The 57,671-nt window shown below is 41.8% G+C and carries 42 protein-coding genes and 1 pseudogene (2 of these 43 only partly in view); 26 read left to right on the top strand and 17 right to left on the bottom strand.

The annotated features are described in order from the left end of the window. From AC13CS_RS17175 to AC13CS_RS17130, 10 genes are all read left to right on the top strand, one after another. Positions 1-929: the 3' portion of a RagB/SusD family nutrient uptake outer membrane protein gene (locus AC13CS_RS17175; RefSeq protein WP_293165606.1), read on the top strand. It extends 592 nt beyond the left edge of the window; the window shows 929 of its 1,521 coding nt (coding positions 593-1,521); its start codon lies off the left edge, out of view; it ends in the stop codon at positions 927-929. Positions 930-1,095: 166 nt separating this feature from the next. Next, complete coding sequence (locus tag AC13CS_RS17170; RefSeq protein WP_482888986.1) at positions 1,096-4,401, top strand: VCBS repeat-containing protein; 3,306 nt, start codon at positions 1,096-1,098, stop codon at positions 4,399-4,401. Further along, complete coding sequence (locus AC13CS_RS17165; RefSeq protein ID WP_482888985.1) at positions 4,398-7,745, top strand: VCBS repeat-containing protein; 3,348 nt, start codon at positions 4,398-4,400, stop codon at positions 7,743-7,745. The genes AC13CS_RS17170 and AC13CS_RS17165 overlap by 4 nt, the downstream gene beginning before the upstream one ends. Next, the gene (locus tag AC13CS_RS17160) at positions 7,738-10,977 is read left to right on the top strand and encodes a VCBS repeat-containing protein (protein ID WP_482888984.1); all 3,240 of its coding nucleotides are present in this window, start codon (positions 7,738-7,740) and stop codon (positions 10,975-10,977) included. The genes AC13CS_RS17165 and AC13CS_RS17160 overlap by 8 nt, the downstream gene beginning before the upstream one ends. 10 nt (positions 10,978-10,987) lie before the next feature. Continuing rightward, positions 10,988-12,319, top strand: coding sequence for a vanadium-dependent haloperoxidase (locus tag AC13CS_RS17155; protein ID WP_482888983.1), 1,332 nt, complete (start codon positions 10,988-10,990; stop codon positions 12,317-12,319). A 22-nt stretch (positions 12,320-12,341) separates the two neighbouring features. Next, positions 12,342-13,241, top strand: coding sequence for a GyrI-like domain-containing protein (locus tag AC13CS_RS17150; protein ID WP_482888982.1), 900 nt, complete (start codon positions 12,342-12,344; stop codon positions 13,239-13,241). Next, positions 13,234-14,091, top strand: a complete 858-nt coding sequence (locus AC13CS_RS17145; protein ID WP_482888980.1) for a hypothetical protein — start codon at positions 13,234-13,236, stop codon at positions 14,089-14,091. Before AC13CS_RS17150 ends, AC13CS_RS17145 begins: the two co-directional genes overlap by 8 nt. Positions 14,092-14,241: 150 nt before the next feature. After that, positions 14,242-16,326, top strand: coding sequence for a DNA helicase RecQ (recQ, locus tag AC13CS_RS17140; protein ID WP_482888978.1), 2,085 nt, complete (start codon positions 14,242-14,244; stop codon positions 16,324-16,326). Between the two features lie 105 nt (positions 16,327-16,431). Then, positions 16,432-16,644 carry a hypothetical protein gene (locus tag AC13CS_RS17135; protein WP_482888977.1) on the top strand — a complete coding sequence of 71 codons (213 nt, stop codon included), beginning with the start codon at positions 16,432-16,434 and terminating at the stop codon, positions 16,642-16,644. Further along, positions 16,623-16,916, top strand: coding sequence for a hypothetical protein (locus AC13CS_RS17130; RefSeq protein WP_482888976.1), 294 nt, complete (start codon positions 16,623-16,625; stop codon positions 16,914-16,916). Before AC13CS_RS17135 ends, AC13CS_RS17130 begins: the two co-directional genes overlap by 22 nt. Positions 16,917-16,945: 29 nt before the next feature. On the opposite strand, the gene AC13CS_RS17125 is transcribed toward AC13CS_RS17130, so the two are convergent. After that, positions 16,946-20,656, bottom strand: a complete 3,711-nt coding sequence (locus AC13CS_RS17125; RefSeq protein WP_482888975.1) for a metallophosphoesterase — start codon at positions 20,654-20,656, stop codon at positions 16,946-16,948. Between the two features lie 54 nt (positions 20,657-20,710). Here AC13CS_RS17125 and AC13CS_RS17120 point away from each other — a divergent pair, with 54 nt between their 5' ends. Then, positions 20,711-21,904: a Pycsar system effector family protein gene (locus AC13CS_RS17120; protein ID WP_293165628.1), complete on the top strand. Its 1,194-nt coding sequence runs from the start codon at positions 20,711-20,713 to the stop codon at positions 21,902-21,904. A 3-nt stretch (positions 21,905-21,907) separates the two neighbouring features. On the opposite strand, the gene AC13CS_RS17115 is transcribed toward AC13CS_RS17120, so the two are convergent. Next, the gene (locus AC13CS_RS17115; protein ID WP_293165630.1) at positions 21,908-24,283 is read right to left on the bottom strand and encodes a GAF domain-containing protein; all 2,376 of its coding nucleotides are present in this window, start codon (positions 24,281-24,283) and stop codon (positions 21,908-21,910) included. A gap of 117 nt (positions 24,284-24,400) precedes the next feature. Here AC13CS_RS17115 and AC13CS_RS17110 point away from each other — a divergent pair, with 117 nt between their 5' ends. From AC13CS_RS17110 to AC13CS_RS17095, 4 genes are all read left to right on the top strand, one after another. Next, positions 24,401-25,297 (top strand): metallophosphoesterase, encoded by an 897-nt coding sequence (locus AC13CS_RS17110; protein WP_293165632.1) that lies wholly within the window; start codon positions 24,401-24,403, stop codon positions 25,295-25,297. A 2-nt stretch (positions 25,298-25,299) separates the two neighbouring features. Beyond that, a complete protein-coding gene (locus tag AC13CS_RS17105; RefSeq protein WP_482888974.1) occupies positions 25,300-26,463 on the top strand; it encodes a helix-turn-helix domain-containing protein in 1,164 nt (387 codons plus the stop codon). Positions 26,464-26,552: 89 nt separating this feature from the next. Next, entirely contained in the window at positions 26,553-27,695 is a 1,143-nt protein-coding gene (locus AC13CS_RS17100; protein ID WP_482888973.1) for an acyltransferase family protein, read from the top strand. 75 nt (positions 27,696-27,770) lie between these two features. After that, positions 27,771-28,433 carry a hypothetical protein gene (locus AC13CS_RS17095; RefSeq protein ID WP_482888972.1) on the top strand — a complete coding sequence of 221 codons (663 nt, stop codon included), beginning with the start codon at positions 27,771-27,773 and terminating at the stop codon, positions 28,431-28,433. A 7-nt stretch (positions 28,434-28,440) separates the two neighbouring features. Here AC13CS_RS17095 and AC13CS_RS17090 read toward each other — a convergent pair whose 3' ends face one another. Continuing rightward, complete coding sequence (locus AC13CS_RS17090; protein WP_482888971.1) at positions 28,441-30,609, bottom strand: acylase; 2,169 nt, start codon at positions 30,607-30,609, stop codon at positions 28,441-28,443. Between the two features lie 51 nt (positions 30,610-30,660). Next, the gene (locus tag AC13CS_RS17085) at positions 30,661-31,698 is read right to left on the bottom strand and encodes a TPM domain-containing protein (protein ID WP_293165642.1); all 1,038 of its coding nucleotides are present in this window, start codon (positions 31,696-31,698) and stop codon (positions 30,661-30,663) included. 119 nt (positions 31,699-31,817) lie between these two features. Here AC13CS_RS17085 and AC13CS_RS17080 point away from each other — a divergent pair, with 119 nt between their 5' ends. Then, the gene (locus AC13CS_RS17080) at positions 31,818-33,554 is read left to right on the top strand and encodes an ABC transporter ATP-binding protein (protein ID WP_482888970.1); all 1,737 of its coding nucleotides are present in this window, start codon (positions 31,818-31,820) and stop codon (positions 33,552-33,554) included. Positions 33,555-33,859: 305 nt separating this feature from the next. Further along, on the top strand, positions 33,860-34,771 hold the full coding sequence (locus AC13CS_RS17075) for an SDH family Clp fold serine proteinase (RefSeq protein ID WP_482888969.1): 912 nt from the start codon (positions 33,860-33,862) through the stop codon (positions 34,769-34,771). 15 nt (positions 34,772-34,786) lie between these two features. On the opposite strand, the gene AC13CS_RS17070 is transcribed toward AC13CS_RS17075, so the two are convergent. From AC13CS_RS17070 to AC13CS_RS17055, 4 genes are all read right to left on the bottom strand, one after another. After that, positions 34,787-35,116 carry a 2Fe-2S iron-sulfur cluster-binding family protein gene (locus AC13CS_RS17070; protein ID WP_482888968.1) on the bottom strand — a complete coding sequence of 110 codons (330 nt, stop codon included), beginning with the start codon at positions 35,114-35,116 and terminating at the stop codon, positions 34,787-34,789. Positions 35,117-35,170: 54 nt separating this feature from the next. After that, positions 35,171-36,229 carry an NAD(P)/FAD-dependent oxidoreductase gene (locus AC13CS_RS17065; RefSeq protein WP_482888967.1) on the bottom strand — a complete coding sequence of 353 codons (1,059 nt, stop codon included), beginning with the start codon at positions 36,227-36,229 and terminating at the stop codon, positions 35,171-35,173. A gap of 62 nt (positions 36,230-36,291) precedes the next feature. Beyond that, complete coding sequence (locus AC13CS_RS17060) at positions 36,292-36,528, bottom strand: NifU family protein (RefSeq protein WP_041801799.1); 237 nt, start codon at positions 36,526-36,528, stop codon at positions 36,292-36,294. Positions 36,529-36,539: 11 nt separating this feature from the next. Beyond that, positions 36,540-37,679 carry an Mrp/NBP35 family ATP-binding protein gene (locus tag AC13CS_RS17055; RefSeq protein ID WP_482888966.1) on the bottom strand — a complete coding sequence of 380 codons (1,140 nt, stop codon included), beginning with the start codon at positions 37,677-37,679 and terminating at the stop codon, positions 36,540-36,542. Positions 37,680-37,903: 224 nt separating this feature from the next. Between AC13CS_RS17055 and AC13CS_RS17050 the strand changes: the two genes are divergently transcribed. Then, positions 37,904-39,571 (top strand): amidase, encoded by a 1,668-nt coding sequence (locus AC13CS_RS17050; RefSeq protein ID WP_482888965.1) that lies wholly within the window; start codon positions 37,904-37,906, stop codon positions 39,569-39,571. Here the strand turns inward: AC13CS_RS17050 and AC13CS_RS17045 are convergent. From AC13CS_RS17045 to trmB, 3 genes are read right to left on the bottom strand one after another with little or no spacing between them, the layout of a single operon-like run. Further along, positions 39,568-39,894, bottom strand: a complete 327-nt coding sequence (locus tag AC13CS_RS17045; RefSeq protein ID WP_482888964.1) for an MGMT family protein — start codon at positions 39,892-39,894, stop codon at positions 39,568-39,570. The genes AC13CS_RS17050 and AC13CS_RS17045 overlap by 4 nt on opposite strands. Position 39,895: 1 nt before the next feature. Beyond that, on the bottom strand, positions 39,896-40,531 hold the full coding sequence (locus AC13CS_RS17040; protein WP_293165656.1) for a LysE family transporter: 636 nt from the start codon (positions 40,529-40,531) through the stop codon (positions 39,896-39,898). Positions 40,532-40,534: 3 nt separating this feature from the next. Then, complete coding sequence (gene trmB / locus AC13CS_RS17035) at positions 40,535-41,203, bottom strand: tRNA (guanosine(46)-N7)-methyltransferase TrmB (protein WP_293165658.1); 669 nt, start codon at positions 41,201-41,203, stop codon at positions 40,535-40,537. An 86-nt stretch (positions 41,204-41,289) separates the two neighbouring features. On the opposite strand from trmB, the pseudogene AC13CS_RS17030 reads away from it, so the two are divergent. Then, positions 41,290-42,267, top strand: a pseudogene (locus AC13CS_RS17030) (glycosyltransferase); the annotation flags it as partial. 38 nt (positions 42,268-42,305) lie between these two features. On the opposite strand, the gene AC13CS_RS17025 reads toward AC13CS_RS17030, so the two are convergent. Further along, positions 42,306-43,409, bottom strand: coding sequence for a sensor histidine kinase (locus AC13CS_RS17025; protein WP_482888963.1), 1,104 nt, complete (start codon positions 43,407-43,409; stop codon positions 42,306-42,308). Beyond that, positions 43,409-44,095, bottom strand: coding sequence for a response regulator transcription factor (locus tag AC13CS_RS17020; protein WP_482888962.1), 687 nt, complete (start codon positions 44,093-44,095; stop codon positions 43,409-43,411). The genes AC13CS_RS17025 and AC13CS_RS17020 overlap by 1 nt, the downstream gene beginning before the upstream one ends. Positions 44,096-44,308: 213 nt before the next feature. On the opposite strand from AC13CS_RS17020, the gene AC13CS_RS17015 reads away from it, so the two are divergent. From AC13CS_RS17015 to AC13CS_RS16995, 5 genes are all read left to right on the top strand, one after another. Then, complete coding sequence (locus tag AC13CS_RS17015) at positions 44,309-46,681, top strand: autotransporter outer membrane beta-barrel domain-containing protein (RefSeq protein ID WP_482888961.1); 2,373 nt, start codon at positions 44,309-44,311, stop codon at positions 46,679-46,681. 97 nt (positions 46,682-46,778) lie between these two features. Beyond that, complete coding sequence (locus AC13CS_RS17010; RefSeq protein ID WP_482888960.1) at positions 46,779-49,598, top strand: TonB-dependent receptor; 2,820 nt, start codon at positions 46,779-46,781, stop codon at positions 49,596-49,598. Positions 49,599-49,751: 153 nt separating this feature from the next. Then, positions 49,752-50,063, top strand: a complete 312-nt coding sequence (locus AC13CS_RS17005; protein ID WP_482888959.1) for a T9SS type A sorting domain-containing protein — start codon at positions 49,752-49,754, stop codon at positions 50,061-50,063. A gap of 147 nt (positions 50,064-50,210) precedes the next feature. Next, complete coding sequence (locus tag AC13CS_RS17000; protein ID WP_482888958.1) at positions 50,211-50,534, top strand: T9SS type A sorting domain-containing protein; 324 nt, start codon at positions 50,211-50,213, stop codon at positions 50,532-50,534. A 70-nt stretch (positions 50,535-50,604) separates the two neighbouring features. Next, positions 50,605-51,591: a LuxE/PaaK family acyltransferase gene (locus AC13CS_RS16995; protein ID WP_293165672.1), complete on the top strand. Its 987-nt coding sequence runs from the start codon at positions 50,605-50,607 to the stop codon at positions 51,589-51,591. Position 51,592: 1 nt separating this feature from the next. Here AC13CS_RS16995 and tyrS read toward each other — a convergent pair whose 3' ends face one another. Next, a complete protein-coding gene (gene tyrS, locus AC13CS_RS16990; RefSeq protein ID WP_482888957.1) occupies positions 51,593-52,888 on the bottom strand; it encodes a tyrosine--tRNA ligase in 1,296 nt (431 codons plus the stop codon). A gap of 85 nt (positions 52,889-52,973) precedes the next feature. Here tyrS and AC13CS_RS16985 point away from each other — a divergent pair, with 85 nt between their 5' ends. Then, positions 52,974-53,978 (top strand): NAD-dependent epimerase/dehydratase family protein, encoded by a 1,005-nt coding sequence (locus AC13CS_RS16985; RefSeq protein WP_482888956.1) that lies wholly within the window; start codon positions 52,974-52,976, stop codon positions 53,976-53,978. Here AC13CS_RS16985 and AC13CS_RS16980 read toward each other — a convergent pair. Genes AC13CS_RS16980 through AC13CS_RS16970 form a run of 3 tightly spaced genes read right to left on the bottom strand, consistent with a single transcriptional unit; the run spans position 53,962 to position 56,474 of the window. Then, positions 53,962-54,405: a DUF4296 domain-containing protein gene (locus tag AC13CS_RS16980; RefSeq protein WP_293165678.1), complete on the bottom strand. Its 444-nt coding sequence runs from the start codon at positions 54,403-54,405 to the stop codon at positions 53,962-53,964. The genes AC13CS_RS16985 and AC13CS_RS16980 overlap by 17 nt on opposite strands. A gap of 3 nt (positions 54,406-54,408) precedes the next feature. Beyond that, the gene (locus AC13CS_RS16975) at positions 54,409-55,743 is read right to left on the bottom strand and encodes a dihydroorotase (protein WP_482888955.1); all 1,335 of its coding nucleotides are present in this window, start codon (positions 55,741-55,743) and stop codon (positions 54,409-54,411) included. Positions 55,744-55,745: 2 nt separating this feature from the next. After that, positions 55,746-56,474: a polyprenol monophosphomannose synthase gene (locus AC13CS_RS16970; RefSeq protein ID WP_293165682.1), complete on the bottom strand. Its 729-nt coding sequence runs from the start codon at positions 56,472-56,474 to the stop codon at positions 55,746-55,748. A 121-nt stretch (positions 56,475-56,595) separates the two neighbouring features. Here AC13CS_RS16970 and AC13CS_RS16965 point away from each other — a divergent pair, with 121 nt between their 5' ends. Further along, positions 56,596-57,671 carry the 5' portion of a glycosyltransferase family 39 protein gene (locus tag AC13CS_RS16965; protein WP_482888954.1) on the top strand. Its footprint extends 580 nt past the window's final position, so only the first 1,076 of its 1,656 coding nucleotides appear in the window; the start codon lies at positions 56,596-56,598; its stop codon lies beyond the right edge, outside the window.

Below are 57,671 nucleotides of genomic sequence, written 5' to 3'. Positions count from 1 at the left end.
CAAGTGAAGATTTGGTCGGAGCTTCCAAAGCTTCTGCCATGTTCCTTTTGGCCAAATACTACTTAAACAAGCATATTTTTACAGGTACCGGAACCCCAGAAACCTCCGATATGCAACAAGTAATTAGCTTGGTAGATGATATTGCAGCTGAAGGTTTTGCCTTGCAAGAAGGTTATTTTGAACTGTTTACCGATGATGTGGACACTGAAACCATTTGGTTTACCACATCAGGAGTTGGTGAGAACATCTGGAACACTTTGCACTACAATCAAGTCGTACCTGACCAGGCAGGTGGATGGAACGGGTTTACCACCATTGCAGAATTTTACGATTTGTTCGAAGGTGATCCAAACATCAATACTCCAGGGTCGGGACAAGAAGAGCGTAGAGGATTTGTGCCAACGGACGGTACCAACTTTGGTATCGGTAACGGTTTCTTGATCGGTCAACAATATGATGCCAACGGAAACCCTTATACCGATAGGACAGGAGCCCCCTTGGTGTACACAAAAGAATTGCCAGGGCTATTGGGCAACAACGAAAGAACTGGTATTCGAGTAATTAAATACAACCCGGCCAATGGTGCCTTCGCCAACCACAAAGTAGTGTTCCGTTATGCAGATGCCCTTCTTATGAAAGCAGAGGCCCAAATGAGGTCTGGGGGCGACCCAACCACATTGGTAAATGAGCTTAGGGAACTTAGGGATGCAACACCTCTTGGAAGTGTTACCGAACAAGACCTTATTGATGAGAGAGGTAGAGAGCTTTACGGTGAACTTTGGAGAAGAAACGATTTAATCCGTTTTGGACAGTTTACCACTCCATGGTCTTACAAAGAGGTTTCTGGGGATGACACTAAAAACTTGTTCCCTATTCCTGCTACAGCAATTATTTCTAACCCTAACTTGGTTCAGAACCCAGGCTACTAATAATTCAAAGTTTAAGCTGTTTTTATATATGAAAAGACCACCGATCGGTGGTCTTTTCTTTTTAACTCAACATATATTAATCAAATATTAGTCTTTTCTTAGGTTAATATTAATCGTTTACACCTTATAACATACTGAGTAAATAGTTATATTATCCCGGCTATCGATGAAAGAAATGAGAGGACAGCTCTGTATTATTTTTTTATTACTGTTAACCTTGATAAGTTGTAATACAAACAAGCAGAACAAACTGTTTGTTTTAAAAAGCTCCAAGGATACAGGGATAAAATTCAAAAATCAACTCAAACAAACCCCGGAGCTCAATATCCTAAACTACCTTTATTTTTATAACGGAGCAGGTGTTGCAGCAGGGGACTTCAATGGAGATGGCCTTGTGGATCTATACTTTACCTCTAACCAAGAATCGGACAGATTATACTTAAACCAAGGTGATTTCAAATTCCTAGATGTTACCGCTCCGTCGCAAACAATCAACAAAACAGGTTGGACCACCGGAGTCACCCACGCCGATGTCAACAACGATGGTCTTCTCGACATATACGTATGCAAAGTCGGAGATCATGAATCCATTCGAGGTCAAAATCTCCTCTTCATCAATCAAGGAAATAACGAACAAGGTATCCCAACATTTAAGGAGGAAGCGGCTAAATATGGATTGGACTTTATAGGATATTCCACCCAAGCAGCCTTTTTTGATTATGATCTGGACGGCGATCTGGATATGTACTTAATGAACCATTCCGTAAATCCAAACCGCTCTTATGGAAAAGGCTCCAAACGAAAAATAGTGGATTCCATGTCCGGCGATATTCTGTTTAAAAATGAAAATGGCCAATACATAGATGCCTCCAAAGAAGCTGGAATATTCCAAGGTACCATTGGCTATGGATTGGGACTTGCCATAAGCGATGTCAACAACGATGGATTCCCCGACATATATATCGGCAACGACTTTTTTGAAAACGATTACCTCTACATCAACCAAAAAGATGGCACATTTAAAGAAACCATTTCTGAAGATGATACAAAGCTCGGTCACACCACCCACTTTTCCATGGGTAATGATATAGCGGACATTAACAACGATGGCCTTTCCGATATTTTATCATTGGACATGCTTCCAGAAGATTTGGAAGCCTATAAAACATCTGGGCTGGAACATCCCTACCCCGTGTATCAACAATATCTAAAGAATGGTTTTGCACCTCAATACATGTCAAACGCACTACATTTAAATTTGGATGGTAAAAACTTTGGGGAAATTGCCAACTTAAGTGGCATTGATGCTACGGAATGGTCTTGGGGAGCACTTTTTGCCGATTATGACAACGACGGTTTCAAAGACCTTTTTATTTCCAATGGAATACAAGGCGTCACCAACGATATGGATTACATCAACTATATATCCAATGAGGAAATTCAAAAAAACATAGAACAAGGCTTGTCCGACAAGGATATGGAACTTATTGACCGTTTGCCCAAGAAAAAAGTACAGAACTATTTCTACAAAAATAAAGGAGGAACGCAGTTCAAAAATGTTACAACTACTTGGGGACCACAAATAGATTCCTATAGCAACGGCTGTGTATATGCCGATTTAGACAATGATGGCGATTTGGATTTGGTGGTAAACAATGTAAACCAAGACGCCTTTATCATGGAAAATACCCTAAAGGGCAACAATTATCTTAAAATCCAATTTGATGGGAGCCCTAAAAATAAATTCGGCCTTGGTGCAAAAGCAATTGTATTCGGTAAAACCGGAAAATCGGTTCAAGAAAACATCCCTACCCGTGGATTTATGTCGGCCAAGGACAATAGTCTAAACTTTGGTGTTGGCAAAGATTCCATAATTGATTCCGTTCAAGTTATTTGGCCTCAAGGAAAGTTTCAAACTATTAAAAATGTAAAGGCCAACCAAGTGTTACAACTGTCTTATTCAGATGCATCTGGAAACTATTTTGCAGAAAAAGATAGAGGGTCAACAGCCAACTTTTATACCTCATCAGGTAATTTGAACTTTGTCCATAAAGAATATACAACACTCGATTTTGACCGTAATCCTCTCATTCCCTTTGCCTATTCCAATGAAGGCCCATCAATTTCCGTTGGGGATATCAACAACGATGGATTGGATGATATCTTTATCAGTGGGGGCAAAAAACAGGCTTCAAAACTTTATTTACAAGATGCTGAAGGCAATTTCAAAGAACATCAAAATGACATTTTTGAAGAAGATGCCATCAATGAAGATACTAGCCATGTATTTGCGGATATTGATACGGACGGCGACCTTGATTTGGTAGTGGTCAGTGGCGGCAACGAATTTACCACTGGCAAACCGCTACAACCCAGGCAGTATCGTAACAATGGTGGTCGGCTTTTAAAAGAGAATACCTTAACACAGATTGAAGTCAACGCATCCAAAATAGATGCCGTTGATTTTGACAATGATGGGGATTTGGATTTATGTATTGCTTCCAACGCAGTACCAACACAATTTGGGGCAAAAGCCAAGCAATACCTTTTAGAGAATAATGGTACAGGAAGCTTTAAAGAAGTGACCAACTCCTTTGCACCGGAACTTCAAAATGTTGGAAACATAAAAGACTTTGTTTGGAAAGATATTGATGGCAATGGATTCCTAGACCTTATTGTAGCCGGGCATTGGACACCGGTGACAATCTTCCTGAACAACGGAAAACAACTTTCTTCACAAAAAAACAACGGACTTAGCAACACCAACGGCTGGTGGAACACTGTTGAATTGGCCGATTTGGACAATGATGGAGATTTGGATATCCTCGCGGGCAATTGGGGGCTCAATACAAAGTTCAGTGCATCCCTACAAAAACCCCTAACGCTCTACATTAACGATTTTGACAATAACGGCTCCATTGAAACTGTAGTAACCCATTTTCACGGGGATCGCGAAACCGCCTTTGCCTCCAAAGATGAGCTTGCCAAACAAATGCCATTTTTAAACAAAAAATTCCTCTTCTACAAAGATTTTGCAAAAGCCTCTTTGGAAGATCTTTTTGGAAAAGATAAATTGGAAGAAGCCACCAAAAGAAAAGTGTACACGCTCAGCACTTCCTATTTTGAAAATGATGGCAATAATAATTTTACAGAAAAACAATTGCCACATTTAGTGCAATCTTCTACCGTAAACGATATTTACTTGGCAAAAAACAATAAAGAAAAGATTAATGAAATATTAATGGTCGGCAATAATTTTGAGATAAGCACCCAACTTGGTAGATTGGATGCTTCACACGGATTTTTACTTGAAAATGACAATCAGGGAAATGTGAGTTGGAAGCAAAACTTGGGAATTTCCGGTGCAGCCAGAAAAATTGAAAAAATAGTTATCAATGGGAAAGAAGCGTTCATTATTACAATGAACAATGATGCCCCCACTTTTTTGGTCAAAAAACAGAACGATAAATGAAACTGAAATATATCAGCACAAGCCTTCTACTAATAAGCTTGATGGCATGTAACAACCAAGAAACTGCCCAATCAAAGGAAGAAAAGAAAGCAGAACCACTTTTCACCCTGTTGGAACCAGAGGAAACTGGCGTTACATTTATCAACAAGGTCAAAAACCAGAAAAATTTCAATATTTTTAAATACCGTAACTTTTACAATGGCGGGGGTGTGGCCATTGGCGACATTAACAATGATGGTCTTCAGGATATTTACCTAACAGGAAACATGGAGCCCAATAGGCTTTATCTGAACAAAGGAAATATGAAGTTCGAGGACATCTCCGAAAGTGCAGGTGTTTTGGGTAATAAACCTTGGTCAACAGGCGTGGTCATGGTAGATATCAATCACGATGGCCTGCTGGACATCTATGTCTCCAATGCCGGGAACATGGAGGGAAACAACCACGACAACGACCTCTATATTAATAACGGCGACCTAAGCTTTACCGAAAAAGCCGAAGAATATAATCTAGCAAAAACGGGATTTTCAACACACGCTTCCTTTTTTGATTACGACAAAGACGGTGACCTCGATGTCTACATTCTAAACAACAGCAACATTCCCGTAAGCAGCCTTGGCTATGCGGAGCAGCGCGAAGTGAGGGCACAGGATTGGGAAGGCGTCCCCGACATTTTCAAGGGTGTGGGCGATATGCTTTTGCGCAACGACAACGGTAAATTCGTGGATGTAAGCGAAGAGGCAGGAATCTACGGCAGTTTGATAGGTTTTGGACTTGGTGTGCTGGTCACGGATTTTAACGGCGACCTTTATCCTGATATTTATGTTTCCAACGATTTTTACGAAAGGGATTACCTCTATATCAATCAAAAAGACGGTACATTTTCCGAAGAAATCAAAGATTGGACCTCTCATCTGAGCCTTTCCGCCATGGGAATCGATATTGCCGACATCAACAACGATGGGCATAACGATATTTTCATAACCGATATGTTGCCCGAAGAAGAATCCAGGGTAAAATCCGTGATGGAATTTGAAGGATACAATGTTTTTGATTTAAAACAAAGTAAAGATTTTGGTCAACAATACATCCAAAACACCTTACAACTCAACAACGGAAACGGCACATTCTCCGAAGTGGCCTATTACAGCGGTATTGATGCCACGGACTGGAGCTGGGCAGGACTCATGTTCGACATGGATAATGATGGCCTCAAGGACATATTCATTACCAACGGTATCAACCACGACCTTACCGATTTGGACTTTGTGGACTTTTTTGCCAACGAAATAGTCCAAAAAATGGCCTTGACGGGCAAAAAGGAATCCATAGATTCCATCATCAATAAAATGCCCATAAAACCACAACCCAATTACGCCTACAAAAACAACGGCGATATCACCTTTAAAAATGCCAATAAGGAATGGGGCTTTGAGCTACCCTCCCGCTCCAATGGTGCTGCCTATGCCGATTTGGACAACGATGGCGATCTGGATTTGGTGATCAACAATGTAAACACACCAGCCTTTATCTATAAAAACAATACCGAATCGCAATTGAACAACAATTACATCCAATTGAAGTTCAAGGGGCCAAAAAACAACCCATTTGCAGTGGGCACTTTGGCCAAACTCTATTTTGATGGCAACATTGTAAACCAAGAACTGATTCCTTCAAGAGGTTTTCAATCATCCGTTCAGTACGATATGACCTTTGGTTTGGGCAAATCTGAAAAACTGGACTCCATTCGCATTGTTTGGCCCGATAAAAAAACCCAAAAATTGGAAAATGTAGAGGTCAATCAAGTATTGACATTAGACCATGCCAATGCCACAGAAACTTATACAATTCCCAAAAAACAAATAATAAAATCCTTTTTTAACGAGTTGGATACCGATTTGGTAGCAGCGCATAAAGAGGATGGATACAACGATTTTGATTACGAAGGACTGATTTCCCATAAACTATCACAAGAAGGTCCATCGTTGGCCGTTGCCGATATAAATGGTGATGGAAACGAAGATTTCTTCATCGGAGGGGCCAAAGGACAACCTGGAACCCTCTACCTACATACAGGACATGGCAAAGTAACCCCAAAGAAAACAACAGCTTTTGAACAGGACAAAGCGTTTGAGGATGTAGCAGCAGCATTTTTTGATGCAGATGGTGATGGTGACCTCGATTTGGTTGTAGGTTCTGGTGGAAACAATGTAGGAATGGAAAGAAATTATAGGGCACGCTTGTACTTGAATGATGGAAACGGAAACTTTTTAAAATCGGAAAACGAACTTCCATCAACATTCAAAAACATATCCACAATATCTCCCCAAGATTACGACAATGATGGAGATATGGATCTTTTTATAGGTTCTCGAAGTGTTGTGGGCGTTTATGGGATATCTCCCGACCATCTATTGTTGGAAAACGCAGGAGACGGTACCTTTAACAATGTAACCGAAAGGTTGGGCTACGACCTCAAAGACGCTGGAATGGTAACCGACTCCAAATGGGAAGATATGGACGGGGACGGCAAAAAGGACTTGATCGTAACCGCAGAATGGGATACACCAAAAATCTATAAGAACACAGGCAGAAGGTTATCCAAAATGACCAGTTCGTTGGATAGTCTCTATGGATGGTGGAACACCGTGGAAACTGCTGACCTCGATGGCGATGGCGACCAAGACCTTATTTTGGGCAACCAAGGTCTAAACCTTCACTATAAGCCAACGGAATATGCTCCAATGAAGATGTATATCAACGATTACGATAACAACGGCACCATTGAGCAAATTGTTACCATGCAAGAAAACGGCGGCGATTATCCCATTCATCAAAAAAGAGAGCTTACCGAGCAATTGCCCTCGCTTAAGAAGCAAAACCTAAAGGCATCAGATTACGCCCACAGGACCATCCATCAACTTTTCCCAGAGGAAGTGATGAATAAATCCATTGTAAAAAAAGTGGAAACATCAGCATCGGTAATTGCAATCAACGAAGGCGGGGGAGAGTTTACCATCAAAAACCTGCCTCCACGCGTTCAGCTTTCCTGCGTGTGCGATATTACCTGTACCGATGTGAACAATGATGGCAATCTAGATTTGATCATGGCAGGGAACAATTACGAATTTAAGCCCCAGTTTTCCCGATTGGATGCAAACCAGGGCAACCTTCTTTTAGGGGATGGCAATTTGGGTTTTACATGGCAAGATTATGAGACCAGCGGATTCAAGGTCAGGGACGAAGTGAAATATTTGAAACAGTTCAAGGATAAAAATGGCAAAACTTACGTAATTGCAGCCATCAACAACAAAAAACCAAAGATTTTTGCCTTAAATGAATAGGTTTCTCATCATATTGTTTATTTCAGCATTGGTTATTTCCTGTAAAAAGGAAGGTAGTCTCTTTGAAAATCCCTCCCCCAAGGAAACAGGGGTGGATTTTACCAATACGCTTACTTCTTCCAAAGATTTGAGCATCTTGGATTACCTGTATTTTTACAATGGGGGTGGTGTATCCATAGGCGATATCAACAACGATGGCCTGCCCGATATCTTCTTTACCGGAAACCAAGTCAAAAACAAACTCTACCTCAACAAAGGCAATCTTAAATTCGAGGATATTTCCAGTTCGGCCGGGATCCAAGGAAACAGTGATTGGAATACAGGAACCACAATGGCCGATGTAAACGGCGATGGGCTTTTGGACATCTATGTCTGTGCCGTAGTGGGCATCAACGGGTTTAACGGGTTCAACGAGCTCTATATCAATAATGGCGACAATACCTTTACCGAAAGTTCCGCCAAATATGGGCTGGATTTTGATTCATACAGTTCCAATGCAGCTTTTTTTGATTATGACCTAGATGGAGACCTTGACCTGTACTTGCTCAACCATGCCGTGCACACCCAAAACTCCTTTGGCCGTTTTGATCTAAGGTACGAACGCCGTTATGAAACGGGGGACAAACTATTGCGCAACGATAATGGAAAATTTAAAGATGTTAGTGAAGAAGCCGGCATTTACGGAGGTATCAATGGTTATGGGCTAGGTTTGGCCATTGCCGATTTTAATCAAGATGGGTACCCCGACATTTATGTGGGCAACGATTTTCATGAAGACGATTATTATTACCTCAATAATGGCGATGGCACTTTTACCGAAAGCCTAAAAAAATATTTTGGTCATACCTCTCGCTTTTCCATGGGCAACGATGTGGCCGACATCAACAATGATGGCCGACCGGATTTTCTTTCCTTGGATATGCTTCCCGAAGACGAAGTGGCCTTAAAATCTTCCGAAGGAGATGATAATATCCAGACCCAAAAAATGCGAATAGACCGTTTTGGGTACCATTATCAGTTTACACGTAACATGTTGTTCGTAAACCAGCCCGATGGAAACTTTATGGAAACCGCATTAATGAGCGGCATTGCGGCCACTGATTGGAGCTGGAGTGCCCTTTTCGGTGACTATGACCAAGATGGGCAACAGGATGTGTTTATTTCCAATGGGATTCCGAAAAGGCCAAACGACCTGGATTTCATCAAATTTGTTTCCAATGATCAGATCCAGCAAAAGATGGACAATACCAAGCTTGTAGATCAACAAGCTCTGGAACTAATGCCCTCGGGCAATGTCCATAATTATGTCTTTAAAGGAGGTAAAGACCTTCATTTTGAGAATATGTCCGAACAATGGATTGCCAAGGACACCTTGGTCTCTGGTGCAACTGCCATGGGCGATTTGGATAATGATGGGGATTTGGATTTGGTAACGAACAACATCAACCAGCCCGCATCCTTGTATATCAACAAAACGAACGACAAGGGCAATTACTTAAAACTGAAGTTCAATTACACCGAAAAAAATATTTTCGGCATTGGAACCAAGGTTTATTCCTATCAAAATGGTAACCTACAATTCAAAGAATTGTTCCCTACCCGAGGTTTCCAGGCATCCTCCGAACCGATGGTACATTTTGGCTTTAAAAATGCCAAGGCGATTGATTCCCTAAAAATCATATGGCCCGATAAGACCTATCAGGTATTAAAAAATGTAGCCGTAAACCAAACGCTTACGGTAGCACCAAAAAACACTAGACCTTTTGATTACCATTCCCTTCGAGAAACTAAAATACCGTTGTTCAGTCCAGTCGACGGCAACCTAGGTTTGGATTTTACGCATACGGAGGACAATTACACCGATTTTAACCGCGAAAAGCTGATTCCCTATCAAATATCCGATAGAGGTCCAGCATTGGCCATAGGTGACTTAAATGGGGATGGAATGGGCGACATTTTCTTTGGAGGCTCCAAATACGAGCCTTCGCAAATTTTTGTGCAACAAGATTCAATCTTTATAAAGCAAAAGTTCGACAGTCTCCAAAAGGATTCCATTCAAGAAAATGTTTCGGCAACCATCGCTGACTTTAACGGTGATGGAAAAAATGATTTGATCACAACTTCGGGGGGCGGTGACTTTTATGGAAAATCCGAACCATTATTGGATGCCTATTATGTTCAAAAGGATACTGTTTTTGAACATATAAAACTGCCAGAATTCTATCAAAATTCATCCGTTGTAAAACCTTTTGATTTTGACAATGATGGTGATTTGGATGTTTTTATTGGCGGACACACGATTACCGCCAAGTTTGGAGCGCCAGCCAATTCTTATCTGCTCGAAAATGAGAATGGAAAATTTAAAGTCAACACAAATTTTGATGAGTTTTCCAAAGGAATGGTAACCGATGCCATTTGGAGCGATTTTGATGGGGATGGAAATACCGACCTTATTTTGGTGGGAGAATGGATGCCTCCCAAGTTTTTAAAGCAACAAAACGGTTCTTTTACCCAAGTAGAGCAGGTTAACATTTCTGGACTATGGCAAACCATCGAGGCTTTTGATATGGATGGGGACGGGGACACCGACTACCTTCTTGGCAACTGGGGCACTAACTCCAAGTTCAAGGCTTCAGAAGAACATACGATGAAATTATATTTCAACGATTTCGATGATAACGGTCAAACCGAAACGGTAACGGCCATGGAGAAAAATGGCAACTATTATCCTTTGGAGACATTGGATGGCTTGGCATCACAAATGGTGTATTTGAAAAAGAAATACACTACATACAAATCTTTTGCCGGTGACACCATGGAAGAAATATTCGGAGGGGATGTATTGAATTCATCAACCTTATTGGAGGTCAATACATTAAAATCGGGATATTTGCGAAATGATGACGGCAACTTTGTTTTTGTCCCCTTTAAAAATGAGCTTCAAGTAGCTCCAATCATGTCATTTTTAATAGATGATTTTGATGGTGACGGCAATACCGAGGTGCTCGTTGGCGGCAATTACTTTGGAGTAAAACCCTATCACGGTAGATTGGATTCGTTTCCAGGGGCACTCATCCAAAGTGAAAGCAATATTATTTTGGGCAACCTATTGGGATTGGATTTTACCAAAAAATCAATTCGACATTTAAAAACAATAACACTTAACAATCAAAAATATTTGTTAGCTGTATTCAATAACGATAAAGCACAAGTCTATAAAATCAATGATTAATCGCAAGGCCATGAAAAAAAGAATAAGTTTAATCGCAGCACTATTGTTGGTTTTGGCATCATGTCAAAAAAAACAGGAACCCGTTGAAGTCTCCCCGGAAGAACTCCATGCATCCGTGGACAAAGTGATCGAAATAATGATCCATGATATATTCTCACCTCCTGTGGCCAGTAGAATATTTGCGTACTCCAATATTGCGGCATACGAAATTATAGCCAAGAAAAACGATAAATACAAGTCCTTGGCGGGGCAGGTTACCGATTTGAAAAGTATTCCAGAGCCAAAAAACAGTGAGAACATCAATTACGAAATGGCAGCCTTGATCGCTCACATGGATATTAGCAAAAGACTAATTTTTTCCGAAGAAAGAATGGAAAGCTTTAGGGACAGTCTCTATACCATTTGGATGGATAAAAACGAAACGGTTTTTAATGCCAGCAAGGAATACGGCTTGGAAGTTGCCGACTTTGTCGGGGACTGGATGAACAAGGACAACTACAAGGAAACACGCACCATGCCCAAGTTCTCCGTGGACTCTGATGATCCATCGCGCTGGCAGCCCACTCCCCCGGCCTACATGAACGGTATTGAGCCACATTGGGATAAAATACGTCCTTTTGCCATTGATTCCGCTCAGCAATTTAAACCCATCCCGCCACCAGAATTTTCCATGGAAGAAGACTCCAAATTTTATGAAGAGGTGATGGAAGTCTACGAAGTGAGAAAAAGTATGATCGGCAAAGGTGACAAATCAGATGAAATAGCCATTGCCCAGTTTTGGGATTGTAATCCTTATGTTTCCGTAACCCGCGGACATTTAATGTTCGCCACAAAGAAAATTACCCCGGGAGCTCACTGGATAGGCATTGCCAAAATAGCATCCAGAAAATCGGGTGCGGATTTTGCCAAAACGGTTTACGCTTACACCAAAACCTCCATTGCCATTGCCGATGGCTTTATTAGCTGTTGGGCCGAAAAATACAGGAGTAATCTTATACGTCCAGAAACAGTTATCAACGAATATATTGATGACAGTTGGGAGCCTGTGCTTCAAACACCTCCGTTCCCAGAATATACAAGTGGGCACAGTGTAGTATCGGGCGCAGCGGCAGTAGCCCTAACGGATATCTTCGGCGATAACTTTGCCTTTGACGACGACACCGAAGTAGCCTACGGTTTGCCCGTGCGTTCCTTCACCTCTTTTAACCAAGCATCCGATGAGGCAGCATTGAGCCGAATGTATGGCGGTATCCATTACCGAGCGGCCATTGAGGTAGGGATTAAGCAAGGAAGGGACCTTGGGAAATTTATAGTGGACAAATTGGATATGACAAAAGGCTAATCCGTATTTTTGCTCCTTAGTTATGAAGAAGATTATTTCAATAATCCTAGCCCTTGTGGTGGGAGCAGTTTTGTGGTATCTATTTTTAAAGCCCCAGGATTATCAGGTCAATTTTGAGACAAAAGCTATTCCAGGGACCATATTCGAAACCGTAAAGGCTTGGAACCACGGTTTTGATTCCGTAGTCCCTTTGGAGTACATAAACCCAAGCCACTTTAAGCAAACCATTGTAGTGAACGATTCTCTTCATGAGTACGAATGGAAGATAGACCGGGTACACGATTCGCTGAGTGAAGTTCAGGTAAATATCAAGGATACCTATAATTCCATTGGCAACAGGCTTGCTGTACCATTTTCCGATACCGATTTTGAAAAAGGGTCAAGAAAATTGCTTTTGGACTTCAACAGTTTTCTGAACGAACATCTTGAAGGATTCAACTATTCCATAGAAGGGGAAGCTGAGATATTTTCCTCATTTTGTGCTTGCGTCAAACTAAAAACCACGCCCGAAAACAAGGCCAAAGGGATGATGGCCAACTATAGCTTCTTGGATGGTATCCTTGCCCAAAATAAAGTTCAACTGAATGGACCTCCATTTGTTGAAGTATTGGATTGGGACATGGAAAACAATAGCCTTTCCTATAACTTCTGCAATCCCATCATCCGTTCCGAAAAACTTCCAAACCACCCTGATATTGAATACAAGCGCATCTTTAGTAAAAATGCCATTAAAGCGGTTTACCATGGAAACTATATCACTTCCGACCGCGCATGGTACGCACTATTGGATCATGCCAATGAAAATAATATCCCTGTAGAGAAGAAACCTATTGAGGTTTTCCATAACAACCCGAACATGGGTGGTGATGCGTTACAATGGACTACCGAGGTATATATGCCCATAAAAGAATCCAATGAATAAATTTGCTCTCGTTTTTTTGCTGATAGTGGCCCAAACCTGTGCCCAAAAGACCTATTTGAGTGAATTGGACCCCTTATCCAAATTTCCATCCAATCTCAAAGAAGTTTCTGGGATGGAAATTGCTTCCGATGGGAACATTTGGGTCATTGAGGATAGCGGGAACAAAGACAAACTATTTAAGATTGGCAGAAATGGCGAAGAGAAGGAATCCTTAAAAATAGACCATGCCAAAAACAGGGATTGGGAAGATTTGGCAAAAGATGTTAATGGCAACCTTTACATTGGTGACTTTGGCAACAATGACAATGAACGTAAGGATTTGGTCATTTACAAGATTCCCAAAGATGAAATGGGCAAAAAGGAACCCAATGCCGACAAGATTGAGTTCAAATATCCACTGCAGAAAGATTTTCCACCTAAAAAAGACAGTTTATATTTTGATACCGAGGGCTTTTTTCATCTTAATGATTACCTCTACATTTTTACTAAAAACCGTACGAGGCCGTATAGTGGAGAAACCTTGGTTTATAGGGTCCCGGATAAAAAAGGTGAATACGAAGCTGAATTTTTGGGAGCTCTCTTTTTATGTGCAGACCAAGACCATTGCTCGGTGACCAGCGCCGATATTTCCCCTAACGGAAACACCATTGCACTGCTGAGCTATGGTTTCGTGTTTTTGCTCACCGATTTTAGTGCTCCCGATTTCAGCAAATCATCTATCAAAATCATTGATTTAAACACCCCCACTCAGGTTGAATCGGTTTGCTTTGTGGATAACAAAACACTTCTTATCGCTGACGAAGAGAACAACCACGGAGGTAGAAGTCTTTATGAATTAAAGCTCGATTAAAAAGGCCTGAACATTTGTATTGATATATACAAGTCATTATATTTTTTGTGGCTTCAATACTTCACTTTGGGCAGGACAGAACTAAAACAACACCACTTAATAAATTGCCTAATTTGCTTTTACTCATTTTATTCTTGACATTTGGGAGTTATGATTCCCAAACAACAACATAGCCTACAGCTCTTAAAAAAACACTTTGGTTTTGATACTTTTTTACCCAATCAGCAAGCCATTGTCAACAGTATTCTAGAAGGAAAGGACCTTTTGGGCATTATGCCCACAGGAGGTGGAAAATCGGTTTGTTTTCAGTTGCCCGCACTTCTGCTTCATGGAACGGCCATCGTGGTCTCGCCCTTGATTGCTTTGATGAAGGATCAGGTGGACGCCCTACAGGCCAACGGCATCCCTGCGACATTCTACAACAGTAGCCAAGCCGCCGAAGCGCAGAGCGAAATCCTAAAAAAACTTCGGGCACAAGAAATCAAACTCTTGTACGTAGCGCCCGAAAGCCTGCCGCATTTAATGCCTTTTTTAACCGAGGACAACGTGAGTTTGTTCGCCGTGGACGAAGCCCATTGTATTTCGGCTTGGGGACACGATTTCCGTCCGGCATATACGCAATTGGGGAAACTAAAGGAAGTTTTTCCCAATGTTCCCATTGCGGCCTTTACCGCCACGGCCGACAGTGCCACGCAAGACGACATTCTAAGGCAGCTCAACATAACAAATGCCGAAAGGCACATTGCCTCCTTCGACAGGAAAAACCTGTTCCTCGAAGTGCGTCCGGGCACCAACCGCTTTCCGCAAATAGTCCGCTTTTTGGAGCAGCGCACAGACCAAAGTGGAATCATCTACTGCCTAAGCCGAAAAGGTACTGAAAAACTCGCTGAAAAATTAAACAACAACGGATTCAAAGCACAAGCATACCATGCCGGAATGGATACCGAAGCCCGTAATCAGGTACAGGAAGACTTTGTCAATGACCGCACACCTATAATCGTGGCCACCATTGCCTTTGGGATGGGCATTGATAAAAGCAATGTGCGTTGGGTAATCCATTACAATATGCCCAAAAACATAGAAAGTTACTATCAGGAAATTGGTCGTAGCGGGCGCGACCGTTTGCCTGCACACACCTTGTTGTTTTACAGTTTTTCCGATGTGATACAGCTGCGCAAGTTTATGGAAGAATCCCCAACAAAAGAAGTGCAATTGGCCAAATTGGAACGCATGCAACAGTTTGCCGAGGCCTTGAGTTGTCGCCGTATTGCTTTGTTGAACTATTTTGGCGAGCATGTTTCAGAAAATTGCGGTAATTGTGATAACTGTAAAACACCTCCCCAATTTTTTGACGGCACCATTTTGACACAGAAAGTCTGTTCGGCGGTGTATCGATTAAAGGAACAGGTAGCCTTGACCATGCTCGTGGATGTGCTTCGAGGTGCGCAAAATGCGCAAGTGTTCGATAAAGGCTATCAAAACATAAAAACCTACGGCACAATAAAAGATGTCTCTTGGCAAGATTTACAACAGTATATCATCCAAATGGTGAATCAGGGTATTTTGGAAATCCGATTTCACGAGAACGGACGTTTGTTGCTCACACCTTTGGCCAAGCAAATTTTATTTGAAGGTCGAAAAGTCCAGCTCGCCACACTTCAAAAAGCAGAAAAAACAACCCAGGGCAAACGAACCGAAAAAACACAAGCAGTTGGTTTGTTCGATAAGTTGAAAGCCCTTCGTACTGAAATAGCCCTTGAAGAAAACGTACCCGCCTATATCGTATTCAGCGATGCCGCTTTGCGCGATATGGAAGCCAAACTCCCCGAAACCGAAACCGAGTTTATGCAGGTAAGCGGTGTGGGCGAAGCAAAAAAAGACAAATATGCCACACGTTTCCTTAAAGTTATCAACGCTTGGGCAGCATCCAAGAAAAGTACGCATGAACTCTCGTTTTCACTGTTTGAAAAAGGCATGACGGTGGCTGATATTGCCACACAACGGGAATTGAAAGAAGATACCGTTTATGGCCATTTTCAAAAAATGCACGAAGAAGGAAAGCCAATCGATCTATACCAATTTATTTCCGAAGAAGAGGTTACGAAAATACAAGTCGCCAAAACCGAGCTCGGTGATCAGGTTGAAGGGTTAAAACCTTATTTTATGCATTTTGAGGAGCAGATTCCTTACTGGAAAATCAAAATGGCACTGTATCTTTTGGAAAACAATAATTGATAACAATCGAAAGGTTCACAACGCTCAACTGAGTAACGGGACTTGGGGTTTGAAATTTTCACATGAAATCTTAGTATCTTTATAAGCAACAATCCAATATAAAAAATGGAACCTAAAGCCATTACAGTAAAAGAGGAACTCATCGCATGGATACGCGAAATAGAGGATATATCCGTACTGCAACATTTGGAAGCCATAAAAAACCGCAGCGAAAAACCTTTTGATTTTGATAAAGAATGGGAAAAAGGCTATACCGTGGAGGAGGCAAGGGCAGAATCTATCCGAAGGATTAAATCGTGGTGGAAGGACAGAAAATAATTGTAACCGATGATGTGGTTGCGTATTTAGACGAATTGGTAAAAGTATTGTATGAAAAGGAATACTTTGGATTTATTGAAACTATTCCGAGGGAAATACACAAAAAATCTCCAGGTGCACTAGCAAAATATGGAACGTATTATTCTTTTTTCAATACTGGTTCCCGAACCACATGGCACCTCTTTTTTGAAAAAAAGGACAACAACTACATTATTACGGGCATATTGAATAATCATTGTGAAGAAGCAAAGCACATTGTGCCCAACCCATAGCGCGATTTTGAGTTAATTCCTAAATAATATTAAAACCCAAATCCAAGACCAAAGGCAAAACGCAGACCATCTGTACTGTTGAAAAGTCCAAGATTTGCAGACACTACATCGGCACCGTTCAAGAAAAGTCCTCCTCCGTAAGAATTATGCCATTTGTCCGAATCCTCCCCTGGAAACCATACACGGCCGTAGTCAAAACCTCCATAAACCCCGGGGGTAACAGGTAACAACCCTGTTTTTACACTTCTAAAACTGTATCGAATGTCCGTGTTTTGAAAATATGCCGTTTTACCCGAAAATCGTTGAAAGCGAAATCCACGCAGACCATTATTGCCCCCAATACTGGCGGCTTGATAAAACTCGTAGCCATCCCCAATGGTAAAATGCCCTTTGAACTTGGTTGCCAAAACCAAACGGCCATCGGCCGTTAGCTTATGGTCCAAGGAAAATGATGGAATTACGTATCCAAACGACCTTGAATCATCCAGATTGGTCTTGAATCCACCTTCCAAAGAGAATCCCATGCCCAAAGTTGGAAATGCCTCGTTATCAGTATTGGAGTAAGTGTATTGTCCATCGACCCCGAAAAAACTCAAGTGGTTTTCTTCTCCATTTTCTAGGTAAAACTCATTGATGTACCTATTCTCCGTTTCCTCGATCTCTATGTTTTCGTAGGCAATGCCCAAGCGTACTTTAGACCCCAGAAAACCTCTCCACACCAATGAAGGGGAAAATCTTAGTGTCCTAATCCGCACCCTGTTGTAATCTAGCTCCAAAGGTTCATTGTCATCATTGTTCACCGTCTCGTTACCAAAACCAAAAAAGTTCCGGGTAAAATTGGGGCTTGTAAACCTCGCATGCAGCTCCAAATTTACCTTATTGAAAACGTGTGCGAACTCACCTTTGTACCCTAAGTCAAATCCATCGGTGGCAAAATAATAGGCTGCGTTGAATGTGTGCTGTTGTGTAAATGGATTCTTCCTGAACCCGTTAAAGGTATAGGTGTCGGTCACCCCGATTCTAACCCCATCATCAGGATTGTACCCAATTGTGGGCAGTACTTGGTTATTACTGCCCTTTACATTTAAAAATTCGTAGGTGTTGGTATCGTAATCATTAATGAGTTTTATACTACCTCCGTAAGCATCATCAAAGGTATTTTTCTTGCTCTTAAAGTCGTAAACCAACAATTTTTTGGAGTTTTCCGATATTTTGTACTCGTCATTGTTTTGCCCTCCGGCAATGCGTATCTTTATTTTTGATGTTTCCGTATCGGCATCGAACACATCATCATCATCCAAACCATAAATCCAAATTTCCTTGGTATAATCCGGGTCATACACCTTGTTGAAAAATAAATCCGTGTACTCCCCTCCCTTGATTCGATACGCCCTTACCTCAACATTACCATTGGGAAGTGAAACTATATTGAAATAATCATCCTTGTCCGTTCCCGTAACCACGCTATATTTGTTTAATACGGCATAATAGTCCTTTGCCGTTTGGACAAGTGTTTTTTTTCTGGCCAGAAGAATATTCTTGATTTCAGTCAAAGTTTCGTCTCTAACCTCTTCTGGAAAGGCCAAAAATGCCTCGTCAATGATGTCCCCATTCAAGTTTTGCTGGATAAACTTGGCCTGGTCTATCCACATGTTCAATTCCGTTTCAGACAATAGCGCCATATCCAAAGCGAATGTTCTGGGTGATGATGTAAGTCCTTTTACACTTCTTATTTTTTCGTGAAATCCTTCAAAAATACGTAGTGCAGGCACTGCTCTGGAACCAAAATTCATGATAAGGCCATCGCCCCATCTAGAAAAAACTTGATCTCTATCCCGTGCAATGGGTTTATATACTTTATTGCCCGCCTCTGTTTCAAACTCGGCCCAACGCCATTGGTCCACATGCCTGTCCCAATCCCCAATGAGGATATCGAAAAGTCGGGCCTTTACATATTCTTTTTGGTCGATACTATACTCCTCATCTTCCCGGAGCTTGTCCATAAGATCGTACGTACTTTCAATTTTTTTGGTATAACCAAAACTTTCCAGATTATCGTGATCATCCGAAACATGCTCTTCGATCATGTAAAGCTCATCCCCAAACTCCTTGTTAAAGTCCCCCAAAACGGATTGCTTGGGCACATAATACAGCTTAGGATTAGTATGGTACATGCCCAGCGCATCAGAAAGTTTACCTATGGTAAAAGGAGCGTACGGGTGCGCTCCCGTATATAGGTCCAGCAATAATTTTTCCGTGTACGTATCCGAGAACTTCCCAATAATGTACTGGTCTTGGAAGGCAATGGCCTGGAGGTACCTTTCGGCACTTTTTCGCAATCCCCTCATCACATACTCCCTGCCGTCCTTATCAGCTAATCTCAAAGAGTTGGATTGATTGCCTCCTCCCTTCCTTACAACGGTCAAACCTCCAAAAAGGGTGTCCAAACGTACGGTTGGAGCTTTTACCTTGGTCCCATAATATTTTCTATATCGTCCCCCCCACAACAATTTATGAAAGCCGCTTTTATCCACTTGTTCTGGGGTATAAACGGATGCCATTTTGTACGATGGAAAATCACTGGGCAATTCCACTGGTTTTGTAGACCTATCTGCTGGAAGTACTTCAGTTTGATACAATAAGGTAGTTGAATTGGCATCGGCGCCATAAAATTCCACCTGAGATGAACCGTCTTTATACACCTTCAATATGGCGTATCCATTTTTTCCTGTTGAAAATTTACTGCCGTTCAATAATCGGGTTGCACCTGTTTTTGCACCGGAACCACTCACAATCTGTGGTTTTCCTTCTTCCTCTATATATTGAAGCGTGTGCTCATGGCCTGAGGCAAAAATAATTTTGTCCGAATGTTGCGAAAGCGTTAAGATTCTATTCTTAAGGTCATTATACTTTGTATTGGAAAGGTCTTCAATCGTAGCTCCTGACGTTTTTCTCAAAAGATTGATAGCTGCTCCCAAAATAGGCAAGGGTACTTTACCTCCGCTGGGATACAATCCTTGTTCAAAGGAAAATTGCCCTCCATGCGGACCGTAGGAAAACATGGGATGGTGAAGGGCAATTACCACTGTTTTATCCCTATTTTTTTTGATTAAGCTCTCCAGTTCTTCAAAAAATCGCCCCCTGTCCTTTATTTCACATTCATCGTTGATGGTCGGGTGCTTGTCCCAATCGACAAGGTACCATTCCGTATCAATGGCAATGACCATAACTTTATCATTGATTTCTATTTTTTCAATGGGGCAACCATTTTCCGGTTGAAAAGCGTCGTTGTTGTCCAACACATCTTCAACATATTTTTCCTCCCGTTTGAGCCCATCCAACCCATTGCTGTACCAGTCGTGGTTCCCAGGAATAAAAATGGTATTCCCTTTAAAGGATTCCAAAGTGGCCAACTGTGCGTCCAAATAGTGTTTGGAACGTTCATGGCCTACAGGGTCATCGTCCTTGTCCACAAATCCGGCAGGATATATGTTATCTCCCAAGAAAATGGCCGTACTGTTCCCATCGGCAGCATCAAGAACTTTTTTAAACTTTATTAAGGTAGGGTTCAATTCACCCATTGGGGATTTACCCGCATCACCTATTAAATAGAACGTGTGTTCAACTTCTTTTTCAACCAAGGTGGTATTCGTAGAAAAAGGCGCTGCATATTTTGTTTCGTAGGTCGCACAACCGGACGCCAAAACAATCAAAAAAACCAACAAGTAATGTTTCTTCATATCCACGAGGTTGATTCCAAAATTTTGTAATTTGGATAATTCAAACATACAGCTATGTCGGAAATTGTTGAAAAAACCAAACACTTCGTTTCTAAACTGTTAACGGAAGAGCTTGACCCCAGGTTCTTGTACCACAACTTGCGACATACCCAACGAGTGGTTAAAAGTACTAAAGAATTGCTCAATTACTACAAACTGGAGAGGGTTGAAAACGAAAGGTTATTGTTGGCTGCGTGGTTCCACGATGTTGGCCATGTAAAAGGCTGGAAAGACCATGAGGAAAATAGCTGTGAAATTGCCAGGGATTTTCTTGGTAAAAACGGCTACGATCCCGAAGGCATTGAGCAAGTCTGTTCCTTGATCATGGTCACAAAAATGTGCAACGAACCCACCAACCTTATGGAAGGTATTATCCGTGATGCCGATATATCCCATTTTGCAAAAAAAAGCTACTGGGAAACCACGGATTTTTTAAAGGAGGAACTTAGAGAACTGGGCATTGCTGACTATTCAGCTAAAGAATGGCGGGACAAGAACATTAAAATGTTCCGAACGAAACATAATTTTTTTACCGATTATGCCAAGGAGAATTGGGAGGAAGGAAAGCAACAAAATTTAAAGAAGCTCCTAAAAGAAAAGAAGGAAGAAAAAAAGATTGCCAAAAAAGAAGCTCTAAAGGCAAAATACAAAAGTGAGAGTCCGGACAGAAGTGTGCAGACTTTGTACAGGGTCACTTTGAGGAACCACCTTAAACTGAGTGATATTGCCGATACAAAAGCGAATATTTTATTGTCCGTCAATGCCATTATAATTTCGTTGGTGCTGGCCAACTTGCTCACCAAACTGGACAATCCATCCAACACGTATATGATCTATCCCACATTTATATTGATCATGTTCAGCGTTGTTTCCATGGTCCTATCCGTTTTGGCCACACGACCAAACATTACAAGTGGTAAGTTTACAAAAGAAGATGTGGAAAAAAAGAGGGTAAACCTGCTGTTTTTTGGCAACTTCCATAAAATGGAGCTTGAAGAATATGAATGGGCCTTGCAAGAACTTGTAAAGGATAAAGATTACGTGTATTCCTCACTTACCAAGGACCTTTATTATTTGGGTATTGTCCTGAACAGAAAATACAAGATACTTCGGATTACCTACAATATTTTTATGATAGGCATGATTATTTCCGTAATTTCCTTTGGGATTGCCTTTCGGTTTTTTGGCCCCGATAGGCTTATGTTCTAAATTTTAGGAGCTCAGTTCCTCCATGAGGTCATCGTAGGTATAGGTGCGCTCGGATTTTTTATCTTTTTGATATAAAATTTCTGCCCTGATCGCCTTTAAACCAGATACACCCTGTACACCCTCCAACTCTACAATTTCGATATTGTTGGTAAAATACCCTTTTGCCTTTAAAAAGCTGATGTAGCGCATATACTCCTTTTCATCCTTGCGCTGTGAGTATACAATGGCAAGTTTGCCTTTTTGCGTAAGACGTTCATTGGTGCCTTTTATAAAGGACTTGTCTATACGTTTTTTAATGACTTCGTATCTGGCATTGTAGGTGCCATCAACATCAAAACGCTTTTCATCCATTCTAAAGCGGATAGCCAACGAGGTACTATATACCAAAACCAATGATGCCACATCCAATTTGACCGGCAGGTGCGGTTTTAGGCTGTAGTATTTGTTCTCCATTTCGCACATTACCTGGAGCTGCCACAACCTTAGGTTGCTCAAGAAAAGTTCGTTGAACTCCTTATCCTTGGTTATGGATTTTCCAATGTACATATTGTGTTCCACGCCATCGGTTTTGTAACGCTCAAAATAGTGTGGGAACATCTCTTGGGCTTCTTCCTGTCTTTTATCCAGAAGAGCTGCGAGTTTCATGTTGGCCTCCATTACACTGTTGTCGTAGTTTCTACGATGATCATAATAGCTTTCGGTGGCCTTGTCAATCTTCTCGTTGTATTTTTCCAGTAAACCGGCAATTTCGGCATCTTCTTTTTGAAGATGGTCAAAAACGGGATCCACTTCTTCTTTCACAAAATCAAAAACAGCCTGTTCGGTGTGTGTAAACAAGGCTTCTTTTACCTCATTCAAATAATTGTTTACCCGAAACATCAATTCCTCATAGATGGGCAGCTTGTATTTTTTAAAAGCAATCTCCAGTACATCATTGATTTCTGACAGTTGGATCATAAGATCTCTTTGTATGGCTAGATTGCGCTCTTGCGCAGAGTCTTTGATGTCAATCTGTCCATATAAAGGATACACATCCTTGAAAACAATTTCCTTGAACACAGGTTCGTTGCCCGTCAATTCATCTGCCATAAACCGTTTGGCCTCTTCTTGGAACTTCCAATACACGGATGGGTGCACGGAAGTACATTCGTGCTGGATTACGGCATCGATCAAGTTCTCCTCTTCCTCTATGGTTCGCATTACGGCCGCAACAATGTAAGGCATTACATCATCCAGCTTGTTTGCATTAACGCTGTTGAGCTCGTTCACTTTGCCGGATACCAGCTCCAATACTCCCAATAAATTTCCATTTACGGCGATCGGGGCCAAAATAGCACTTTTAATGCCCTGTTCCATCAAGCTTTTATAGGGCTGAATCTCTCCTTTTGATTCTTTAAAATATTTTTCGACATTGGATATGGCGAAGTATTTGTTCTCTTTAAACAACTTTTCGTGAGTATAATTACAAAAGGTACAATCACAATCTTCCATATCCTTGCCATTAAGGATGTAACTTTCCATTCCCTTGCCATATATCTTAAAAAAGCGATTGGCGCTGGAATCGTACCCAGAAAAACCCACTTTTATATCGCTAAGATTAAAAAAGGACCTAAAGGTATCTTCAAAGCTCTCCATAAAAGTCGTATTTCCCCTTTGGGCGCGACCTATCAAAGTTGACTTTATCTCCGAAACGGAATGTTCGGTAGTTATATCGAACATATTGGAAATAACAAAACCTTTGGCAATAAAGCTATTTGGCGGAATTTTCTCTTTCCAAATATCCAGATTGTAAAAATTGTCCAACAACTCATCCACATCATCTTGAGAAAGCTCCTTTGCCTTTTCGGTTGGAATGATTTCCATAAAATCCGCATTGTACAAAATCCTGTACCTGCGCATCACCCCATTGGTATCCGGTATGTCGTAAAAGAAAGGACGTTTAAAGTCCAATTTAAAACCGTAATAAAACTGGAGGATTACAGCACACCTCATAATGTAATCGAACTCCCTGGGAATATTGGTTATTTCAAGGTCAAAATCCTCACCGGCATCTGCCAATATCTGACGAAAACGCTCGGATGAATTGAACACCAAGTTCTCAAAAGGAGTAGATGCGGTTTTAATTTCATTTTTTGTCAAAATCGGAGAAAAAGAATCTTCCAAAATAATTCGGATAACATCCTTGTATTTATCCAATAAGGACAAATCGGTAAAACCATCCCTCAACTCTGGGTAGGGCGCCTGAGCATCCAGCACATATTTTGCCCTTTCGGCAATATGCGGATTGGAGCTTTCCAATTGCTCATCGTAATGCTCCAACAACTTATTGAAACTTACCAGTTGAACCAGAGGGCTTTCCGAATTGAGGTTGTGCTTCATACCCTTGTTAGTCGAGGTTTAGACATCAAAGTTACAAAAAGTAAAAATGCGGGGCCATTAATGGATATATTTACGGACAAATCGTCATTTTTAAGGATATTTAACAAAAACTTTTTCATGTCCTCTTCTACCCGATTAGACCGAGCCTATAAAAACGCGAAGACCATTTCGTTCGATGAGGGTTCCAAATTCATTTTTTTTAGTGATTGTCATCGCGGGGACAACAGTTTTGCAGACGATTTTGCCAATAACCGGAACATTTACTTCCACGCACTGAACCATTACTACCGTGAGGGCTTTCATTACATTGAACTGGGCGATGGTGACGAACTTTGGGAAAATATAAGCTTTGACTCGATCATTGAAGCGCACAAAAATGTGTACCAACTTTTGCGAAGATTCCATTTGGAGAAACGACTCCACATGCTATGGGGCAACCACGATATGGTGTATCGGGACCCTGATTATGTGGCCAAACATCTTTCGCATTATTTTGAGCCTATTGATGGCTCGGACAAAGAGCTTTTTGAAGACATTACATACCATGAAGCCCTTATTTTAAAGCATTCGGATACCGGTCAAGAGATTTTTTGCGTCCATGGCCACCAAGCAGATTGGTGGAACTATGTGTGCTGGCGTATTGGTCGATTTTTGGTTCGGGTTTTATGGAAGCCGCTCCAAGTTGTGGGCATTGCAGACCCTACCAGCCCTGCCAAAAATTACAAAGAGCTAATCCGTATTGAAAAGCGCATAAAACGATGGATTTTGAAGAAAAACCTGCTCATCACCCTTGCGGGACATACGCATAGGCCACGTTTTCCGGAACCGGGTCAAATTCCCTTTTTTAACGATGGTAGCTGTGTTCACCCGAGGAGCATCACGGGCATAGAGATCGAAAAGGGCAAGATCTCCCTCATTAAATGGCACATTGACACCAAACCCGATGGAACTCTTCAAATTGTACGGGTTTTATTGGAAGGACCGGAAAAACTTCAGGATTACATCATCCCTTGAGCATGGAAAGCCTTGATACCATACTTGACCAAATTCCCATTAGGCACGACCTTGCGTCGCACATTATGCTTTTGGGCATTGTTCAAGGCTTTTTCTTGGCCCTAGTTATTTTTTTGAGGACCAAACGAAAATCGGCCATCAATTTGTTTGGTTGGTCGCTTTTGATACAATGTCTGGTTTTTTTGGATGTCTACCTCTGTTACACCGGTCTCATTAAACATATAATCCACCTGAATGATTCTACCGAATTTTTGGTGCTCCTGATTACTCCGACCCTTTATTTTTTCCTGTATACTTTATTGGAACGAAAGCCCATCACCCTAAAAAAACATTGGCCCCATTTTGTTTTGCCCGTATTGTATGCCGTTTCTCAAACCAACTATTATTTGGGTCCCATTGAGGTAAAGCTCAATGCCTACTTGGGAGCTTACCACCGAGATCTGGGCTTTGTGGACATTCCTGGAAACATGAATTATTCCTACCTCTTCATCAAAGATCAGTTTAGGTGGTTGGTGCTTTTTAGTTTTGCATTTTACATGGTGCTGTCCCTTTTATTGGTGATAAAAACTAGAAAGCGGGGGTGGACGTCGCCCAAAAACATAAAAGTGGACAAGTATATTTTTTCCAGGAATACGGTTGCTTTTTTTATGGTGTTGATGCTGACCCTACTTTTCATTTTTCTAAATTACGAAGACGATGGTGGCGATCATTTTATTGGTATCGTGCAGACGGTCACCATTTTTATCACTTCCTTTTTTATGCTGTCGGAATCCCGCTTTTTTGAAAAATCTTGGATTGCTGACAAATATGAGACCCTCGCCAACAATTCCATCCAATTTGAAACCATTGAAAGTTTTATATCCGAAGCCCATTACTATGCCCATCAAAATATAAGTTTAAAAAAAGTAGCTGAGGAACTGGGCACCAACAGCAATATCGTTTCTAAATTGATCAATTCCGAAACAGGAAGCAACTTCAACGACTACATCAACCAAAAAAGAATTGCATTGGCCCAACAAAGATTATTGGATGATGCATTTAAACACCTCACGGTAGAAGCGGTGGGGCAATCCGTAGGGTTCAAATCCAAATCCGCCTTTTACAATGCTTTTAAAAAGCATGCTGGACAATCGCCTTCCGCATTTATGAAGCAAAAAAGAGGGTAATTTCTCCATAATTGCAATTCTGGACGTTTCCCGAACCAAAAAACTACTTTGTTTTATCGGCACTTTTCATCTTTGGAAAAAATTTTAGGATGAAAACTACCATTAGGCGTTACGATTTGGATTGGTTGCGGGTCATTGTGTTCGGGCTTCTTATTTTTTACCACGTAGGAATGTTTTTTGTACCGTGGGGCTGGCATATAAAAAACAACGAAATATACGATTGGCTTCGCTGGCCCATGTTGTTCTTGAACCAATGGCGCTTGCCCATACTTTTTGTGATATCCGGTATGGGAACCTACTACGCTCTGGGCAAAAGAAACATGGGCAAATTTGTGTGGGAACGTTTTCTCCGTTTGGGAATTCCCTTAGTTGTAGGTATGATTTTGATTGTGCCGCCACAAGTATATTTTGAACGGCTGGTGGAGGGGACGTTTTCAGGCTCTTACTGGGAATATTTTACCACCGTTGCTTTTGATGGCGTCTACCCCGAAGGTAATTTGAGCTGGCACCACCTATGGTTTTTGCCTTACCTCTTGGTCTTTTCGTGGGTTTTGACACCCCTTTTCGTTTATCTAAGAAAACATAAAACCCGTTTTATTGAATGGGTCAAACATTTGATTCAAAAACCATGGGGCATTTATCTATTTGTTATACCACTTTATCTTGTTGAATCCTTGGTGGAACCCTTTTTCCCGATTACTCATGCCCTGGTAGATGATTGGTTCAACTTCATATTTAGTATAATCCTGTTCTTTTATGGCTTTGTTCTAATAGCCACAGGTGATGTTTTTTGGCAAATATTGGCCAAAGTAAAGAAAAAAGCGCTGACTTTGGGGGTAATCGGGTTTTCTAGTCAGGTAATTATCTGGTTGTTTTTTGAAGATGGTTACGTAATCCATTTTACGGAAGCCCTTTTAAAAGTGGTGAATATATGGTCTTGGATACTGGTGCTTTTCGCCTATGCTGCCAAATACCTGAACAAGCCCAGCAAAGGAATCGCCTATGCAAACAGGGCCGTTTATCCCTTCTATATTTTGCACCAGACCATTACTGTTGGCATTGCCTATTATTTGAGGAATTTGGATTGGGGATTGGTACCTAAAACATGTGTATTGGTGGTTGGGACATTTGGCATCAGTTGGCTCATCTACGATCTCGTTATTTTAAGGGTTCCTTTGTTGCATCCGCTATTTGGTTTAAAAGGAAGGAGCAAAAGAAAGCCTGCAGATTAACGATTTAACTTCAATTTATAATGCTGATGGCAAGGTATTTGCTAAATTTATATTTGGATTATTGCCTTTGTTACCATGAAAAAGAGAGTTTTTGTTTTATTGGGAATCATTCTTTTCACCTTGCCCATGTTCGCACAGGGCGACTTGCCCACCACGCGACCATTGAAGATTGGCGACAATAACAAACTAGATGTAAAAGCAAGCAACCAAGGTACTTTACTTCGTATGCCTTCGGTACTGGATGAAAACCTAACCTCCAAAAACGAAAAGCCCGGAGTTAAAATGTTGCCCGATAGGGAACTCCTGCAAGCCGGTCATGATATGGTCATAGACCCCAAAGTGATGGAAAAAAGGGAAAAAGGTGCCAACGAACATTTTGGCGATCAATATTTGGGAGACTTCAAAACCACCGCAAAATTTGTGGGCATCGTTGCCAGGGACCACGAGTACGTGGATGGCGACCGTATCAAAATTTATGTAAACGGAGAAGCGGTAGAATACAATATGCTTTTATCAGGCTCCTACAAAGGCATCAACTTGGATTTAGTGGAAGGATTCAACCGCGTAGAGTTTGAAGCCCTCAACCAAGGTTCTTCAGGTCCAAACACTGCACAAGTAGTGGTGACAGATGATAAAGGCGTGGTTATCCACAACAACCGCTGGAACCTTTCCACAGGCTCAAAGGCCAGCCTAGTTATTGTTAAGGAAGAAGATAGCGACATAGAAAAGAACAACTAAAACTCCCTCAATAGTCCTCGCCAGGTGAATACGCCACTTTCGCACGTTTTAGCACATCCGCTTTGTAATACGCAGCATCTTTAAATTCCATATCGGCGTAGCGTTGTGCCTGATCATTAAAGTGTGGTGATTCAGGGTCTCCGCTTTGTCCACCTGCCAGCATGGTCTTTGCCTTTACTTTATCACCAAATTCCACCGCAGCTACAAAACTGTTGCCACGGGTACCATAAATCTTTTTGGTATTGTTATCGTATCGTGCACCATAAGCCGCGAGTGCGCCCCAGCGCCCACTGGCAAAACCGATTGGAATACTTGGTTTGGCATCATCAAAAGCTTGGCGAATATCCCCATTTAAACGTTGGTAACGGTTTACTTCGCCCCAAGGCATTTTCCATGTTCCGAAATCGGTTTCCAATCTATCCAATGTTTCTTTTAGAAAACTTAATTTTTTCTGATTTTCCCATTCATCACCCCAATATGCCACCCATTGCATGGAATACATACCTTCAGGCCTTTCTGCTTTTGAATAACATAAAGTTCCATAATAGTGCGCCAAGGTCATGGCGATGGATGCTGAAGATGTTATATAATCCCAGTTCCGTAAAACTTCAATGGCTTCTTCTAATTCTGGGGTTGGATTTGCATCATACGCTCTCACCAATCCAGGAAGCAATGCTTCAAAGGCCGGTAAGTAGGGGTCGTGAGCCATTTCAATGAGACCATCCAAGGTATAGCCACTTCGGTCAGTCAATAACTCAATGGCGTGAATGCCCCTAAAGTTTTCTTCATCCCGCGACATATAATTGGGGTAATCCTCCCGCTTGGGGCTAAACTCCAACGCAGAAGTATATGGGGTTGAGTTACAATTTTGAATCCAGCCGTTTTCTGGGTTCAGCACCAAAATATTTTCATCCACCGTGTGCAATCCTTGCCAATCCGTTTTGGGGTTGCTCCCATCCACGGGTTCGGTATAATCAAAAATGGTGTCGCGCTTGGGAACAAAATTGCCGTGGAAATAGGCAATGTTTCCTTCGGCATCGGCATAAACGGTATTGTTGGAGGAGTTGGTCCGGATATCCATCATCTCTCTAAAACCATCATAACCATCCTGCTTGGTTCGGATGTAGGATTGCTCCAATGCCTTTACGGGTTCCCACATCATCGCCGATGCTGTCCATTGGTCATCAACCTGATGCGTAATCGGACCATGATGCGTTCGGTACATGGGGAATGTCTTCTCTTTTAAGCTTTCGCCATCTTTGTACTTCAAGGTTACTTTGCTGGAATCCACGGGGCGTAATTCCTCGCCATATTGATAAAACAGCTTCCCGTCATTTTTTACAATGGTCTCTTTGAACTCGTCCATTACATCGGTATAGGTTGATGTATGCATCCACCCCGTTTTTTCGTTGAAGCCTTGGTACACAAAAAACTGACCCCAAGTGACGGCGCCGTATGCATTCAACCCTTCTTCGCTCACCACATGCACCTCTCCCCTAAAATAAAATGAGGTGTGCGGATTGATCAAAAGCATAGCATTACCTGACTCGGTCAAATCCCCTGAAATGGCAATTCCGTTGGAGCCTTGCGGTTCGGCCATTTCCTCCTCTTTTTTGAGTTGAAGGGCTTCCATTTCGGGCAATTCCATCCCGCTTTCGTAAAAACTTCTGATTTTTCGCGTGGAAATACGCTCAATATCCCCTCCTATGGAACCTTCGCTAAAATACATGGGCATCCAAGGTTCAAAACGGGTCAGCAGTTTGGGTTTAACCTCGGGGTGAGTATGTAGGTAATAATTGATGCCATCCGCAAAGGCATTACAAAGCTCCTTTAACCATTCGGGGCTTTTTTCGTAATTGGCCTTGGCCTCTTCTTCCGTCATAAACAGTTTTGCACGTAAATCACTGTACAAGGCATCTTCTCCTTCAACTTCGGCCAAACGACCTGTGGCCCAAATATAATTTTGCTCAACCCGGTTAAAATCATCTTCACATTGAGCATACAACAATCCAAATACAGCATCGGCATCGGTTTTTCCGTAAATGTGCGGCACACCAAAATCATCTCGGATAATCGTTATGTCTTCAGCTTGTGCTTCCCATTTTTCAACTTCGGATCGAGAGTGTTCGGAACAGGATAAAAACAATAAAAGTATGGCAAGGATCGTAATTCTCATCTCGGGGATTGGTTTAGTTAGTTTTGTGAAAATACGTTAAATCCAAAACAATTACCAACTTCCGCTGGCTCCGCCACCACCAGAACTTCCCCCGCCACCGGAAAAACTGCTGGACGAACTACCTCCGGATCTGGAACCGAAGGAATGGCTCCCGGAGGAGGAAAAGGTCTTGCTCATATAATCTTTATTGGATTTAAAAAATGATAGCTTAAAATCCTCGTTGCCTTTTTTCCTGATTTTTATTATGACCAATATGATGGTTAGACAAACAAAAGCGGCAAAAACAAAGAGCACCCAAGAAAAATCTTTGACCAATCCGCTAAACAAGTCATCGAAACCAAGCAATAGTGCCATAAAAAATAGTGGCATTCCTATAAAAATCAATCCAAAAATTAGGGGAAGCACCATAAAAGCGGCCATTAATATACCTTTAACTACCGCTAACTTTCCTATAAACATACCACGTATGATCTCGATAAGAGTGGAATAGCCCTTATAAAGAACAAATCCTCCCGCTGCAATAAACATCAATAAAAACAAGCCTATTACCACCAACATCCACCATGGCATTTCGTTTTCCTTCTCAATCTCCTTTTTAAACTCTTCCAAGGCTTCTGGATTGTTCAAAAATTCAATGATTTGGTCCGTGGCATTATCCAGTCCGCTGAAGTAATTTTCTTCCTTAAATCTGGGGATCATGGTATTTCGGATAATCCGAGAAGCGACAGCATCTGTTATATAAGGCTCCAGACCGTACCCGACCTCAATGCGGACTTCCCTATCCAATTTTGAGAAAAGAATCAGAATACCATTGTCCTTCCCTTCCTGCCCCAATTTATTTTGGTTGAAGACCTCAAGGGCGTACTGTTCAATGGTTTCGTTACCCAACTCATCTATCGTCAAAACCACCAATTGATTGGTAGTCTCCGATTCAAATTGATAAAGTTTGGTTCTAAGCGCCTCAAGTTGTGGCTGTGTAAATATCCTAGCATTGTCCGTAACAATTTCAGTCAATTCTGGATACTCCTTTTGAGCAAAGCACATGGAGAAAATCAAAAACAAAAGACCGAACAATTTCGCTTTTAGCATAATCCTTTCAAAATTTGAGCATTTAAATATAGCATTTGTAATCTTGCCAAGTACAGAAGCACTTCAATTAGGTGTCCTCTTAAATTGCCGTAACTTGCAACTTCTTTTGAAAAATTGTTATGCCAGAAAAAAAAGTAAGCATCCTCACCGCTTTTAAAACCATTATTTGGCCAAAACGTAAACTCGTTTTTTTGGGTCTATTTCTGATTGCCATTAGTAAAGGCGCCAGTTTTGTTGCACCTATTGCTTCCAAATACCTTATTGATGATGTCATCGTAAACAAAGACCTGGATATGCTCAAATATTTGGTCGCTGGAGTAATGTTGGCCATTCTTGTTCAGGCGGTCACTTCCTTCTTATTGACCAAGATTTTAAGTGTGCAGGCCCAATATTTGATTTCTGAACTTAGGGCACAGGTGCAGAAAAAAGTGCTTGCCCTTCCCGTGCGCTTTTTCGACAATGCCAAGTCGGGAGCTTTGGTATCCCGTATTATGTCCGATGTTGAGGGGGTCCGAAATTTAATCGGCACTGGGCTGGTGCAACTGGTGGGAGGCATTATTACCGCGGTTGTTTCCTTGATTTTGCTTATGGATATCAGCGTTTTTATGACGCTTTTCACCTTTATTCCATTGACCATTTTTGCCATAATTGCCTTAAAGGCATTTAAGATAATTCGGCCCATTTTTAGGAATAGAGGCAAGATAAATGCTGAAGTTAAAGGTAGGCTGACGGAAACCTTGGGAGGCATACGCGTCATCAAGGGGTTTAATGCCGAAAAACAGGAAGAAGAAGTTTTTGAAGTTGGTGTGGAACGCTTATACGAAAACGTAAAAAAGAGCCTCACCACTACCGCTTTTATGACGAGTTCGTCCACCTTTTTGCTAGGGGTAGCGACCACAAGCGTAATGGGTTTTGGCGGATACAAAATTATCCACGATACCCTTACCGTAGGTGAATTTGTGGAGTTTACCGTGTTATTGGGGCTTATGATTGCCCCGATCGTGCAAATGAGCAGTGTTGGGAGTCAATTAACGGAGGCTTTGGCGGGTTTGGACCGCACCGAAGAATTAATGAATTTAAACGAAGAATCGGACGAGGAAAACCGTACCATTTTATTGGACGAAGTAGTTGGAAGTATGTCTTTCTCCAATGTTTCTTTTTCTTATGAGGAAGACAAACAAGTACTGCACAATATTAGTTTTGATGTGGCGCCTGGGCAGGTTATCGCTCTGGTGGGGAGTTCAGGTTCGGGAAAGTCCACCATAGCAGGGTTGGCCGCCAGTTTTTTAAATCCTGATTCTGGAACCATTACCATTGATGGGCACGACCTTTCCAAAGTTAATCTGAACAGTTTTAGACAACATTTGGGCGTGGTGCTGCAAGATGATTTCTTGTTTGAAGGCACTATTCGCGAAAACATACTTTTTCCACGACCTGATGCCAGTGAGGAAAAATTGCTCGAAGCCGTAAAGGCAGCCTACGTAAATGAATTTACCGACCGTTTTGACAAAGGTTTGGATACCTTAATTGGAGAACGTGGCGTTAAACTTTCAGGAGGTCAGCGTCAGCGTATTGCCATTGCAAGAGCTATTTTGGCAAATCCGAAGATTTTGATTTTGGACGAGGCCACCTCAAGTTTGGACACGGAATCCGAGGCGCTTATCCAAAAAAGTTTGGGCGAACTCACAAGGGGCAGGACCACCTTTGTGATCGCGCACCGCTTGAGTACCATTCGCAAGGCGGACCAGATTTTAGTGATTGAAAACGGCCATATTCTGGAACAGGGCACACACGAAAAATTGATTGCTTCCGAAGGAAGGTATTACAACCTGTTTACTTATCAGGCGAGGATTTAACATATTATTACATTGAATAAGTAGTTAATATATCGTATATTGAAATATGAATGCTTGTTATATACTAATCAAGTTGATACATTTGCCGTATGAAAACGACCCAGAATAATATCAAAAAAAAGAGTTCTTCACAGAATAGTTTTTACGACGATTATCTAGAAATCATGAAAACTAACAGTGGTGATTTTATATCAAAAACTGAGTGGCAATCATCAGGAGATCAATTTGAAAAATTGTCAATTTATGATGATTACACTCCGGTAGAAACTTCCAGTAACACTCAAACTAATTAATTATTTTTTAGAATGCCAAATTGGGGAGAAGTATTAAAAGAAATTCAAGAAGTAAGCCAAAAGAACCCCAATTGCAATGCTTTAGATATTGTAAGACGTAAGTATCTACACAAAGTATTTGAAATAACTGGTAGAAATACCATTGCTTATTACTCAGGGTGGTTGCAAAAACCCAAAGCTCCAGACACTGCTGTCAATGATAAAGACAAATCTGGATTTATGCTTGCTATCCATAAAATGGACAAATTAAAAGGATTGGATATCATTATTCATTCTCCAGGAGGAGATATTGCAGCAACTGAATCACTTGTGGATTATTTATATAATATTTTTGATAAAGATATAAGGGTAATTGTACCCCAGCTTTCAATGTCGGCTGGAACAATGATTGCGCTATCATCTAAAGAGATAGTGATGGGGAAACATTCAAATTTAGGCCCCATTGATCCTCAAATTGGAGGTCTTGCCTGCCAAGGGCTAATAGCTGAATTTGAAAAAGCAAAAAGTGACATTCAAAAAAATCCTCACTCTGCAAACCTCTGGCAAGTGATTATAGGCAAATATCACCCTACTCTTTTAGGTTTGTGTGCACAAGCAATCGAATGGTCCGAAAAAATGGTTTCTAAATGGTTACTAGATAATATGTGCAAAGGAGATAAAACAAGAGTTGATAAAATAATGAAAACCTTTGGTGATCATAAAAAACAATTGTCTCATGCCCGCCATATTTCAAAAAAAGAATGTGAAGAGGCTGGACTAAACATTAGAACATTAGAAGACGACAAAGATTTACAAGATGCTGTACTTACAACACATCACGCATTTATGCATGCTTTTGCTCATACAAACTGTGTTAAAATCATTGAAAATCACGACGGAATTGCCTACATAGAAAATTCTGTACCCACACGTCGTGTGCAATAGAGTTTAGTTTTCCTATTATTCCTCAGGTGCCAACTCCACCTCAAGGCCATCCAAATCCTCGGTAATATGGATTTGGCAACCCAAACGGCTGTTGTCCTTTACAAAAAAGGCTTCGGCCAGCATGGCTTCTTCATCATCCGACTTTTCGGGTAGTTGATGATCGGACTGTACATAACATTGGCAAGAAGCGCACATGGCCATACCACCACAAATCCCAATGGTTCCCTCCGGGGCAAGTTCATAGGAACGCACTACCTCCATCAGGTTCATATTCATATCGGTCGGGGCGTCTACCTCGTGTAGTTCGCCATCTCGGTCTATAATCTTTAACTTGATATCACTCATAATCTTTCTAGAGATACTCCCTAAAGTCCTCAAGGGGACATTTTCACTTAATAATTAATCTATTGCCTTAACTACTGCTTTTGGTGCTTCTTTTTTACTTCCGTCAAATCCTGTAACGCCGCCAACGGTGGTATATTTCATTACGTATTTCTTATCTGGATATATCTTTTGATAGGCACTTTGGCACATCAATGTAGCTTCATGGAAACCGCAAAGAATCAATTTTAGTTTACCGGGATACGTATTTACATCGCCAATGGCATAGATTCCAGGAATGTTGGTCTGGTAATCCAAAGAATTATTCACCTTGATGGCATTTTTTTCTATCTCCAATCCCCAGTTGGAAATTGGACCCAACTTTGGAGACAATCCGAACAACGGGATAAAATTGTCAACGACAACATCGGTTTCTTTAGAAGTTGTGGTGTTCTTCACGGTCACTTTCTCCAATTGATCTTCACCTTTTAGGGCCACCACTTCTGCCGGGGTCATCAAATTGATCTTGCCTTCGTTTTTGAGCTGTTGTACCTTCTCAACGGAATCCAAAGCACCTCTAAATTCATTTCTGCGGTGTACCAAGGTTACTTCTTTGGCAACATCCGCCAAAAAGATGGACCAGTCCAAAGCGGAATCGCCTCCACCGGCAATCAACACTTTTTTGCCTCGGTATATTTCGGGCTCTTTGATCATGTAAGCCACTCCATTGTCCTCATATTTCTCCAAGTTTTCCAACAAGGGTTTTCTCGGCTCAAAACTACCAAGTCCGCCAGCTATGGCAACAATTGGTGCATGATGTTTGGTTTCTTTGTTTGTTGTTACTATAAAGGAGCCATCATCCAGTTTTTCAATGGTCTCTGCCCGCTCTCCCAAGGTAAAACCCGGTTGGAACGGTTTTATTTGCTCCATTAGATTATCCACCAAATCACCCGCCAATACTTCGGGGAATCCAGGAATATCGTAAATGGGTTTTTTGGGGTATATTTCTGCACATTGACCACCTGCTTGCGGCAATGCATCTATTAAATGACATTTAAGTTGTAAAAGGCCTGCTTCAAAAACAGCAAAGAGACCCGTAGGTCCCGCTCCAATTATCAGAATATCGGTTTTAATCATAGACTAAGGATTTGGCTTGCAACTTAATGCTTGCCCAAAAAATGATTTATGATTTTAATCAGTTAGGAAATATTGATTACCTCTTCAATTTGTGGCGCATACTTTTTTATGGTCATTTCCACGCCACTCTTTAGTGTCATTTGATTCACGGTGCAACCAATACAGTTGCCTTCCAAACGCACTTTTACGGTGTTGTCTTCAATGGAAATCAAAGTAATATCTCCCCCATCGCTCTGTAAAAACGGGCGTATCTCTTCCAACGCCTTTTCTACATTACTCCTTGTTTCTTCTGATGTCATTGTTGTCATGGTCATTTCTTTTTAACAGCGGAACAACCTGCCATTGTTGTAATTTTTATTGCTTCGGTCGGAGGAAGGTCTGTATTCCTTCTCACCAACTCCTGAACCACATTTTTCGTAAGCTCGTCAAAAGCTTCTTCTGTTGGAGTAGCTGTCTGCAAGGCGGCTGGTCTTCCTACATCGCCTGCCTCCCTGATGCTCTGTACCAATGGAATTTGTCCTAAAAATGGAACCTCAAGGTCTTCCGATAGATTTTTTGCACCGTTCTCACCAAAAATATAATACTTGTTATCGGGTAGCTCCGCAGGTGTAAAATACGCCATATTCTCCACGATTCCCAATACAGGCACATTAATCGCCTCTTGCTGGAACATGGCCACCCCTTTTCTGGCGTCGGCCAAGGCTATCTCTTGTGGCGTACTGACCACTACGGCACCCGTTACGGGCAAGGATTGCATAATGCTTAAATGAATGTCCCCTGTCCCTGGTGGCAGGTCTAACATTAGGAAGTCCAATTCGCCCCAATGCGCATCGAAAATCATTTGATTCAATGCTTTGGCAGCCATAGGTCCCCTCCAAATCACCGCTTGGTTGGGTTGGGTGAAAAATCCGATAGAAAGCAATTTTACGCCGTAGTTTTCCACAGGTTTCATTTTGGTTTTCCCCTCTACTTTGATAGATAATGGTTTTTCTGAAGCCACATCAAACATAATGGGCATGGACGGTCCATAAATATCCGTATCCAACAATCCTACCTTAAAGCCCATTTTTGACAAGGTTACCGCTAGGTTTGCCGTAACGGTAGATTTACCAACGCCGCCTTTTCCAGATGCCACGGCTATAATATTTTGTATTCCCGGAATCGGGTTACCCTTGATTTGGTTGACCTTGGGCTTTGCGGGAGCATCAACCTTTAGGTTGACTTTTATTTTAGCCTTTTCGTATACTTCGCGGTGGATAATTTTTAAAATCTCTACCTCGGTTTTCTTTTTTGCCTGAAGACTAGGATTTTTGATGGTAACATCCACTTCTACCTCATCACCGAATACCTGAACATTGGTCACGGAACCGCTCTCCACTAAATTTTGGCCTTCACCGGGTGCGGATATTTTTTCCAATGCCTTGAGAATATCTGTTTTTTTCAACTTCATGAATCCAATTTTTACAAACCAATTGTTTGAACTGGTTCTAAACTACAAAGATACGGTGTTGGCATTAGATTAAGAAGTTGTACTGCTGAATTTCAAAAAAATCATGTATTGGAATATATGGAGTGGAATAAATGGGTACAAGTGAAACAAAACCGATGGATTATCGTGTTGGTTTTTTTGAAAAACTGTAGTTTAGAAGCTGCTATTTGAAATTATCAACCAACATGCTACCAAAAACCAGAATCCCCCACATTGCTCTATTGCTTATCTCATTGGCTTGGTTTTCTTGTTCCACCAACAAAAACACCTTTACCAAAAGAGATGTAAAGAAGTCGGAAAAATTGATCGGGCTTCATTTTGAAACTAAATATCGTGATACCCTCTACCCTTATTTGAAAAGAAACCGAAGTGGGTTTGATTCGTTAAGAAAATACCCATTGGCCAATGATATTTTTCCTGCTATCCGTTTTGACCCCACCCCTTTTGGTTTTTCCATACCCGAGCAACAAAATGGAACTGAGTGGAACATACCAGATAATGTGGAAATCCCAGAACCTTATGATTTGTTGGCATTTTACACCATTCCGCAATTGGCTTCGTTGATCAAAAATCAAAAAATAACGGCCACAGAGCTGACAAAATTTTTCTTGGATAGATTGAAAAAATATCAACCTGCCCTTCAATGCAGCATTACCATTACGGATAGTTTAGCCTTGGCACAGGCCAAGCGAGCCGACGAGGAAATCAAAAACGGAAAGTATCGTGGTATTTTACATGGAATCCCATACGGCACCAAAGATTTGATGGCGGTCCCCGGATACCCCACCACCTGGGGAGCTGCTCCGTACAAAGACCAAATCATAAATGAAACGGCAACCGTAGTGAAGAAACTGGAGGATGCCGGGGCCATTTTAGTGACTAAACTGGTATCGGGGGCCTTGGCCCGTGGCGATGTTTGGTTCGATGGTAAAACCAAAAATCCCTGGGACACTACCCAAGGTGCCAGTGGTTCTTCGGCTGGATCGGGTTCTGCAACATCGGCAGGCCTAGTTCCTTTTGCTTTGGGGACTGAAACTTTGGGTTCCATTACTTCTCCAAGTACCCGAAACGGAGTTACCGGTCTACGACCAACCTACGGTAGAGTTAGTCGCCACGGAATTATGAGCTTAAGCTGGTCCATGGACAAAGTGGGGCCCTTGGGAAGAAATGCCGAGGATTGCGCCATTGTGTTTGATGCCATTCAAGGGAAAGATAAAAATGATCTGACCACCGTTGACCTTCCTTTTGGGGTTGATTGGAACAAGGATATCAAAAGCTTGAGGGTTGCTTATCTTAAAGAAGACATTGAGAAAGATACCACGGAAACTGGTGAAAATCTTAGAAACGCACTCAAATCACTCAAAGAATTGGGCATAGAACCCACTGCAGTAAAAATGCCAGAAGACGTGCCTTATCGTGGATTTGATATTATTTTAAGAGCCGAAGCGGGTGCTTTTTTTGATGAACTTGTACGTTCGGGGGGCGTTGACGTAATGGTAGAACAAGACCAACGTTCCCGTGCCAATTCCCTTAGACAAAGTAGATTTATTCCCGCCGTGGAATATATTCAAGCGAATCGACAACGACAGGTACTTATCCAAAAAATGCAAGATTTGATAAAAGATTACGATGTGTTGATTTCACCCACATTTGGAAACGATCAACTTTTGGCAACCAATCTTACCGGGCATCCCGTAATTTCGGTTCCAACGGGCCTGGATGACGAGAACCACCCTACGAGCATGACTTTTGTGGGCAATTTGTACGATGAAGCGAGTATTTTATTGCTGGCAAAAGCATTTCAGGATGCCACATCGTTTGACGAATTGCACCCACCGGGATATATTGATTAAAAAAGCTCCAAGGCTGGATCCCAAAAGTATTTTTGAAAGTCTACGATTTGATTTTCCTTTACCGGGATGCCCTCGTTTTCAAGAAGTTGCTGCATAATGTTGCTTCCGTCAAAATGATGTTTGCCCGTTAACACCCCTACGCGATTTACCACGCGATGCGCAGGCACATCTTTTGCCAAAGAATTGTTCATGGCCCAACCGACCATTCGGGCACTTCGAGCTGCTCCTAAATATTTTGCAATGGCTCCGTAAGAGGTTACCCTGCCGTAGGGAATTTGTTTGGCCACTTCATAGACTTTGTCAAAGAAGTTTTTCTCTTCCATATCAGCGGTACATTATACGAATCAAGGTAATCACGAGCAGCAAAAGCATCAAAGCGCTTAAAATGTAATTGGAGTTCTTGGAAAAACGATTGGTCTTGGTCTCCATCTTATCAAAATAAAAGGTGTAGAGGTACAGAACAGAAAAAGTACCAGCTCCTGCGGCGACCACAAAAGTGGTAATGTCCTTGGCTTCAAACTTTATCCAACCCGCTTCGTTCCACATGGCATTTAAACCACTGTAATACGGAATGGTCAACAAATTAAGGGCAGCCAACAAAACTCCCTTGAAAAAACTGTTCTTTTTACTCAGGTTGACCTCTTTAATGGCTTGTGTCTTTGCTCTGTTACGCTTTGCAATCACAAAAAAGTAAACAGCAAAAAAGGCGAATACGGCCACAGCAATCTTGAACAGTACATCTATCACCGCTGGATTACGGTATAAAAATTTAGAGATATACACAGCAATATAAGCCTGCACCATAATGGTACTGGAAACACCCAAACTAAAAATAACACCGTTCAATTTTCCTTTTTCCACACTAACCTTGGCTGCATTCATATTGAGCAACCCCGGCGGCACGGTAGCCATAAAGGCTGCCGAAAATGTGGCGAAAAAGAGAATGAGTACGTGGGTCATTGGTTAGTTGATCCTAAATTGGATGTATGTAATTGGTTTTCCTTTTTCAAGATACTGATTTTCGTAGAAAGTTTGGATTTTGAGTACTTCGGGAGGTGCTCCCTCATTTTTGTACACATCGTGATTGGCATATATAATTTCGTGCCCCAAGCCTTGCAAAAGCCCAAGGGTATACCCGTGCATGTACTCGCTATCGGTCTTTAGATTGATAAGCCCTCCTGGCTTCAGGATTTTTTTGTAACGCTCCAAAAAAACGGGATTCGTCATGCGATGTTTGGTGCGTTTGTACTTGATCTGCGGGTCGGGAAATGTAATCCAGATCTCACTGACCTCCCCTTCGTCAAAAAGATGGTCCACCAATTCAATTTGTGTCCGTAAAAAGGCCACATTGTTCAATTCTTGCTCCAAGGCGGTCTTGGCCCCTCTCCAAAATCGTGCTCCTTTGATATCTATGCCAATATGGTTTCTGTCCGCGTTCATTTGAGCGAGGCCAACGGTATATTCACCCTTGCCGCAGCCCAGTTCCAACACAATGGGATTGTTGTTGCCAAAAAAGGATGCCCAACTGCCCTTGTACTTGAATCCGGCCAAAACTTCCTCCCGCGTGGGCTGTACCACATTGGCAAATGTTTCGTTTTCCTTGAACCTTTTGAGTTTGTTCTTACTTCCCACTTTGGTATTGAATTGAGCAAAAAAATTAATGATTTGGCAAAACTAAGGAAATCTAAAAGCAATTCGCATTTTGTTTTTTTGTTGATATGAATTCTTCCAAACGTATTCTGGTCGCCCCGTTGAATTGGGGACTGGGACATGCCACTAGGTGTATACCCATTATTCGCGAATTATTAGATCATGGTCACCTACCTTACATTGCCTCGGACGGAGTGGCTTTATCCTTGCTAAAAAAGGAGTTTCCAGAATTACCCGCTTTTGAATTACCTTCCTATAAAATTTCTTATGCTGAGAAAGGGAAGAATTTCAAAATTAAAATGATTTGGGATTCCCCCAAAGTGCTCAAAGCCATTGCCATGGAAAAGAAAGCCGTGAAGCGTTTGGTAAAAGAGCATGGCCTGGACGGAATCATTTCCGATAACCGATTAGGAGCTTATTACAAAAAAGTGCCTTGCGTATTCATCACACACCAGCTCAACGTACTTTCGGGCAACACAACTTGGATGAGCTCCAAAGCACATCAAAAAATCATAAAAAAGTTTGATGCCTGCTGGGTTCCAGACGTGAAGGAAAAACCAAATTTAACGGGAAAACTGGGGCATCTGAAAAAATCCAAATTGAACATTGCTTATTTGGGTCCTTTGAGCCGATTTGAGAAAAAGAAACTCTCCATCACGAACGATTTGATGGTTCTACTCTCCGGTCCTGAGCCTCAACGCACTTTGTTGGAAGAAAAACTACTGGTTGAATTACAGGGATTCGAGGGCAACATTCTTTTTGTTAAGGGCAAAATCAAGGATGAACAAGTCCAGGAAGAAATTCGGACGTCAAAAGGGAAAATCCTTCATTACAATTTTATGAAGTCCGATGAACTGGAAAACGCCCTGAATCGAAGTGAAAAAGTGCTATGCAGATCGGGTTACACCACTGTTATGGACCTGGCAAAATTGGAGAAGAAGGCCTTTTTTATTCCAACCCCTGGTCAATACGAACAGGAATATTTGGCCAAACGGATGCAAAAACAAGGTTTGGTTCCCTATAGCACGCAGGAAGATTTCAAACTTGATGATTTATCCAAAATAAAGGATTTTGATGGGCTGGCTCATTTTGACTCCAGCGATGATTTTTCCTCCTTATTTGAAGTTTTCTCCAAAACTGGTGGCGTGGAGGCCTTTTCCAACGTAAAGGAAAACTCGGAACCTACGTCAACTTCGCTTTCCACATAGATTTTTTCGCCGTGGGCCTCCACAATATGTTTTACAATGGAGAGTCCAAGACCTGAACCGCCTTCGTTTCGGCTTCCACTTTGATCCACGCGGTAAAAGCGTTCAAAAAGTCGTGGAATGTGCTGTTTTGGGATTCCACCTCCATTGTCCGTTACTCGAACGATTACCTTGTTTTTAATAAGATTTTCCACACTTACCTCCGTGGTTCCTTTTGGCAGACCGTATTTGATGGAATTGACCAAAAGATTGCTAATTACCTGCTGGATTTTTTCCTTGTCCCCATTCACGTAAATAGGCTCGGTATACTCCATATCAAAAGTGAGGGAGATTTCCTTCTTGGCCGCTTTCATCTCCAGTAGATCAAAGGTGTTTTCAATAAGTTCAATAATATCAAAATCCTCTCGTTCCAATTTTAACTCACCCGCTTCCAGCTTGGTAATCAAATCGAGGTCCTTTACAATATAAATTAAGCGTTCTACACCTTTATTGGCTCGCTGAAGGTACTTTTTTCGAAGTTTCTTATCCTTCATGGCACCGTCCAAAAGCGTTAAAATATAGCCTTGAACGGTAAAAAGCGGTGTTTTTAATTCGTGGGACACGTTGCCCAAAAAATCCTTTCGGTACTCCTCACGAATTTTAAGGGTGTCTATTTCTATTTTCTTTCCTTCGGCGAACCTTTCAATTTCCTGAACCAACGTTCTCATATCCGTGGTTACGGGTTTGGAAGAGAAGGATGAGGATTCCAAAAGGGACACATCATCGTAAATTCTTTTGATACGTCTGTATATAAAACGCTCCACCCGAATCTGGATGATAGCAAAACAAATTGCAAAACAAATTAGTGCAAAAAGAATGGTATGCGGCCAATTCATGTAATCCGCATCCAAATGAAACCCTACGAATACAGCAGTGATCAAAACGGTAATAACCAAAGAAGATCTTAGGGCAAATTTGTATGATTTCTTTAGTTTAATGGCCATTAGAGCACAAACTTATACCCCACGCCCTTAACGGTTTTAAAGTGGTGGTCACCGATTTTTTCGCGCAGTTTTCTAATGTGAACATCGATGGTTCGACCGCCAACAACAACTTCATTGCCCCAAACTTTGTCCAAAATTACTTCGCGTTTAAATACTTTGTTCGGTTTGGATGTCAGCAAAGACAAAAGTTCAAATTCCTTTCTGGGAAGCACCATTTCTTCTCCGTCATTCACAATTTTATATTCTTCCCTGTTGATTATGATGTCACCAACCTTGACAATATCCTCTACTTCTTTTTTATCATCCTTCAACCTTCTCAGCAAGGCTTTAACCTTGCTTACCAAAACCTTTGGTTTTATAGGTTTTGTGATGTAATCGTCCGCTCCAGCATCAAAACCTGCTACTTGGGAGTAATCTTCCCCACGTGCGGTTAAGAAAGTAATGATCGTGTGATCCAGTCCGGGCGTGTTGCGGATAACCTCACATGCTTCAATACCGTCCATTTCTGGCATCATCACATCCATAATAATCAGGTGGGGGCCCTTCTTTTTTGCCTTGGCAACGCCTTCCACTCCATTTTTGGCGGTAAAGACCTCATACCCTTCCGCGGAAAGGTTATAGCTTATAATTTCCAGAATATCAGGTTCATCGTCAACCAGTAGAATCTTAATGTCCTTGTTTTTCATGGGATGGTATTTCTGTGTTAATCGCCCAAATGTAAAGATAATACACTTACGGGATAAACGCTTAACGTTCATTTAATCTAGTAACATTATTGTAACACTAACAACAAAAACACTTAACACACAACTAACACGGCTTTTACAACCCCAGCCTTTCTTTGCATCGTTCAACATAAGGATCACATCTTACTTATTAAAATGACAAAACAAAGAATTATGAAAAAATTTATTTCCCCTTTATTAGCGATTGCCATGCTTTTTATAGGAGCGTGCAGTAGCGATGATAATGGACCAGTCGATCCAGGTGATGATGGTCCAAATCCACCGTCCGGTGAGGAGATAACCAAAACAGGTGTTCTTACTGAGGACGAAACTTGGACAGCCGAAAACGTATACATATTGGACGGCAAAGTAGTGGTGGACGACGGTGTCACCCTTACCATTGAGGCAGGTACCATCGTAAAAGGTGAACAAGGACAGGAAACACTCGCCTCTGCACTAGTTGTTGACCAAGGCGGTACATTGATGGCCGAAGGTACACCTACAAACCCAATCATCTTTACATCCGTACTTGATGGCATAGAGCCGGGACAGACCACGGGAACGCTTACCACTGCCGATACAGGCCTTTGGGGCGGCGTGATAGTTCTGGGCAAAGCACCTATCTCTGTAAACGGGGATGTGGAAACCGCCCAAATTGAGGGAATACCAGCCGATGAATCCTACGGACAGTACGGCGGTACAGACCCGGCCGACAATTCTGGTTCTCTAAAGTACATTTCCATCCGCCACGGTGGAATTACCATCGGACAGGACAACGAGATCAACGGATTGACACTTGGTGGTGTCGGTTCAGGTACAACTGTGGACCACATTGAGGTTGTTGCCAACCAAGATGACGGAATCGAATGGTTCGGTGGAACCGTGAACGTGACCAACGCATTGGTTTGGAGCCAAGGCGACGATGGTTTCGATGCAGACCAGGCTTGGTCGGGAACGCTATCCAATGGTGTAGTTGTAATGTCCTCAGAATCCGGTTCAGGTCTTGAACTTGATGGACCAGAGGGTAGCGTTGCAACCGAAGACGGCTTTACGATGGAGGACATAACACTTATTGGTGCAGGTACCTCCAGTATGTACGCCGACCTTAGGGACGGGCTTATCGTCAACCTAAATAATATTTTCGCTTACGATTTTGGAGCCGAAGCCACTGTGAACATCAACGGTGAAGATTCTGCAACAGAACTTACCAACGACCGTATAACTTTCTCTAACTGGGAAATTGTATTGCCCGAAGGTCTAGTTATGACCGATATTTTCGCTGGAGACTATACTGAAGGTGATGAAAGCAAATTCTTAGATAATGCAACAGCGGTAGGATCAGGAAGCGTAGGTGCCAATATTGATGCATTTTCTTGGACATTGGCCGCTTCCGAAAGCGCCATTCCCGCAGAACCTCTAGGGACTACTATCACAAAATCCGGTATCCTTACTGCTGATGAAACATGGACAGCAGAAAACATATACATCTTGGATGGAAAAGTAGTTGTGGACGATGGCGTAACCTTGACCATTGAGCCAGGTACCATCATCAAAGGTGCCGAAGGACAGGAAACACTCGCCTCTGCACTAGTTGTTGACCAAGGCGGTACATTGATGGCCGAAGGTACAGCAGATAGCCCCATTATCTTTACCTCAGTACTTGATGGTATCGAGCAGGGACAGACCACGGGAACGCTTACAACTTCCGATACAGGCCTTTGGGGCGGTGTGATAGTTCTGGGCAAAGCACCTATCTCTGTAAACGGGGATGTGGAAACCGCCCAAATTGAGGGAATACCGGCCGATGAATCCTACGGACAGTACGGTGGTACAGACCCGGCAGACAATTCTGGTTCTCTAAAGTACATTTCCATCCGCCACGGTGGAATTACCATCGGACAGGACAACGAAATCAACGGATTGACACTTGGTGGTGTCGGTTCAGGTACAACTGTGGACCATATTGAGGTTGTTGCCAACCAAGATGATGGTGTAGAATGGTTCGGTGGAACCGTGAACGTAACAAACGCATTGGTATGGTCCCAAGGGGATGACGGTTTTGATGCCGACCAAGCTTGGACAGGTTCTTTGACCAACGGTATGGTAATCATGTCTGCGGAATCAGGCACTGGTCTTGAACTTGATGGACCTGAGGGAAGTGCAGCAACAGAAGGAGGTTACACCTTGGAGAACATCACCCTTATCGGTGCTGGAACATCCAGCTTTTACGCTGACCTTAGAGATGGACTTATCGCCAACCTGAACAATGTTTTGGCGTACGGATTTGGTACCGATGCCACAGTAAACATTAGCGGTGCGGATTCTGCAACCGAACTTACAAACGACCGTATTACTTTTTCCAATTGGGAGATAGTTTTGCCAGAAGGTGTTGTTTTGACCGATATCATTGCTGGTGACCTAGCTCCTGCCGATGCAATAAAATTCACTGATAATGCAACATCAATAGCAGTGCCCGGAGATGCTTCCATTGGTGCGGATATATCCGTATTTACTTGGACTTTTGCATCCTCCGAAGAGGCGTTGTAAACCTTAGTTAAATACCAAATAAAATAATGTCCAAAGGTTCTTTTTTAAGGCCTTTGGACAATTTTTGTTAAATAAAAATGCTACTTAAATCATAGAAATGCTAAAAAATATTCTTTTGGCGACCACCTTGTTTCTTGCACAATGGTGTTTTGCTCAAACTGGGACCATTAGTGGAAAAATAATGGATGGAGAGTTTAACGATGTTCTGCCATTTGCCAATGTACTGATAAAAGGAACCACCAATGGAGCTACTTCAGATTTTGAAGGGGCCTATGCTTTGGACGTAGAGCCAGGAACCTATACCGTTACTTTCTCTTACCTTGGCTATACCACACAAGAAATAACAAATGTTGTTGTAGAAGCCAACAAAACAGTAGAGGTAAATGCAACGTTAGAGCCTGCAGCTTCCCAATTGGACGAAGTGGTCCTGACCACCACAGTAAGACAGAATACCGAAGCTTCCGTGTTGAATCTTCAAAAAAACTCGGTCACCCTTATGGATGGTTTATCTCTAGAATCAATAAAATCAACCGGGGCCAGCAATATTGCTTCCGCTATTAAACGAGTTCCGGGGGTTTCTGTACAAGAAGGCAAATACGTATATGTTAGAGGTTTGGGGGATCGGTACACCAAATCCATTTTGAACGGCATGGATATCCCTGGGCTCGACCCGGACAAGAACACCGTACAAATGGACATTTTCCCGACCAATATTTTGGAAAACGTAATTGTTTTGAAATCCGCAGCGGCCGAATTGCCCGCAGACTTTACCGGTGGTGTGGTGAACATTGTCACCAAGGATTTTCCAACACAAAAACAAATGTCCTTTTCTGCATCCGTTGGTTATAACCCAAGTATGCATTTTCAGGACAACTACTTGAGCTATGAAGGTGGTGGCACGGACTTCTTAGGTTTTGATGATGGCACAAGGGAATTGCCCATTTCACCAAACACTGATGTTCCCAGCCCTTCAGATTCACAAAACAATAGTGCTTTGGAAGGTATTACACGTTCTTTCAATCCAATTCTGGCAACCGAAGAACAGACCTCAAAGCCAGATTTTAGTTTAGGTTTCAGTTATGGCAATCAATTTAATGTTGGTGAAAACAGATTGGGTTTCATCGCTTCTTTGGATTATAAGAACACCACCTCTTTCTATGATGGTTTTGAAAATGGAATCTACCAAAAAAACCCCGAAAGCGATATCTACGAACTGCGTTTTGACAGAAGACAGCGTGGTGACCTTGGAACCAACAATGTTTTGGCATCTGGGCTAGCAGGACTTTCTTACAAAACTGGAAAATCCAAGTATAGGTTAAACTTGTTGCACATCCAAAATGGAGAATCCAGGGCAGCCCTTTTTGATCAAAGAACGGAAATATCCAATGCCATTGATGTGGTAAAGGACAATTTGGAGTACTCCGAACGTTCTGTGAGCAATTTGTTGTTATCCGGAAAACATACCTCTGAAGATGCTTCTTTTACTTCGGAATGGAGTCTTTCCCCGACATTCACCAGTGTTCAGGACAAGGATGTGAGACTGACCACTTTCATCATCAATCCAGATGGCTTTACCATTAGTTCCGATGCTGGTTTCCCTGCTCGCTTATGGCGCGACCTCGAAGAAGTAAATGCCGTAGGTAAAATCGATTTTTCCAAAAGCTACGAACTTTTCGGCAACAAGTCGATGTTAAAGTTCGGAGGGCTTTATAGCTACAAACAAAGGGATTATAGCATATATAACTACAATGTTGCGTTTTTTAACTTTGGCACGGCAAGTTTAAACGGAGACCCAAATGCGATTCTTGCCGATGAGAACATTTGGACAACGGAAAACAATTCCGGATCCTATATTAGAGGTAACTTTCAACCCGCCAACACCTTCGATTCCGAACAAAACACAATGGCATTCTATGCATCCAACGAGTTTAAGTTCGCCGATAAGTTTAGGGCCATATTGGGATTAAGAGCAGAACAATTCACCACTTATTTTACCGGACAGAACAATACAGGAACCGAGGTTTACGACAATGAAAAAACCATAGACGTACTGGATTTCTTCCCTTCTGCCAACTTAATTTACGAGTTCAAAGAAAATACCAACTTTAGGCTTTCTTATTCAAGAACAACAGCTCGCCCAAGTTTCAAGGAACTATCCATTGTACAAATTCCAGACTTGTTAACGGGAATTCTATTTTTAGGAAACCTTGATCTTCGGCCTACATATATAAATAATTTTGATTTCAGGTTTGAAATATTTGGCGAAAAAGCCCAGATGCTGGCCTTGAGCAGTTTTTATAAAAAGTTTGATGATCCGATAGAAATTATTGCCTTTGATATTACTGCGCCCAACCAGTTTACCCCAAGGAACTCCCCCTCGGCAACGGTTATCGGCGTAGAGTTGGAAGCCAGAAAAAACTTCGGGTTTATTGCAGAAGACCTGGAAGATTTGAGTGTAAACCTTAACCTGTCCATAATTGATTCAAAAATTGATATGGCACGAGGTGAAAATCAGGAATACGAATCCCGTCAAATCTTTGCAAGGGATGGAGAAACCATTGAAGATAGTAGACAGCTTCAAGGCCAATCCCCCTATCTGATCAATGCAGGCTTAAACTACGACAACAGAGCAATGGGCTTGGAAACGGGAATCTTTTACAACGTACAAGGAAAAACCTTGGAAGTGGTCGGGTTTGGTGTAAACCCAGATGTGTTCACACAACCGTTCCACAGTTTAAACTTCAATTTCTCAAAAACCATCGGAAAAGAACAACGTTCCAAAATCAGTATCAAGGCCAACAACATTCTCAACGATGATAGGGTGAGTTTATATGAGTCTTTCGGCGCTGCAAAACAAAACTTCTCTTTCAGAGAGCCGGGAATGTCCTTTTCACTAGGTTATAGCTTAAACTTTTAAGATTTAACACCTGTTTCACAATGGAAGCCCCCGACACTATCGGGGGCTTTTTTTTGCATTTCATCGAAAAGTAACCCCCTATTCGTCAAATGGTTCCACTTTGGCATTGCAATTTTTATATATTTGTGGCATAGCCTTTGCAACCATTAACGTATGAAGCACTTTTACTTCGTCATTTTATTATTTGTCTGTACACTTGGCTTTTCTCAGGAAAGCGCCAAATCGAGTGCGGATATTGACGGGTTTAAGTTATACCCTAATCCTGTTACCCAAGGAAAAGTTTATATTGAAACGACCCAAAATTCACCTAAAAAAATCCTTGTTTTTGATGTTTTGGGAACAAAAGTGCTTGAAACCACCATTATAGGAAGGGAACTCAACCTTTCCGAATTAGACAAAGGGGTGTACATTCTTAGGGTTTTTGAACAAAACAAAGTAGCTACTAGAAAGCTCATTGTGAAGTAGTTCAGCTCAATTTAATCGCTTTATAGCACCTCTCAACCACAGTTTTCAACGCTTTACAACCAGTTTTAGTACTTTCACAACATAAAATGGTCAGCATTGCCCTGTTTACCTACTTTTAATCTGCGCATATACCCCAAATCAGCATACATGAAGAAAATCTACTTTGTTTTACTTATGGCTTTACCTTTATTTACTTTCGGTCAAGACCTGGTTACAGTTAACAGTGAGCCCGTACAAGAGCTCAAGGGTTTTAAAATGTACCCCAACCCTGCTTATGGGAGTGAAGTTTACATTACAACGGAAACCAACGGAACCAAGGATGTTAAGGTTTACGATGTTTTCGGCGAAGTTGTTCTCACCAAAAGAATCAGCACCAACACTTTGGACATATCCAGATTGGTACCAGGTGTTTATGTGCTTCAAGTAACGGAACTTAAAAAAACAATGACCCGAAAACTGGTCGTTAAATAATATAACACAAGATATTTTGAAGCCCTTTTTTGCGAAGGGCTTTTTTATTTTTGGGTACTTTTGCCCATGAATGAAGCAGATTGACACCCATCGGATTTTTAATATCAACAATGCGGACGAATTTGAAAAAGTCGCATTGGATATTTTCAAGTTTCAATACGAAAACAATAAGGTGTACAGGGACTTTTGCATTCATTTAAAAAAATCTCCCAAAAATGTTTCAAGCTCATCGGAAATACCTTTTCTACCTATTTCCTTCTTTAAGACACATAGGATCGTTTCAACTCAAAAAGAACCGCAAACCATTTTTACCAGTAGCGGAACTACCCAAAGCACCACAAGCAAGCATTTGGTGCCAGACATCAAACTGTACGAAGAAAGTTTCCTTGAGGCATTTGAACTATTCTACGGTAAACCCGAAAAGTTTTGTATTCTGGCGCTTTTACCCTCTTATCTGGAAAGAGAAGGTTCCTCTTTGATCTATATGATCAACAGTCTCGTTGAAAAATCGGAACACCCCAGTAGTGGGTTTTATCTTCATAATTTGGAAGAACTCCATCAAAAACTACAGGAATTGGAGCAAAAAGGCACCAAAACCTTATTGATCGGTGTTTCGTTCGCCCTCTTGGATTTGGCTGAACAATTTCCCACAACATTAAAAAATACCATTGTTATGGAAACCGGGGGCATGAAAGGACGTCGCAAAGAGCTTATCCGTGAAGAACTGCACTACATCTTGAAAAAGGGATTGGGTGTTGATAAAATCCATTCCGAATATGGCATGACAGAATTGTTGTCCCAAGGATATTCCAAAGGAAACGGTATATTTCAAACCCCACCTTGGATGAAAATCATAACACGTGACACCGAAGATCCTTTGACTATTCAGCCCAACGGAAAAACAGGGGGCATCAACGTTATTGATTTGGCCAACATCTATTCCTGTTCCTTTATTGCTACGCAAGATTTAGGCAAAACACGTCCCAACGGAACTTTTGAGGTATTGGGCCGTTTTGACAATTCAGATATTAGAGGTTGTAATCTAATGGTGCTGTAAACTACTCCACTACCAGAACAAAGTAATTCTTCTTGCCCCGCTGAAGCAGCACAAATTTATCATTGATCAAGTCTGAAGCCTTAATCAAATAATCCTCTTTTACCTTTTCCTTGTTCACAGAAATGGAATTTTGCTTCAATTCCCTTCTGGCCTCGCCATTGGAACCCAAAAAACCTGTTTTAGCTGCCAAGGCCCCGATCATGTCCAAACCAGATTCAAGTTCATCTTTACCAACCGTTGCTTGGGGAACGCCTTCAAAAACATCCAAAAATGTCTTTTCGTCAAGTTGTTTTAAATCATCCGAAGTGGATTTTCCAAAAAGGATGTTACTAGCTTTAATGGCATTGTCCAAATCCTCTTGGGAATGCACCATCACGGTAACTTCTTCCGCCAATCTCTTTTGCAATGCCCTCATGTGAGGTGCTTCTTTATGTTCAGCTACCAGACCCTCAATCTCCTGCTGAGTCAAAAACGTGAAAATTTTGATGTATTTTTCGGCATCCTCATCGGAAGTGTTCAACCAATATTGGTAAAACTTGTAGGGAGATGTTCTTTCAGCATCCAACCAAACGTTTCCACCTTCGGTTTTTCCAAACTTGGTTCCATCTGCTTTGGTAATCAACGGACAAGTAAGGGCAAAACCTTTCCCTCCGCCGATTCTTCGGATAAGTTCCGTACCCGTGGTAATGTTCCCCCATTGGTCGCTACCGCCCATTTGCAACGTACAATCATGGTTTTGGTAGAGGTACAGAAAATCATAGCCCTGAACCAACTGATAGGTAAACTCGGTAAAGGACATTCCTTCCTTGGCGTCCGAAGAAAGACGTTTTTTCACGGAATCCTTCGCCATCATATAGTTTACGGTAATGTGCTTACCAACATCACGGATGAACTCCAAGAATGAAAAGTTCTTCATCCAATCGTAATTATTGACGAGTACCGCCGCATTGTCCTCCCCACTTTCAAAATCCAAAAAACGACTCAATTGCTCTTTTAAAGCCTCTTGATTATGACGAAGTGTTTTTTCGTCCAAAAGATTCCGTTCGGCCGACTTGCCAGATGGATCGCCGATCATCCCCGTCGCGCCGCCCACAAGAGCATAAGGTTTGTGTCCTGCCAACTGAAAGTGCTTGAGCATCATAACCCCCACTAAATGGCCAATATGAAGAGAGTCCGCCGTAGGATCTATTCCCACATAAGCGGCACGCATTTCTTCCATAAGGTGTTCTTCGGCTCCTGGCATAACATCGTGTACCATTCCCCTCCATTGCAGTTCTTGAACAAAATTCTTCGTCATGATCAGTTTTTTGGAATAGCTGCAAATATAAAATGAAGTTGGCATTTCGCTCAATTTTTCCACTACAAATAGGTACTTTTACCTTATGATTTTGGTTACAGGAGGCACTGGACTGATCGGTTCCCATTTACTTTTCCATTTAATCAGCAATGGGAACACCGTCAGAACTAATTATAGGACCGAAGCGTCCAAGAAAAAAGTCCACAAGGTTTTTGGGTACTATTCGGACAATCCATCCATTTTGATTGAACAAATTGATTGGGTACAGGCCGATATTACCGATGTAGGCGGATTGGATTCCCTTTTTGAAGGTGTTGAGCAAGTGTACCATTGTGCCGCTCTAATCTCTTTTGATCCAAAAGATTACAAGATTTTGGAACGTACCAATGTGGAAGGCACGGCCAATGTAGTGAACCTTTCCTTAAAACACGGTATTGAAAAACTATGTTATGTAAGTTCCATTGCAGCCGTTGGCCCCAGCACCAAACAAAAAGAAGCAACTGAGGAAAATGAATGGAACGAGGCCAAAGCCAATGTCTACGGCATCACAAAATACAATGCAGAACTTGAGGTTTGGCGCGGGTCTCAGGAAGGACTTTCCGTTGCAATCGTGAATCCAGGAGTAGTTATCGGGCCCGGCTATTGGAAATCGGGCAGTGGAACTTTTTTTACCTATGCATCCAAGGGGAAGAAGTATTTTATTCCTGGCGGAACTGGTTTTGTCACTATAAACGACGTCATCAATGCGATGACCAAATTGATGGATTCCAACATCCGAACGGAACGCTTTATTCTGGTGAACCAAAATATGACCTACAAAGAATTGTTCCAAAAAATTGCACCTGAACTAGGTGTAGCTCCACCGACCAAAGAGGTCTCCAAATTTATGCTCGAATGTTTTTGGCGATGGGATTGGGTACGCAGCAATGTGTTCGGTAAAAGAAGAAAACTCTCCAAGTCTGTGGCCAAAGGACTGTACCGTGAAAAAATATTCAGTAACCAAAAAATAAAATCCGAATTGGATTTTACATTTGAGGACATGGACAAGGCCATTACTTTTTGCTGTGATAGGTTTAAGGAACAGGCGTAGGCTTCTTCACTTCCCCCTTTTCTTTAAGTGCTTTCAAGGAATCGCTTCGTCGTTGGTTCGCCTTGCGGACACTATCGTTTCTTCGTTTCCCGATAGCTTCCAAGGTGTCTTTTTGACGCTTTATCCGTGTTTCCACCTCTTGGTAGATGGTTTGGTATTCCAAAGGAAGTGATGCATAATACAGGTCGCTTTGGGAAAACTGGGTGCTATCTATACCATATTTTTTATAAAGAAATTCCATGATATCGACACCAGAATCTTCAAACTTTCTTGCGGCCCCGGATTTAGCAGCATTCAAAATGGCCAAATCATGAAGAATCTCGGTCATTTTTTCTTTTGGTATCAGGTTTTCCGGTTCCTCCACCACCCGCTCCGCGCAGGAAAGCAACAACATCATACCAAAAAACAATGTGACGATATATTTCATGCCTTAACGATTAAACGTAAGCCTCTTTGCATTCTTTTCCGAACTGAATGTACCATTTTCATAGGCCAATAAACCATTCACAAAGGTTCGTCTTACTTCCGAATCAAAAGTAACACCTTCAAAGGGAGACCACCCACATTTATAGAAAATATTGGCTTTTTTAACCTCATTTTTAGAATCCTGCTTCACTTGTACCAAATCAGCATAATAGCCTTCGCGAATAAATCCGCGACGGTCAATATCAAACAACTTTGAAGGGTTGTGGCACATTTTTTCCACTATTTTTTCCAAACTTATTACACCTTCTTTTTCTTTTTGGAGCATGGCCAATAGTGCGTGCTGCACTAAAGGCCCCCCAGAAGGTGCACTGGTGTACGGATTGTCTTTTTCTTCGAGCGTATGCGGTGCATGGTCGGTGGCAACTACATCTATACGGTCGTCCAACAGGGCTTCCCAAAGTTTATCCCTGTCATTTTTGGTCTTTACTGCGGGGTTCCATTTGATCAAAGTTCCTTTTTTAGCGTAATCCTCATCAGAAAACCAAAGGTGGTGGATACATACCTCAGCGGTAATCTTTTTTTCTTCCAAAGGAATTTTATTGGTGAAAAGGTCAGTTTCAATACCCGTTGACACATGGAACACATGCAATCTTGCCCCAGTTTTTTTGGCGAGAGCAATGGCTTTTGATGAAGATAGGTAGCAAGCCTCTGCACTTCGGATGATGGGGTGCATCTCTATAGGGATATTGTCACCATACATTTCTTTGTACTTGGCCATATTGGCCCTAATGGTCCCCTCATCCTCGCAATGGGCAGAAATTACCATTTCGGTATTCCTGAAAATCTGTTCCAAAACTTTCTCGTCGTCCACCAGCATATTTCCTGTGGAAGAGCCCAAGAACAATTTAACCCCAGAGCAAGCATTTTTGTCCAATCGTTTCAGTTCTTTCAAATTATCATTGGTTCCTCCAAAAAGGAAAGAATAGTTTGCTGAAGAATCCTTGGCGGCAATGGCAAATTTTTCCTCTAGCTTTTCAATGGTCGTAGTTTGTGGATTGGTATTGGGCTGCTCCATAAAAGTGGTGACACCTCCGGCTATTGCGGCTCTACTTTCGGTAGCAATGGTTCCCTTGTGGGTAAGGCCCGGTTCCCTAAAATGTACCTGATCGTCAATAATGCCCGGTAACAAAAGATCCCCTTTCAAATCAATTACCTTGGCATGGGCATCGGAAATATCAGCATCTATTCGAGCAATAAAGTCGCCTTCCAACAGCACATCGGATTCAAAAATGCTGTTCTCATTGACAACTTTGGCATTCTTCAACAGTATTTTTGACATAACTAAAAGCTCTTTTTAAAAAATATACTTCTAAACTTCATGGCTATCACTCCAAAAATGGCTTCCCTAATAATGGCAGAGTTCATTTTTGATTTTCCATTTACCCTATCGGTAAAAATAATCGAAACTTCCTCTATCTTGAATTTCTTGAGATAGGCCCTGTATTTCATTTCAATCTGAAACGCATAACCAATAAAGCGTACCTTATCCAAATTAATAGTTTCCAACACCTTTCTTTTGTAGCAGACAAACCCAGCCGTAGGGTCGTGCACCTTCATTCCCGTAATCAGCTTTACATAAAACGAGGCTCCGTAAGAAAGTAAAATCCTTGCCAAGGGCCAGTTCACTACATTGACCCCTTTTTTGTAGCGTGATCCAACGGCCACATCTGCGCCATTAAGACAAGCTCGGTGCAAACGGGAGAGATCGGCAGGTCGGTGCGAAAAATCTGCATCCATCTCAAAAATGTATTCATACCCATTTTTTAAGGCCCATTTAAACCCGTGGATGTATGCCGTACCCAAGCCCGATTTTTCCTTTCGAACCTCCAAAAAGAGTCGTTCCGGAAAATCTTTTTGCAGGGTTTTTACACAATCCGAGGTACCATCGGGAGAGTTATCATCTACTACCAGCACATGAAAATCCTTTTTTAGGTCGAAAACCGTTTTAACAATGGCCTCGATGTTTTCAATTTCATTGAATGTGGGTATAATGACCAAGCCGTCTGCCATTCGCACAAGATTAGAATGTCAAAAATACGGTTTTCTAGCTTGCCCACACAAGTTACTATTGCCAAGCCGATTTGGCACTAACCCAATATTTGTAACTTTGCGCTTTAAAAATCTCGTTTTGATGACTCAAAAGTTTCCCAGGTTTTTTTTTATTCTCTTAGCGATTCTTTTTGCACTTAACCTTTTACAAGCATCCTTCACCGAGCTTATTTACGATGAGGCCTACTATTGGTACTACGCACAAAACATGGCCTGGGGGTATTTTGACCATCCGTCCATGGTTGCCTTTTTGATCAAGGTCAGCAGCTTGTTTTTTGATGGTGAGCTAGGGGTAAGGTTTATGAGCTGTGTGCTATCCGCAGGGACATACATGTTGCTTTGGTTATTGATCGATAATCCGAAGAAGAAGGATTATGTAATCCATTTTTTTCTTTTGGTGTTCTCCTTCACCTTAATGAACGCCTATGGTTTTTTGACCCTTCCGGATACATCACTTTTATTTTTCACAGCCCTGTTTTTATGGTTATACAAACGCTTCTTAAGGGATGAAGGTATAACGACCGCTGTGTATTTGGGATTGGTAATGGCCGCTCTTATGTACAGCAAGTACCATGCGGTGTTGGTTATTTTGTTCGTGTTTTTGTCCAACTACAAACTTATTTTTAACAAAAAAGCATGGTTGGCGGTGGTTTTGGCCTTGGTTTGCTACATTCCGCATTTTGTATGGCTCTATCAAAACGACTTTGTTTCGATAACCTTTCACTTGTACGAACGCCCCAACCAAGCCTACCAATTCGATGAGTTTACCCTGGGCTACTTTTTGAACATCATTGTAATTATTGGCCTTTTGTTTTATTGGATTTACGGGTCACTTTTCAAATTCAAGATAACGGACAAGTTTTCCAAAGCTTTGGTTTACCTGGTTTATGGGGTATTGATCTTCTTTTTCATCTCCAGTTTTAACAGACGGGTTCAGGCGCAATGGACTATTGTAATCTCAATTCCGCTTGCGGTAATAGCTTTTAATCATCTTTTGGAGAATGCAAAAAGCCGAAAATGGATGTACCGAATCGGCTTGGTGAGCTTAGTACTTTTACTATATGCAAGGGCATGGATGGTATATTACCCCTTGTTTCCCATGTATTTTGAAACCCATGGCAATAAGGAATGGGTAAACGAGCTTAAAACAAAGTCCGG

The organism is Flagellimonas sp. B-3, from assembly GCF_056857835.1.
Note: the sequence above shows the minus strand (reverse complement) of the source record. Positions and strands in the feature narration are given on the sequence as shown.

What these genes read in the sequence shown, in the direction of transcription:
- AC13CS_RS17125 (WP_482888975.1), bottom strand. Translation starts at nt 20,656, where the DNA reads ATGAAGAAACATTACTTGTTGGTTTTTTTGATTGTTTTGGCGTCCGGT.
- AC13CS_RS17120 (WP_293165628.1), top strand. Translation starts at nt 20,711, where the DNA reads ATGTCGGAAATTGTTGAAAAAACCAAACACTTCGTTTCTAAACTGTTA.
- AC13CS_RS17065 (WP_482888967.1), bottom strand. Translation starts at nt 36,229, where the DNA reads ATGATTAAAACCGATATTCTGATAATTGGAGCGGGACCTACGGGTCTC.
- AC13CS_RS17060 (WP_041801799.1), bottom strand. Translation starts at nt 36,528, where the DNA reads ATGACATCAGAAGAAACAAGGAGTAATGTAGAAAAGGCGTTGGAAGAG.
- AC13CS_RS17105 (WP_482888974.1), top strand. Translation starts at nt 25,300, where the DNA reads ATGGAAAGCCTTGATACCATACTTGACCAAATTCCCATTAGGCACGAC.
- AC13CS_RS17155 (WP_482888983.1), top strand. Translation starts at nt 10,988, where the DNA reads ATGAAAAAAAGAATAAGTTTAATCGCAGCACTATTGTTGGTTTTGGCA.
- tyrS (WP_482888957.1), bottom strand. Translation starts at nt 52,888, where the DNA reads ATGACGAAGAATTTTGTTCAAGAACTGCAATGGAGGGGAATGGTACAC.
- AC13CS_RS17170 (WP_482888986.1), top strand. Translation starts at nt 1,096, where the DNA reads ATGAAAGAAATGAGAGGACAGCTCTGTATTATTTTTTTATTACTGTTA.
- AC13CS_RS17025 (WP_482888963.1), bottom strand. Translation starts at nt 43,409, where the DNA reads ATGGCCATTAAACTAAAGAAATCATACAAATTTGCCCTAAGATCTTCT.
- AC13CS_RS17055 (WP_482888966.1), bottom strand. Translation starts at nt 37,679, where the DNA reads ATGAAGTTGAAAAAAACAGATATTCTCAAGGCATTGGAAAAAATATCC.
- AC13CS_RS17090 (WP_482888971.1), bottom strand. Translation starts at nt 30,609, where the DNA reads ATGAGAATTACGATCCTTGCCATACTTTTATTGTTTTTATCCTGTTCC.
- AC13CS_RS16980 (WP_293165678.1), bottom strand. Translation starts at nt 54,405, where the DNA reads ATGAAATATATCGTCACATTGTTTTTTGGTATGATGTTGTTGCTTTCC.
- AC13CS_RS17015 (WP_482888961.1), top strand. Translation starts at nt 44,309, where the DNA reads ATGAAAAAATTTATTTCCCCTTTATTAGCGATTGCCATGCTTTTTATA.
- AC13CS_RS17020 (WP_482888962.1), bottom strand. Translation starts at nt 44,095, where the DNA reads ATGAAAAACAAGGACATTAAGATTCTACTGGTTGACGATGAACCTGAT.
- AC13CS_RS16995 (WP_293165672.1), top strand. Translation starts at nt 50,605, where the DNA reads ATGAAGCAGATTGACACCCATCGGATTTTTAATATCAACAATGCGGAC.
- AC13CS_RS17085 (WP_293165642.1), bottom strand. Translation starts at nt 31,698, where the DNA reads ATGCTAAAAGCGAAATTGTTCGGTCTTTTGTTTTTGATTTTCTCCATG.
- AC13CS_RS16970 (WP_293165682.1), bottom strand. Translation starts at nt 56,474, where the DNA reads ATGGCAGACGGCTTGGTCATTATACCCACATTCAATGAAATTGAAAAC.
- AC13CS_RS17115 (WP_293165630.1), bottom strand. Translation starts at nt 24,283, where the DNA reads ATGAAGCACAACCTCAATTCGGAAAGCCCTCTGGTTCAACTGGTAAGT.
- AC13CS_RS17070 (WP_482888968.1), bottom strand. Translation starts at nt 35,116, where the DNA reads ATGAGTGATATCAAGTTAAAGATTATAGACCGAGATGGCGAACTACAC.
- AC13CS_RS17095 (WP_482888972.1), top strand. Translation starts at nt 27,771, where the DNA reads ATGAAAAAGAGAGTTTTTGTTTTATTGGGAATCATTCTTTTCACCTTG.
- AC13CS_RS17050 (WP_482888965.1), top strand. Translation starts at nt 37,904, where the DNA reads ATGCTACCAAAAACCAGAATCCCCCACATTGCTCTATTGCTTATCTCA.
- AC13CS_RS17045 (WP_482888964.1), bottom strand. Translation starts at nt 39,894, where the DNA reads ATGGAAGAGAAAAACTTCTTTGACAAAGTCTATGAAGTGGCCAAACAA.
- AC13CS_RS17075 (WP_482888969.1), top strand. Translation starts at nt 33,860, where the DNA reads ATGCCAAATTGGGGAGAAGTATTAAAAGAAATTCAAGAAGTAAGCCAA.
- AC13CS_RS17145 (WP_482888980.1), top strand. Translation starts at nt 13,234, where the DNA reads ATGAATAAATTTGCTCTCGTTTTTTTGCTGATAGTGGCCCAAACCTGT.
- AC13CS_RS17000 (WP_482888958.1), top strand. Translation starts at nt 50,211, where the DNA reads ATGAAGAAAATCTACTTTGTTTTACTTATGGCTTTACCTTTATTTACT.
- AC13CS_RS17165 (WP_482888985.1), top strand. Translation starts at nt 4,398, where the DNA reads ATGAAACTGAAATATATCAGCACAAGCCTTCTACTAATAAGCTTGATG.
- AC13CS_RS17150 (WP_482888982.1), top strand. Translation starts at nt 12,342, where the DNA reads ATGAAGAAGATTATTTCAATAATCCTAGCCCTTGTGGTGGGAGCAGTT.
- AC13CS_RS17040 (WP_293165656.1), bottom strand. Translation starts at nt 40,531, where the DNA reads ATGACCCACGTACTCATTCTCTTTTTCGCCACATTTTCGGCAGCCTTT.
- AC13CS_RS17110 (WP_293165632.1), top strand. Translation starts at nt 24,401, where the DNA reads ATGTCCTCTTCTACCCGATTAGACCGAGCCTATAAAAACGCGAAGACC.
- AC13CS_RS16985 (WP_482888956.1), top strand. Translation starts at nt 52,974, where the DNA reads ATGATTTTGGTTACAGGAGGCACTGGACTGATCGGTTCCCATTTACTT.
- AC13CS_RS17005 (WP_482888959.1), top strand. Translation starts at nt 49,752, where the DNA reads ATGAAGCACTTTTACTTCGTCATTTTATTATTTGTCTGTACACTTGGC.
- AC13CS_RS17160 (WP_482888984.1), top strand. Translation starts at nt 7,738, where the DNA reads ATGAATAGGTTTCTCATCATATTGTTTATTTCAGCATTGGTTATTTCC.
- recQ (WP_482888978.1), top strand. Translation starts at nt 14,242, where the DNA reads ATGATTCCCAAACAACAACATAGCCTACAGCTCTTAAAAAAACACTTT.
- AC13CS_RS17080 (WP_482888970.1), top strand. Translation starts at nt 31,818, where the DNA reads ATGCCAGAAAAAAAAGTAAGCATCCTCACCGCTTTTAAAACCATTATT.
- AC13CS_RS17135 (WP_482888977.1), top strand. Translation starts at nt 16,432, where the DNA reads ATGGAACCTAAAGCCATTACAGTAAAAGAGGAACTCATCGCATGGATA.
- AC13CS_RS17100 (WP_482888973.1), top strand. Translation starts at nt 26,553, where the DNA reads ATGAAAACTACCATTAGGCGTTACGATTTGGATTGGTTGCGGGTCATT.
- AC13CS_RS16975 (WP_482888955.1), bottom strand. Translation starts at nt 55,743, where the DNA reads ATGTCAAAAATACTGTTGAAGAATGCCAAAGTTGTCAATGAGAACAGC.
- AC13CS_RS17010 (WP_482888960.1), top strand. Translation starts at nt 46,779, where the DNA reads ATGCTAAAAAATATTCTTTTGGCGACCACCTTGTTTCTTGCACAATGG.